The organism is Nocardioides sp. NPDC059952, from assembly GCF_042730435.1.
Classification (GTDB): Bacteria; Actinomycetota; Actinomycetes; order Propionibacteriales; family Nocardioidaceae; genus Nocardioides.
In genome coordinates this window covers 1-40693 of sequence record NZ_JBHWLY010000009.1, presented here as the reverse complement: position 1 = coordinate 40693, position 40693 = coordinate 1, and the positions used below count along the sequence as shown (strand labels likewise).

Annotated in this window: 48 protein-coding genes; 34 read left to right on the top strand and 14 right to left on the bottom strand. The window is 70.2% G+C overall.

Annotation, left to right across the window (positions count from 1 at the left end; genetic code table 11):
* Positions 1-129 precede the first annotated feature (129 nt).
* On the bottom strand, positions 130-570 hold the full coding sequence (locus tag ACFV9G_RS06380) for a VOC family protein (RefSeq protein ID WP_378725933.1): 441 nt from the start codon (positions 568-570) through the stop codon (positions 130-132).
* 97 nt (positions 571-667) lie between these two features.
* Between ACFV9G_RS06380 and ACFV9G_RS06375 the strand changes: the two genes are divergently transcribed.
* Positions 668-1609 (top strand): endonuclease/exonuclease/phosphatase family protein, encoded by a 942-nt coding sequence (locus tag ACFV9G_RS06375; RefSeq protein ID WP_378725931.1) that lies wholly within the window; start codon positions 668-670, stop codon positions 1607-1609.
* On the opposite strand, the gene ACFV9G_RS06370 is transcribed toward ACFV9G_RS06375, so the two are convergent.
* Positions 1603-3069 (bottom strand): SulP family inorganic anion transporter, encoded by a 1467-nt coding sequence (locus ACFV9G_RS06370; RefSeq protein WP_378726090.1) that lies wholly within the window; start codon positions 3067-3069, stop codon positions 1603-1605. The two genes, ACFV9G_RS06375 and ACFV9G_RS06370, sit on opposite strands and share 7 nt — an antisense overlap.
* A gap of 142 nt (positions 3070-3211) precedes the next feature.
* On the opposite strand from ACFV9G_RS06370, the gene ACFV9G_RS06365 reads away from it, so the two are divergent.
* The 13 genes from ACFV9G_RS06365 to ACFV9G_RS06305 all read left to right on the top strand — a co-directional run bounded on the left by ACFV9G_RS06365 (position 3212) and on the right by ACFV9G_RS06305 (position 16201).
* Complete coding sequence (locus ACFV9G_RS06365) at positions 3212-3613, top strand: MerR family transcriptional regulator (protein ID WP_378725929.1); 402 nt, start codon at positions 3212-3214, stop codon at positions 3611-3613.
* An 81-nt stretch (positions 3614-3694) separates the two neighbouring features.
* Positions 3695-5056: a Pup--protein ligase gene (gene pafA / locus ACFV9G_RS06360; protein WP_378725927.1), complete on the top strand. Its 1362-nt coding sequence runs from the start codon at positions 3695-3697 to the stop codon at positions 5054-5056.
* 99 nt (positions 5057-5155) lie between these two features.
* Complete coding sequence (locus ACFV9G_RS06355; RefSeq protein WP_378725925.1) at positions 5156-6136, top strand: FKBP-type peptidyl-prolyl cis-trans isomerase; 981 nt, start codon at positions 5156-5158, stop codon at positions 6134-6136.
* Between the two features lie 27 nt (positions 6137-6163).
* The gene (locus tag ACFV9G_RS06350; protein ID WP_378725923.1) at positions 6164-7147 is read left to right on the top strand and encodes a helix-turn-helix transcriptional regulator; all 984 of its coding nucleotides are present in this window, start codon (positions 6164-6166) and stop codon (positions 7145-7147) included.
* A complete protein-coding gene (locus ACFV9G_RS06345; protein WP_378725921.1) occupies positions 7144-8163 on the top strand; it encodes a helix-turn-helix transcriptional regulator in 1020 nt (339 codons plus the stop codon). The genes ACFV9G_RS06350 and ACFV9G_RS06345 overlap by 4 nt, the downstream gene beginning before the upstream one ends.
* A gap of 39 nt (positions 8164-8202) precedes the next feature.
* Positions 8203-8496 (top strand): twin-arginine translocase TatA/TatE family subunit, encoded by a 294-nt coding sequence (gene tatA, locus ACFV9G_RS06340; RefSeq protein WP_141804833.1) that lies wholly within the window; start codon positions 8203-8205, stop codon positions 8494-8496.
* Between the two features lie 8 nt (positions 8497-8504).
* Positions 8505-9350 carry a twin-arginine translocase subunit TatC gene (gene tatC / locus ACFV9G_RS06335; protein ID WP_378725920.1) on the top strand — a complete coding sequence of 282 codons (846 nt, stop codon included), beginning with the start codon at positions 8505-8507 and terminating at the stop codon, positions 9348-9350.
* A 17-nt stretch (positions 9351-9367) separates the two neighbouring features.
* Positions 9368-10282 carry a diacylglycerol kinase gene (locus ACFV9G_RS06330; protein ID WP_378725918.1) on the top strand — a complete coding sequence of 305 codons (915 nt, stop codon included), beginning with the start codon at positions 9368-9370 and terminating at the stop codon, positions 10280-10282.
* A 30-nt stretch (positions 10283-10312) separates the two neighbouring features.
* Positions 10313-13093, top strand: coding sequence for a DEAD/DEAH box helicase (locus tag ACFV9G_RS06325; RefSeq protein WP_378725917.1), 2781 nt, complete (start codon positions 10313-10315; stop codon positions 13091-13093).
* 52 nt (positions 13094-13145) lie between these two features.
* On the top strand, positions 13146-13598 hold the full coding sequence (locus ACFV9G_RS06320; RefSeq protein WP_378725915.1) for a PH domain-containing protein: 453 nt from the start codon (positions 13146-13148) through the stop codon (positions 13596-13598).
* 38 nt (positions 13599-13636) lie between these two features.
* The gene (locus tag ACFV9G_RS06315) at positions 13637-14743 is read left to right on the top strand and encodes a ferrochelatase (RefSeq protein WP_378725913.1); all 1107 of its coding nucleotides are present in this window, start codon (positions 13637-13639) and stop codon (positions 14741-14743) included.
* Positions 14744-14768: 25 nt separating this feature from the next.
* A complete protein-coding gene (locus tag ACFV9G_RS06310) occupies positions 14769-15644 on the top strand; it encodes an inositol monophosphatase family protein (protein WP_378725911.1) in 876 nt (291 codons plus the stop codon).
* A gap of 266 nt (positions 15645-15910) precedes the next feature.
* Positions 15911-16201 carry a DUF4193 domain-containing protein gene (locus ACFV9G_RS06305; protein ID WP_378725909.1) on the top strand — a complete coding sequence of 97 codons (291 nt, stop codon included), beginning with the start codon at positions 15911-15913 and terminating at the stop codon, positions 16199-16201.
* Between the two features lie 162 nt (positions 16202-16363).
* Here ACFV9G_RS06305 and ACFV9G_RS06300 read toward each other — a convergent pair whose 3' ends face one another.
* A complete protein-coding gene (locus ACFV9G_RS06300; protein WP_378725908.1) occupies positions 16364-16678 on the bottom strand; it encodes a DUF4235 domain-containing protein in 315 nt (104 codons plus the stop codon).
* Between the two features lie 35 nt (positions 16679-16713).
* Positions 16714-17172: a DUF3093 domain-containing protein gene (locus ACFV9G_RS06295; protein ID WP_378725906.1), complete on the bottom strand. Its 459-nt coding sequence runs from the start codon at positions 17170-17172 to the stop codon at positions 16714-16716.
* A 73-nt stretch (positions 17173-17245) separates the two neighbouring features.
* Between ACFV9G_RS06295 and dut the strand changes: the two genes are divergently transcribed.
* From dut to ACFV9G_RS06265, 6 genes are all read left to right on the top strand, one after another.
* The gene (gene dut, locus ACFV9G_RS06290; protein ID WP_378725904.1) at positions 17246-17698 is read left to right on the top strand and encodes a dUTP diphosphatase; all 453 of its coding nucleotides are present in this window, start codon (positions 17246-17248) and stop codon (positions 17696-17698) included.
* Between the two features lie 52 nt (positions 17699-17750).
* Positions 17751-18413 carry a DUF3710 domain-containing protein gene (locus tag ACFV9G_RS06285; RefSeq protein ID WP_378725902.1) on the top strand — a complete coding sequence of 221 codons (663 nt, stop codon included), beginning with the start codon at positions 17751-17753 and terminating at the stop codon, positions 18411-18413.
* 7 nt (positions 18414-18420) lie between these two features.
* Positions 18421-18792 (top strand): OB-fold nucleic acid binding domain-containing protein, encoded by a 372-nt coding sequence (locus tag ACFV9G_RS06280; protein ID WP_091041383.1) that lies wholly within the window; start codon positions 18421-18423, stop codon positions 18790-18792.
* 11 nt (positions 18793-18803) lie between these two features.
* Entirely contained in the window at positions 18804-19556 is a 753-nt protein-coding gene (locus ACFV9G_RS06275; RefSeq protein ID WP_378725899.1) for a DUF3159 domain-containing protein, read from the top strand.
* A 20-nt stretch (positions 19557-19576) separates the two neighbouring features.
* Complete coding sequence (locus ACFV9G_RS06270; RefSeq protein ID WP_378725898.1) at positions 19577-20101, top strand: cell division protein FtsQ; 525 nt, start codon at positions 19577-19579, stop codon at positions 20099-20101.
* Between the two features lie 80 nt (positions 20102-20181).
* The gene (locus tag ACFV9G_RS06265) at positions 20182-21630 is read left to right on the top strand and encodes a PepSY-associated TM helix domain-containing protein (RefSeq protein ID WP_378725896.1); all 1449 of its coding nucleotides are present in this window, start codon (positions 20182-20184) and stop codon (positions 21628-21630) included.
* 1 nt (position 21631) lies between these two features.
* Here ACFV9G_RS06265 and ACFV9G_RS06260 read toward each other — a convergent pair whose 3' ends face one another.
* Complete coding sequence (locus ACFV9G_RS06260; protein ID WP_378725894.1) at positions 21632-22045, bottom strand: Fur family transcriptional regulator; 414 nt, start codon at positions 22043-22045, stop codon at positions 21632-21634.
* A gap of 116 nt (positions 22046-22161) precedes the next feature.
* Between ACFV9G_RS06260 and rpmB the strand changes: the two genes are divergently transcribed.
* From rpmB to ACFV9G_RS06235, 5 genes are all read left to right on the top strand, one after another.
* Positions 22162-22398 (top strand): 50S ribosomal protein L28, encoded by a 237-nt coding sequence (rpmB, locus tag ACFV9G_RS06255; protein ID WP_378725892.1) that lies wholly within the window; start codon positions 22162-22164, stop codon positions 22396-22398.
* Complete coding sequence (rpsN, locus tag ACFV9G_RS06250; RefSeq protein ID WP_378725890.1) at positions 22398-22703, top strand: 30S ribosomal protein S14; 306 nt, start codon at positions 22398-22400, stop codon at positions 22701-22703. The genes rpmB and rpsN overlap by 1 nt, the downstream gene beginning before the upstream one ends.
* 74 nt (positions 22704-22777) lie before the next feature.
* Entirely contained in the window at positions 22778-23764 is a 987-nt protein-coding gene (locus ACFV9G_RS06245) for a permease (protein WP_378725888.1), read from the top strand.
* Positions 23761-24465 carry a TIGR03943 family putative permease subunit gene (locus ACFV9G_RS06240; protein WP_378725886.1) on the top strand — a complete coding sequence of 235 codons (705 nt, stop codon included), beginning with the start codon at positions 23761-23763 and terminating at the stop codon, positions 24463-24465. The genes ACFV9G_RS06245 and ACFV9G_RS06240 overlap by 4 nt, the downstream gene beginning before the upstream one ends.
* On the top strand, positions 24465-24992 hold the full coding sequence (locus ACFV9G_RS06235) for a hypothetical protein (protein WP_378725884.1): 528 nt from the start codon (positions 24465-24467) through the stop codon (positions 24990-24992). The genes ACFV9G_RS06240 and ACFV9G_RS06235 overlap by 1 nt, the downstream gene beginning before the upstream one ends.
* Here the strand turns inward: ACFV9G_RS06235 and ACFV9G_RS06230 are convergent.
* Complete coding sequence (locus tag ACFV9G_RS06230) at positions 24967-25362, bottom strand: hypothetical protein (protein ID WP_378725882.1); 396 nt, start codon at positions 25360-25362, stop codon at positions 24967-24969. The two genes, ACFV9G_RS06235 and ACFV9G_RS06230, sit on opposite strands and share 26 nt — an antisense overlap.
* A 180-nt stretch (positions 25363-25542) precedes the next feature.
* Between ACFV9G_RS06230 and ACFV9G_RS06225 the strand changes: the two genes are divergently transcribed.
* The 3 genes from ACFV9G_RS06225 (at position 25543) to ACFV9G_RS06215 (ending at position 28129) form a co-directional block, all read left to right on the top strand.
* Positions 25543-26280 carry a LuxR C-terminal-related transcriptional regulator gene (locus tag ACFV9G_RS06225; protein WP_378725880.1) on the top strand — a complete coding sequence of 246 codons (738 nt, stop codon included), beginning with the start codon at positions 25543-25545 and terminating at the stop codon, positions 26278-26280.
* A 191-nt stretch (positions 26281-26471) separates the two neighbouring features.
* Positions 26472-27644, top strand: a complete 1173-nt coding sequence (locus ACFV9G_RS06220; RefSeq protein ID WP_378725879.1) for an LLM class flavin-dependent oxidoreductase — start codon at positions 26472-26474, stop codon at positions 27642-27644.
* Positions 27641-28129: a flavin reductase family protein gene (locus ACFV9G_RS06215; RefSeq protein WP_378725876.1), complete on the top strand. Its 489-nt coding sequence runs from the start codon at positions 27641-27643 to the stop codon at positions 28127-28129. The genes ACFV9G_RS06220 and ACFV9G_RS06215 overlap by 4 nt, the downstream gene beginning before the upstream one ends.
* 192 nt (positions 28130-28321) lie before the next feature.
* Here the strand turns inward: ACFV9G_RS06215 and ACFV9G_RS06210 are convergent, their stop codons facing one another.
* The gene (locus ACFV9G_RS06210) at positions 28322-29893 is read right to left on the bottom strand and encodes an FAD-dependent oxidoreductase (protein ID WP_378725874.1); all 1572 of its coding nucleotides are present in this window, start codon (positions 29891-29893) and stop codon (positions 28322-28324) included.
* A gap of 73 nt (positions 29894-29966) precedes the next feature.
* Here ACFV9G_RS06210 and ACFV9G_RS06205 point away from each other — a divergent pair, with 73 nt between their 5' ends.
* The 6 genes from ACFV9G_RS06205 (at position 29967) to ykgO (ending at position 32575) form a co-directional block, all read left to right on the top strand.
* Positions 29967-30524 carry a helix-turn-helix domain-containing protein gene (locus ACFV9G_RS06205; RefSeq protein WP_378725872.1) on the top strand — a complete coding sequence of 186 codons (558 nt, stop codon included), beginning with the start codon at positions 29967-29969 and terminating at the stop codon, positions 30522-30524.
* Between the two features lie 80 nt (positions 30525-30604).
* Positions 30605-30865 carry a type B 50S ribosomal protein L31 gene (locus ACFV9G_RS06200; RefSeq protein WP_378725870.1) on the top strand — a complete coding sequence of 87 codons (261 nt, stop codon included), beginning with the start codon at positions 30605-30607 and terminating at the stop codon, positions 30863-30865.
* Entirely contained in the window at positions 30865-31983 is a 1119-nt protein-coding gene (locus ACFV9G_RS06195; protein ID WP_378725868.1) for a GTP-binding protein, read from the top strand. The genes ACFV9G_RS06200 and ACFV9G_RS06195 overlap by 1 nt, the downstream gene beginning before the upstream one ends.
* Before the next feature lie 36 nt (positions 31984-32019).
* The gene (gene rpmF, locus ACFV9G_RS06190) at positions 32020-32196 is read left to right on the top strand and encodes a 50S ribosomal protein L32 (protein WP_378725866.1); all 177 of its coding nucleotides are present in this window, start codon (positions 32020-32022) and stop codon (positions 32194-32196) included.
* Between the two features lie 14 nt (positions 32197-32210).
* A complete protein-coding gene (rpsR, locus tag ACFV9G_RS06185; protein ID WP_141793231.1) occupies positions 32211-32447 on the top strand; it encodes a 30S ribosomal protein S18 in 237 nt (78 codons plus the stop codon).
* A 5-nt stretch (positions 32448-32452) separates the two neighbouring features.
* Positions 32453-32575, top strand: a complete 123-nt coding sequence (gene ykgO, locus ACFV9G_RS06180) for a type B 50S ribosomal protein L36 (RefSeq protein WP_045547214.1) — start codon at positions 32453-32455, stop codon at positions 32573-32575.
* 101 nt (positions 32576-32676) lie between these two features.
* Here the strand turns inward: ykgO and ACFV9G_RS06175 are convergent, their stop codons facing one another.
* The 7 genes from ACFV9G_RS06175 to ACFV9G_RS06145 are packed head-to-tail and all read right to left on the bottom strand — an operon-like array spanning position 32677 to position 40553.
* Positions 32677-32988 carry an HU family DNA-binding protein gene (locus ACFV9G_RS06175; RefSeq protein WP_269210638.1) on the bottom strand — a complete coding sequence of 104 codons (312 nt, stop codon included), beginning with the start codon at positions 32986-32988 and terminating at the stop codon, positions 32677-32679.
* A 50-nt stretch (positions 32989-33038) separates the two neighbouring features.
* On the bottom strand, positions 33039-34733 hold the full coding sequence (locus tag ACFV9G_RS06170) for an ATP-binding cassette domain-containing protein (protein ID WP_378725862.1): 1695 nt from the start codon (positions 34731-34733) through the stop codon (positions 33039-33041).
* Positions 34730-36388, bottom strand: coding sequence for an ABC transporter ATP-binding protein/permease (locus ACFV9G_RS06165; RefSeq protein WP_378725861.1), 1659 nt, complete (start codon positions 36386-36388; stop codon positions 34730-34732). Before ACFV9G_RS06165 ends, ACFV9G_RS06170 begins: the two co-directional genes overlap by 4 nt.
* On the bottom strand, positions 36385-37386 hold the full coding sequence (locus ACFV9G_RS06160; RefSeq protein WP_378725859.1) for a hypothetical protein: 1002 nt from the start codon (positions 37384-37386) through the stop codon (positions 36385-36387). The genes ACFV9G_RS06165 and ACFV9G_RS06160 overlap by 4 nt, the downstream gene beginning before the upstream one ends.
* Before the next feature lie 13 nt (positions 37387-37399).
* The gene (locus ACFV9G_RS06155; protein WP_378725857.1) at positions 37400-38803 is read right to left on the bottom strand and encodes a YcaO-like family protein; all 1404 of its coding nucleotides are present in this window, start codon (positions 38801-38803) and stop codon (positions 37400-37402) included.
* The gene (locus ACFV9G_RS06150) at positions 38800-39780 is read right to left on the bottom strand and encodes a CocE/NonD family hydrolase (RefSeq protein WP_378725855.1); all 981 of its coding nucleotides are present in this window, start codon (positions 39778-39780) and stop codon (positions 38800-38802) included. The genes ACFV9G_RS06155 and ACFV9G_RS06150 overlap by 4 nt, the downstream gene beginning before the upstream one ends.
* On the bottom strand, positions 39777-40553 hold the full coding sequence (locus tag ACFV9G_RS06145; protein ID WP_378725852.1) for a hypothetical protein: 777 nt from the start codon (positions 40551-40553) through the stop codon (positions 39777-39779). The genes ACFV9G_RS06150 and ACFV9G_RS06145 overlap by 4 nt, the downstream gene beginning before the upstream one ends.
* Positions 40554-40693 lie beyond the last annotated feature (140 nt).

Sequence of the window (40693 nt, the reverse complement as noted above, 5' to 3'; positions counted from 1 at the left end):
CCCGGCGGCCCCGCGGGGCCTCCGCCTCGGGGCCCACCACCTGCCCCCCGCGTTGCGGTTTTGCCCCCTAGGGGGGGTGGTGGGGGGTCACCAGGTGACCCCAGCACTCCCACGTTCCGTATTCGGAGCTCAGCCGATCCGGTCGGAGAGCGAGACGACGATGCCCTCCGGGCCGCGGACGTACGCCATCCGCACGATGTTCTCGTGCACTCCGACGCCTCCGACGAGCCCGTAGCCGTCCGCGGCCAGCCGCTCCAGCTCCGCGTCGAGGTCGTCGACCTCGAAGCAGACGTTGCGCAGGCCCAGCTCGTTGGCCATCGCTCCGGGCGAGCCCGGGGTGTGGTCGGGGCGGACGAAACGGGCCAGCTCGAGGGCGGTGCCGCCACCAGGCGGCCGCAGCATCACGACCTCGCAGCGGGCTCCGGGGATCCCGCACACCGTGTCGATGAACTCGCCCTCCACGAACGTACGGCCCTCGATCTCCAGGCCGAGGCCGACGAAGAACTCCGTGGCCGTGTCGATGTCGGCGACGGTGACGCCGATGTGGTCGAACCGCAGCTGCTGTGTCATGACTCTCATCCTCGTGCTCGTCGGGTGTCTCTGCCCGGTGAACGAGGCCGGGAGGCCGTTCTCTACATCCCAGGGTGGTTGGTTAGGGTCGCTGTCCGTGGAGGTCGAGGGGTCGCCGTGGCGACGAGGGAGGCTGCTCGCGCTCATCGCGGTGCTGCTCGCGGTGGTGATCGGGCTGCACGGGCTGGTGCCCAACCGCTGGGGCAACCTGGGTTCGCTGGTCGCGACGTTCCTGCCGTGGCTCGTCCTGGCGGTTCCGGTGCTGATCCTTGCAGCGGTCCTACGGCGGTCGGCCCTCGCCGCGCTGCTCGCGCTGACCCCGCTCGCCGCCTGGTTGGGTGTGTTCGGCCCTCAGCTGATGCCCGCCGAGCCGGCGGCGTACGACCTCACGGTCGTGCAGCACAACGTCGCCGACGACAACCACGATGTCGAGGGGACCGTCGAGATCCTGCTGGCCGAGGATCCTGACATCGTGGCGCTCGAGGAGCTCACCTCGGAGAACCTCCCGCGCTACGAGGCTGCGCTGGGCCAGAGGTTCGAGCATCACACGACCCAGGGCACCGTCGGGCTCTGGTCGCGTCACCCGATCTCGGAGCGTACCCGGGTCGACATCCGTCCCGCGGGCATCGAGGCGTCCTGGGACCGATGCCTGCGAGCGGTCGTCCAGACCCCGGAGGGCGAGGTGACCGTCTATGTGGCGCACCTTCCCTCCGTCCGGCTGGGCCCGCGCGGGCTCGCGGCGAACAGCCGCAACCGGAGCGCCGAGCTGCTGGCCGAGGCGATCGCCGAGGACCCGGCGCGGGAGGTGCTGCTGGCCGGCGACCTCAACGGGAACCTGATGGATCCGGGGCTCGCCCCGCTCACCGATCAGGTCTCGCGCGAGGAGCACGGCTTCCGGTTCACCTTCCCCTCGGCGTTGCCCGTCGTGCAGCTCGACCATGTCCTCGCGCGTGGTGCCGAGGTGACGGAGCTGAAGGTGCTCCCACGGTCCGGCAGCGACCATCTGCCGGTGGTGGCGTACGTGTCGCTGGGTCAGTGACCGGAGAGCTGTCCGGTCAGCCGCTCGTGCCGGTCGGCGCTGGACCGGTTCAGACCGACGATGCGTACGGACTTGTTCTTGGCCTCGTACTTGTGGGTGATCGCGTCGAGGGTCGCGACCGTGGAGGCGTCCCAGATGTGGGAGTCGGAGAGGTCGATGACGATCTCGTCGGGGTCATCGGCGTACTCGAACTGGGTGTAGAGGTCGTTGCTCGAGGCGAAGAAGAGCTCGCCGGAGACCCGGTAGACGGCCTTCACGCCGCCATCGGCGTCCTCCACGAGCTCTCGGTGCGTCTCGGTCAGATGCGCGACACGGCGCGCGAACAGAGTCATCGCGACCAGAACCCCGACGATGACACCGATCGCGAGGTTGTGGGTCGCGACGGTGAACGCGACGGTCGTGAGCATCACCGCCGTCTCCGAGAGCGGCATCCGCCGCAGGGTGGCGGGCCGGACCGAGTGCCAGTCGAAGGCGCTGACCGAGACCATGATCATCACCGCGACCAGGGCGGCCATCGGGATCAGCGCCACGGTGTCGCCGAACCCGACGACGAGGATGAGCAGGAAGAGGCCGGCGAGGAAGGTGGACAGGCGCGTACGGGCGCCGGAGACCTTGACGTTGATCATCGTCTGGCCGACCACCGCGCAGCCGCCCATGCCACCGAAGAGGCCGGTGATCAGGTTCGCGAGGCCCTGAGCGCCGGCCTCGCGGGTCTTGTCGGAGTGGGTGTCGGTGATGTCGTCGACGAGCTTGGCGGTCATCAACGACTCGAGCAGGCCGACCAGAGCCATGCCCAGGGCGTACGGGGCGATGATCTGCAGCGTGTCGAGGCTGAGAGGTACGTCGGGGAGGAACCAGGTCGGCAGGCTGTCGGGCAGATCGCCCTGGTCACCGACGTTCGGCACGTCGACCGCGCCGAGGACGGTGAAGGCGGTGAGTGCGACGATCGCGACCAGCGGCGCCGGGATCACCTTGTTGATCCGCGGGAACCCCACGATGACGGCGATGCCGACGGCGATCATCGGGTAGACGGCCCAGGGCACGTCGACCATGTGGACGATCTGCGCCTGGAGGACGAGGATCGCGAGCGCGTTCACGAAGCCGACCATCACCGAGCGGGGGAGGAAGCGCGTCAGCCGGGCCACCCCGGCCAGCGCCAGGCCGATCTGGATCAGACCGCCCAGGAGCACCGTCGCGATCAGGTAGTCATAGCCGTGGTCCCGCATCACCGGCGCGATCACCAGCGCGACCGCGCCGGTGGCCGCCGAGATCATCGCCGGTCTCCCGCCCAGGAACGAGATCGCCACCGCCATCGTGAACGAGGCGAACAGCCCGACCCGCGGGTCGACCCCGGCGATGATCGAGAACGAGATCGCCTCGGGGATCAGCGCGAGCGCGACGACGAGACCCGCCAGCACCTCCGTACGCAGCAGGCGCGGTGAGCGCAGCGCGGCGAGCACGGTGGGCTGCCCGGAGGTGGCCAGGGGTGAAGGCACTGAGGACGGTCCGATCGGTCGCGGCTGGCAGGATGGGCAGGACGAGAGAACGGTACTCTCACGTAACGTAAGGGTTGGCGTCGTCGACCGTGTGAGAAGGGACACCATGACGCGCAGTGCTGCCCCCGAAGGGGCGATGCAGATCGGCGAGGTCGCTGCGCGCACCGAGTTGTCGCTGCGCAGCCTTCGGCACTGGGAGGAGGTCGGCCTGCTGAGTCCCTCGGGGCGCAGCGAGGGCGGCTTCCGGCTCTACACCGAGGATGACGTCGACAAGATCCTGGTGATCCGCCGGATGAAGCCCCTCGGCTTCAGCCTCGAGGAGATGAAGGCGGTCATGGTCGACATCGAGATCCTGCGAGGGTCCGCGCCCGACCCTGGCGACGCCACCGCGGCTCGCGAGCGCCTCGCCGCGGTCCGCGCAGAGGCCGGCGTACGCCGCGAGAAGCTGGAACGACAGCTGGGGATGGCGGACGAGTTCATCGCGATTCTCAGGCGCGAGCTGCACTGACGTTCCGGAGGGTGGTCCGCCCCGCCGTGTCGTACCTCTGAACGCCTCCGGAGTGACCGCCGACCGTCTAGGGTTTCAAGTATGGACAGGCGCATCTTCGGCATCGAGAACGAGTACGGCGTGACCTGCACGTTCCGCGGCCAGCGGCGGCTGAGCCCGGACGAGGTGGCCCGCTATCTCTTCCGCAAGGTGGTGAGCTGGGGCCGCAGCTCGAACGTGTTCCTCCGCAACGGCGCGAGGCTCTACCTCGACGTCGGCTCCCACCCCGAGTACGCCACGCCCGAGTGCGACGACGTGATCTCGGTCGTCACCCACGACAAGGCGGGGGAGCGGATCCTGGAGGGGCTGCTCCTCGACGCCGAGCAGCGGCTGCACGACGAGGGCATCGCCGGCGACATCTATCTGTTCAAGAACAACACCGACTCGGCCGGCAACTCCTACGGCTGCCACGAGAACTACATGGTCAGCCGCGCCGGGGAGTTCTCCAAGCTCGCCGACGTGCTCATCCCGTTCCTGGTCACCCGTCAGCTCATCGTCGGCGCCGGCAAGGTCACCCACACCCCGCGGGGTGCCGGCTTCGCGGTCTCTCAGCGTGCCGAGCACATCTGGGAGGGCGTCTCCTCGGCGACGACACGGTCCCGGCCGATCATCAACACCCGCGACGAGCCGCACGCGGACGCCGAGAAGTACCGGCGACTCCACGTCATCGTCGGTGACTCGAACATGTCCGAGACCACCACGATGCTCAAGATCGCGAGCTGCCACCTGGTGCTGCGGATGATCGAGGAGGGCGTCGTCCTGCGCGACATGACGATGGAGAACCCGATCCGCGCCATTCGCGAGATCGCCCACGACCTCACCGGCCGCCGCAAGGTGCGACTGGCCAACGGCCGCGAGGCCAGCGCGCTGGACATCCAGAACGAATACCTGTCCAAGGCGCGCGAGTTCGTCGACCGCCGCGAGATCACCGACCCGACCATGCTCGCCTCCCTCGACCTGTGGGAGCGCGGCCTGAAGGCAATCGAGTCCGACGACCTCTCCCTGGTCGACCGCGAGATCGACTGGGTGATCAAGTGGAAGCTGATCGACCGCTACCGCGCCAAGCACGGCATCCCGCTGGGCCACGCGCGCGTCGCCCAGCTCGACCTCGCCTACCACGACATCCACCGCAACCGCGGCCTCTACTACCTGCTGGAGAAGAAGGGCGCGGTCAAGCGGGCGACCACCGACCTGAAGATCTTCGAGGCCAAGTCGGTGCCGCCTCAGACGACGCGAGCAAGGCTCCGCGGTGAGTTCATCAAGAAGGCCCAGGAGCGTCGCCGCGACTTCACCGTCGACTGGGTCCACCTCAAGCTCAACGACCAGGCCCAGCGCACCGTGCTGTGCAAGGACCCGCTCAAGGCGTACGACGAGCGCGTCCAGCGGCTCATCGACGGCATGTGAGGCTCCTGCCGGGGTGGCTTCGCCGCGGGCTAACCACCGGGCGGATATGGTGTGCTCCGCTGTCGTCTGTCTCTATTTCACGTCACGAAGGTTTGCACTGTGCCCACTGCTCCTCGGCCTCGTCTGCGCCACGCGCTGAGCGCGCTGGCCGTCACCCTGCTCATCCCGGCTCTGGTCGCCTGCGGCGGCGAAGAGAAGACGGGGTACGGCGACGAGACCGTCTCCGGCTTCGACGGCGTCACGGTCTCGGCCGCGGTCGACAAGGCGCCCACGCTGAAGTGGGAGTCCGCGATCGCCTACCCCAAGGACCCCAAGGTCAAGACGTTGACCGAGGGCGAGGGTGAGGAGATCCCGGAGGGTCGCGGCGTGTTCGCCAAGATCTACATCGGCAACGCCACCACCCTGGACAAGGACTGGGCCTACGAGAGCCAGGCCGCCGAGGGTGAGGAGCTCCCGGCGGACAAGCCGTGGAGCACCATCTTGAAGGGTGCCAAGGTCGGCGACCGGATCGAGGCCATCGTCGGCTCGGCCGACCTGCTCGGCGAGGGCGGCAACCCGCAGATGGGCATCGGCAACCACGACACGCTGCTGGTCGTCGTCGACGTGGTCAAGGCCGCCGCCGACAAGACGCCGCACGACGTCGACGCCTCCGAGCTCCCCAAGGTCGTCGAGAAGAACGGCAAGCCGACCGGCTTCGACTTCACCGGCATCGCCAAGCCGAAGGCCGACGACGGGCTCAAGCGAGTCATCGTCACCGAGGGCGACGGCGAGGAGATCACCACCGACCAGACGGTCACCGCCAACTACCTCGGCATGACCTACGGCGCCAAGAAGCCCTTCGACGAGAGCTTCAGCAAGGAGGCCGTGCCGTTCGCCCTCAACCAGGTGGTCGCGGGCTGGACCAACGGCCTGGAGGGCGTCAAGGTCGGCAGCCGTGTTCTGCTGCAGATCCCGCCGGAGCTGGGCTACGGTGCTGAGGACAAGCCGGGCCAGGGCGGCACGCCGGGCATCCCTGCCAACAGCACGCTCTACTTCGTCATCGACGTCGTCAAGGCCGAAGCCACCGCGGCGACGCCGTAGCAGAGTCTCTAGGGGGAGAAACACACCGTGGCGGCGGGTAAGACCGAGCGGTTGATGAACCTGCTCATCATGCTGCTCGTGCAGCGTGACAACGTGTCGAAGGAGCGGATCCGCGAGGTCCTCTACCCGTCGTCCCACGGTGAGGCGTTCGAGAAGATGTTCGAGCGCGACAAGGAAGAGCTGCGCAGCCTCGGTGTGCCGATCGAGACCGGCGTGATCGACTCCTTCTTCGAGGACGAGATCGGCTACCGGGTCAGTCCCGAGCAGTTCGCGCTGCCGCCGATCACCCTCGAGGCCGACGAGCTCGCGGTGGTCGCCCTGGCCACCAAGGTCTGGGAGAACGCCTCGATGGCGGAGGCGACCACGGAGGCCGTACGCAAGCTCAACGCCGCCGGGCTCGAGACCGACGTCTCGGCGCTGGAGATCGTCCAGCCGCGCCTGGCCGCGGAGGAGGGCTCCTTCGACGTCTTCGTGGCCGCGACCCAGGACCGGCAGGTCGTCGAGTTCGACTACCGCGGGTCACGGGCCGCCGAGCCGTCCCATCGGCGGCTGCAGCCGTGGGGCGTGGTGCGCTACTCGGGCCGCTGGTACGCCGTCGGCCATGACGTCGACCGCGACGACACCCGCATCTTCCGGCTCTCCCGCGTCCTGGGGGAGGCTCGGGCGGTCGGCGACTTCGATGCCTTCGAGGTCCCGGCAGAGGTGGACGTACGCGATATCGCACGAACCCTGGCGCCGGCGCCGCCGACGGGGAAGGCCGTCCTGCTGCTGCGGCAGGGGAGCGGCTACACGCTGCGCAGGGCCGCCGACTCCACCGAGCCCGGGGTGACCGGTCCCGATGGCAGCGACGACTGGGACCGCGTGGTGCTGACCCGGGTGCCCGCCGACCTGGTCGGGGCGGTGCTGGGGCACGGCCCCGACGCCTACGTCGAGGAGCCCGAGGACCTGCGCCGCGAGGTCGGGGCCCGGCTCGAGCGGCTGGTCGCGCGCCTGGACGGAGCCGACCGATGAGCGCCGCCGGGGCGAACGCGACGGGGGCCAAGGGGCAGGTGGGACGGCTCCTGACACTGGTGCCCTACCTCTACTCCCAGATCGAGGACGTACGCCTCGACAAGGCCGCCGCCGACCTCGGCGTCGAGGAGAAGCAGCTGGTCAAGGACCTGCAGGTGCTCTTCATGTGCGGTCTGCCCGGCGGCTACCCCGACGACCTGATCGACGTCGACATCGACGCCTTGACCGAGCCCGACGGTGACCGGGTCATCCGGATCTCCAACGCCGACTACCTCGACCGCCAGCTGCGGCTCACCCCGATCGAGGCCACCGCCGTGATCGTCGCGCTGCGCGCGCTGCGGGGCGGAGCTGTGGCTGCCGAGACCAAGGAGGTCGTCGACCGCACGCTCGCCAAGCTCGAGCAGGCGGCCGCCGAGGGCGCCGCGGCGCAGGTCGACCCCGGCGAGGAGCCGGTCGACACCTCGCTCGTCCAGATCCATGCCGCGATCGCGACCGCGATCGACCAGGGCCGACAGGTACGCATCGACTACTGGGTCCCGGCGCGCGACGAGGAGTCGTCCCGCGTCGTCGACCCCCGCGCCCTGGTCTCGATCCGCGACATCGAGTATCTCGATGCCTGGTGCCACACCGCCGAGGCGCCGCGCAGCTTCCGTCTCGACCGGATCAGGGGTGCCGAGGTGCTCGATACGCCGATCGTGGCCGCTCCGGAGGCGGGTGACGGAGCACGCCTCGACGACGAGAGCGGGTCGGTGCTGCGTACCGACTCGGGCACGGTGGTCCGGGTGCGACTGTCTCCGGAGGCTCGCTGGGTCGGCGAATACTATGCGGTGCTCGACCCGGTGGAGGTGCCGGGCGGCGGGCTCGAGGTGGGGCTGCGGGTCTACGACCAGCGCTGGCTCACCCGGTTGCTGCTGCGGCTGGCTCCCCATGCTGAGGTCCTCGACGAGCAAACGTTCACCGAATCGTTTGCCGCGTCTGCGCGACAGGCTCTCGGCCTGTACCGTACGGACGCGTAGACTTCTGACGTTCCCCCTAAGACGTAGATGAGGTAGTTCATGTTCACTCCATTGATCGGTATGCCGCAGGGAGCCGAGTGGCTCATCATCTTGGCGATCGTGATCCTCGTCTTCGGTGCCGCCAAGCTTCCTGAGCTCGCTCGCGGCACCGGCCAGGCGCTGCGCATCTTCAAGACCGAGACCAAGGGTCTTCGCGACGAGGACGAGAAGGAGAAGGGCGACAAGGCCGAGAAGCCGGCCGAGCTGACCGCCTCCGAGCAGGAGCGGATCGCCGAGCTCGAGCGTCGTGAGGCCGAGATCAAGGCCGAGCGCGAGCGCCTCTCCGGCAACTGAGGTCCACCTTGTCCATCGCTGGTGTTGTCGCGATCTTCAGCGGCGCCCCCAAGCACCCCATCGGCGACGACGGCCGGATGGCTCTCTCCGACCACCTGCGCGAGCTGCGCGGGCGGGTGATCAAGGCATCCTTGGCCCTAGTCGTCGGGTTCGTCGTCGCGCTGTTCTTCTTCGAGCAGCTCTTCGATCTGGTCATGGCCCCTTACCTCGAGGCCGTCAAGATGATGGACCGAGAGGGCGGAGCCGCCTCGCTGAGCTCCGTCAACGGTGCCGCGGGTGGCTTCATGCTCTACCTGAAGCTGTGCGGCCTGGCCGCGTTGATCGGCACCGCGCCGATCTGGCTCTACCAGATCTGGGCGTTCCTGGTGCCGGGGCTGCACGCGAACGAGAAGAAGATGTCGAGGATCTTCGTGGCCGTCGCCGGCCCGCTCTTCCTCGCCGGTGTCGTGCTGGGCTACGTCACCCTGCCCAAGGGCCTTGAGATCCTGTTCGCCTTCGTCCCCGACGGCCTGACCAACATCGTCGAGTTCAGCGAATACCTCAGCTTCTTGAGCCGTACGCTGCTGGTCTTCGGCATCGCCTTCGAGATCCCGGTCTTCGTGATCATGCTCAACCGCATCGGCGTGCTGCCAGGCGCGGCGCTGGCGAAGTACCGGGCATGGATCATCGTCGGCTCCTTCGTCTTCGCCGCCGTCGCGACCCCGTCCGGCGATCCGTTCACGATGACGATCATGGCCGGGCCGATGGTCGTCCTCTTCGGGGTCTCCGAGGTCATCGCTCGGACACACGACAGACGGAAGGCCAGCAAGCGCAAGGACATGATCGGGGATCCGGACGTCCCGTCGGTGATCTGACCACTAGTCTTCACGACGTGACGCGCCAGATCGCCCTGCTCGCCAACCCCACCGCCGGCCGCGGCAACGCCGACCAGATCCTCGATGCGGTCACCGCGAGGCTGTCAGCCTCGGGGGCCGTGGTCGAGCACCTGATCGGCGACGACGCCGAGCACGCTCTGGAGCTGGCCCGGAAGGCGGTCGCGGATGGGTTCGACACGGTCGTGAGCCTCGGCGGCGACGGCATGGTCCACGTCGCCGTCCAGGCGCTGGCCGGCACCGAGGTCGGTCTCGGCGTCGTCCCGCTCGGGACCGGCAACGACTTCGCGCGGACGCTCGGGATCCCGGCCGGCGACCCGCTGGCGGCGGCCGACGTCGTCCTACGCAACCACCCCCGTCGCATCGACCTCGGCCGGACTGCACGCACCGCCTCGGGCTCCGCTTCGGCCGGGGACTCCTGGTTCGCAACGGTCCTGGCGGCCGGCTTCGACGCAGCGGTCAACGAGCGGGCCAACGCGATGAGGTGGCCCCACGGCGATCTCCGCTACACGCTCGCCGCGCTGTCGGTGATCCGCAGCTGGAAGCCGGTGCCCTACCGGCTCGAGATCGACGGTGTCGTGCGTGAGCAGGAGGCGATGCTGCTCGCGATCGCCAACACCGAGTCGTACGGCGGAGGTCTGCGGATCGCGGCGGAGTGCGACCCCACCGACGGGCTGCTGGACGCCATCCTCATCAAGCCGGTCTCACGGCTGGAGTTCCTGCGCGTCTTCCCGGGCGTACGCCAGGCCAAGCACCTCACTCATCCGGCCTTCGAGCGCATCCGTGCCCGCCGGATCAAGGCCTCCGCTCCTGGCGTGATCGCCTACAGCGACGGGGAGCGCCTCGGGCCGCTGCCGCTCGACGTCGAGTGCGTGCCGTCCGCTCTCGGCGTACTCGTGCCGCCGCCGTCCTGATTGTCGGTGTCGGTCGATAGGCTCGGCACCATGGACGCCTCGCCAGCGGAGAAGTACGCCGCGTATCAGCGTGACAAGGGCTACCCCGTCTTCCGGGACTTCGCCTCGCTCTACGACTTCGGGCTCGACGACTTCCAGATCGAGGCGTGCAAGGAGATCGAGGAAGGCAAGGGCGTCCTGGTCGCCGCACCGACCGGGTCGGGCAAGACGATCGTCGGTGAGTTCGCGATCCACCTGGCGCTCGCGACCGGTCGCAAGGCGTTCTACACGACGCCGATCAAGGCGCTCTCCAACCAGAAGTACAACGACCTCGTCAAGCGCTACGGCCCCGACCAGGTCGGCCTGCTGACCGGCGACAACGTCGTCAACGGCGAGGCGCCGGTCGTGGTGATGACCACCGAGGTGCTGCGCAACATGCTCTACGCGGGCTCGCAGACCCTGATGGGCCTCGGGTTCGTGGTGATGGACGAGGTCCACTACCTCGCCGACCGCTCCCGCGGCGCGGTCTGGGAGGAGGTCATCATCCACCTGCCCGAGTCGGTCTCGGTCGTCTCGCTGAGCGCCACCGTCTCCAACGCCGAGGAGTTCGGCGAGTGGCTCACCACGGTGCGTGGCGAGACCACCACGATCATCGAGGAGAAGCGGCCGGTGCCGCTCTACCAGCACGTGATGGCCGGGCGCCGGATCTTGGACCTGTTCGCCTCCTCCGACGTCGACGCGGCGGCCGGGTTCGTCAAGGAGGGCGCCCCGGTCAACGGCGAGCTGATGAGGCTGGCGCGCGACGACTGGGCGGCCGGACGGATGACGGACCGGCGTACGCCCAAGGACAAGCGCAAGGGCAACGGAAACCGGCGCGTGGGCAACGGGCGGCGCGTCTGGATCCCGTCGCGCGTGGAGGTCATCACCGCGTTGCAGCGGGACAACCTGCTGCCGGCGATCAACTTCGTCTTCTCCCGGGTCGGCTGCGACGCCGCGGTCCAGCAGTGCATCCAGGCCAACCTGCGGCTGACCACGCCCGATGAGCGCGACGAGATCTTCGCCTACGTCGAGGAGGCCTGCGCAGACCTGCCCGACGAGGACCGCCACGTCCTCGGCTACCACGACTGGATCGACGGCCTGACCCGCGGCGTCGCCGCCCACCACGCCGGGCTGCTGCCGGCCTTCAAGCAGGTCGTCGAGGAGCTGTTCCTGCGCGGCCTGGTGAAGGCCGTCTTCGCCACCGAGACGCTCGCGCTGGGCATCAACATGCCCGCCCGGACGGTGGTCATCGAGAAGCTCTCGAAGTGGAACGGCGAGGCCCACGTCAACCTCTCGCCAGGTGAATACACCCAGCTCGTCGGCCGTGCCGGCCGCCGTGGCCTCGATGTCGAGGGCCACGGCGTCGTGCTCTGGCAGCAGGGGCTCAACCCGCGTGAGCTGGCCGGCCTCGCCTCGACGCGCACCTATCCGCTGCGCTCGAGCTTCAGGCCGTCCTACAACATGGCGGTCAACCTGGTGCACCAGTTCGGGCGGGCACGCTCGCGCGAGCTGCTGGAGCAGTCGTTCGCGCAGTTCCAGGCCGACAAGGCGGTCGTCGGGCTGGCCCGTCAGGTGCGCAAAGCCGAGGACGCCATGGAGGGCTACCAGGAGGCGGCGACCTGCGAGAAGGGCGACTTCATGGCGTACGCCGCGATCCGCCGCAAGATCTCCGACGTCGAGAAGTCCTCCTCCCGCGAGCGGCGTGCCGACCGTCGCGAGGAGATCATCGAGTCGCTCTCGAAGCTGAAGATCGGTGACGTGATCGACGTGCCGACCGGCAAGTTCGCCGGCTATGCCGTGATCGTCGACCCGGGCTTCGACCCGGACGGGCCGCGTCCCTACGTGATCACCCAGGACCGGCAGGCCCGCCGCCTGGCGATGATGGACTTCAACGTGCCGATCGCCGCCCAGACCCGGCTGCGGGTGCCGAAGTCGTTCAACGGCCGCAACCCGCAGATGCGCCGCGACATGGCCTCCCGGCTCCGGGAGAAGACCCTCGACCTCCGCCCGGTGCCCTACGAGGGCTCGCCGACCGCCCGCAAGGAGCGCAAGAGCTCGGCGGAGACCCAGATCTCCGAGCTGCGCCGCGAGCTGAAGATGCACCCCTGCCACGACTGCCCCGACCGCGAGGACCATGCCCGCTGGGCCGAGCGCTGGTTCAAGCTCTCGCGTGACACCGACACGCTGCGACGCCGGGTGGAGGCGCGTACGAACACGGTCGCGCGCACCTTCGACCGGGTCTGCGAGGTGCTGGTCGCCCTCGACTACCTCGAGGGCGAGACGGTCACCGAGCGTGGCACCCACCTGATGCGGCTCTACTCCGAGATGGACCTGGTCGCCGCCGAGGCGCTCCGTGAGGGCCTGTGGGACGACCTGACCCCCTCCGAGCTCGCCGCCGCCCTCTCGGTCCTGGTCTACGAGGCCCGTCGCGCCGATGACGCCACCCCGCCCCGCCTCCCCGGCGGCCGGGTCAAGGACGTCATCGCCGAGACCGTGCGGCTGTGGGGTCAGCTCGACGCCCTCGAGCGCGACCACAAGCTCGACTTCCTCCGCCAACCCGACCTCGGCTTCGCCTGGGCCGCCTACCGCTGGGCCGAGGGCGACGACCTCGACGACGTCCTCGAGGTCGTCGAGCTCGCCGCCGGCGACTTCGTACGCTGGATGAAGCAGCTCATCGACATGTGCGGCCAGGTCGCCGACGCCGCCGGCGACGTCCCCCTGCGTCGTACGGCCCGGCAGACCATGGATCTGCTCAAGCGGGGTGTCGTGGCGTACTCCTCGGTGGTGGAGTAGCCCGTTGCGCTGTTTCCGCCCGCGGCGGTCCAGGTGTCGCTAGTTTTCCGACGTGGAAGAGAGTGAGTCGGCCTTCGCTTACGTCGGGCGGACCTGGATCGTTGTCACGGCAGCGAGCGTGATTCTCGGTCTTGGAACATTGGCGGCCCTCTTTGCGGTGGTCCAGGGCGTGGTCTCCGGCCTCGCCTACGGGGTTGTCGTCGCGGTGGCCGCTGTGCTTGCTGCCGCGCTTCTGTACGGGTATCGAGCCCGGTTGACCGCGACTGCTGACGGCCTTGTCGTCGCCGCGCCGTTCGGGCGGCGTACGGTGCCCTGGGCCGCCATCTCGGACGTCGACCTCACCTTCGACGGCTCGTTCGTGGTCTGCCGCGACGAGGAGCGGAGGATCTGCCTCGTGATGGCATCGTCTGCTTGGTATCCGAGGTCCAGCCAACGTCGTCGAGACGACAACGAGGCGTTGGTATACATGCTGCGCTTCGCCCTGGCTGACGATGCAGGTTGGTGAAATCGTCACTTCTCAGGAAACGCAAATAGACTGCTGAGGTGGATGTGACTCCGTACGATGCTCTGCTGTTCGTCTCTTTCGGGGGGCCGGAGAAGACCGAGGACGTGGTGCCGTTCCTGGAGAACGTGACCCGGGGACGGGGGATCCCGCGGGAGCGGCTGGTCGAGGTCGGGCAGCACTACTTCGATCGGGGCGGGAAGTCGCCGATCAACGACCAGAACCGGGCCTTCCTGGCGGCGCTGCGTAGCGACCTCGCGGAGCACGGGATAGATCTTCCGGTCTACTGGGGCAACCGCAACTGGGACCCCTACCTGAGCGACACGCTCGCGCAGATGCGCGCCGACGGGATCAAGCGGGCCGCGGTCTTCGCGACCAGCGCCTACTCGTCCTACTCCTCGTGCCGGCAGTATCGCGAGAACCTCTTCGAGGCATGCGACAAGAGCGGCGAGGTCGAGAGCGCCCCGGTGCTCGACAAGCTGCGGCGCTACTACAACCACCCCGGCTTCGTGGCGCCGGTCGTCGACGGCGTGCTCGCGTCTCTCCAGGACCTGCCCGAGGACGAGCGCGACGGGGCGCGGATCCTCTTCGTGACCCACTCGATCCCGACCTCGATGAACGACAACGCCGGCCCTGACGGCAATGCGTACGTCGCCCAGCACCTCGACGTCGCCGCGGTGATCGCCGAGCAGGTGGCCGAGGCGCGCGGCGTCGCGCACGAGTGGGATCTCGTCTACTGCAGCCGCTCCGGGGCACCGCACATCCCGTGGCTCGAGCCGGACGTGAACGACCACCTCGAGGCGCTGGCGGAGAAGGGCACGTCGGCCGTGGTGATGTGCCCGGTCGGCTTCGTCTCCGACCACATGGAGGTCGTCTACGACCTCGACACCGAGGCGATGGACACCGCCGAGAAGCTCGGGATCCACGCCCGCCGCAGCGCGACGGCCGGAGAGGACCCGCGCTTCGTGGCTGCCGTACGCGACCTGCTCCTCGAGCGCGCCGCTGCAGAGCGTGGTGAGGCCCCTGAGCGGCCTACCGTCGGTGACCTGGGCCCCGGGCCCGACCGCTGTCCCGCGGGCTGCTGCTTCAACCAGCGTTCGCAGCTGCCGACGCTGTCGGGGGAGGACTCGCCCCAGTACTCCGAGTGATCGGCCGCGGCATAGGGTCGGCTTCATGACAGAGGATCCGTCGCCGGCTCAGCCCGCCCCGCAGCGCCCAACTCCTAAGGCCGGAGACCTGCTCGCGCTCGCGGTGGCGACCGCCCGTGCGGCCGCCGATCTCGTCCGCGAGCGGGCCGCCGGCGTGGTCGAGGTCGCGGCCACGAAGTCCACCGCGACCGATGTGGTCACCGAGGCCGACCGGGACACCGAGGCGCTGATCCGGCGGCTGATCTCCCAGGAGCGTCCGGAGGACGCCTTCTTCGGCGAGGAGGGCGAGGAGACGATGGGCACCAGCGGCGTGCGCTGGATCGTCGACCCGATCGACGGCACCGTCAACTTCCTCTACGGCCTGCCGAGCTACGCGGTCTCGATCGCGGCCGAGTACGCCGGCGAGGTCGTCGCCGGAGCCGTCGTGGACGTGCCCCGCGGCACCCTCTACGCCGCCTTCCGGCAGCCGGACGGATCGGTCGCCGCGGTCAAGGACGGCGAACCCATCGGCGTACGTCAGCCCGCCGAGCTGGGGCAGCGGCTGATCGCCACAGGCTTCTCCTACGACGCCGAGCTCCGCCGGGTTCAGGCCGAAGCGTTGGTCCGTTTGCTCCCGGTCGTACGTGACGTTCGTCGCATCGGCTCGGCGGCCCTGGACATCTGCGGGGTGGCTGAGGGGACCCTCGACGGCTACCTCGAGGAAGGACTGCATCTGTGGGACCACGCCGCGGCCGGTCTGGTGGCGGAGGCCGCTGGTGCTCGTTGGGAGGCGACGACCGGCATCAGCGGTCGCCGGTTCGTGATCGTCGCACCAGCCCATGGCTACGATGAACTACGGAAAGCGGCTGTTCAGGCGGGTTTTCTGCCAGTTGACTCGCTCCCGGGTGTCGTACCCGACTGAAAGCCGCTGGTTGATGTAGATCTATGACCGGCTGGCGGCCGGGAAGGTCCCGGAGCCCCGTCGGCTTCAGCCGCGTTCACCCACCCGAAACTCGCTGATCATCTTTTCCCGTGATAGGGAATACCGCCAGGTGACAGAACGTTTCGGCGACGCGGATCCGGTTGAGTGTGCGAAATCCACGTTGATGGTGCACAATCACGGGCCGTGCCGCTGCCCTCGGGGGCGCGCGGGGGGAATGAAGATGAGTGAGAAGGGGAGTGGCGCATATGGCGACGGACTACGACGCACCGCGTAAAAATGAAGAGGACCAGTCCGAGGAGAGCATCGAAGAGCTCAAGGCTCGTCGTCATGACAAGAACTCGGGCAAGGTCGATGAGGACGAGGCCGAGGCGGCCGAGTCGTTCGAGCTCCCGGGAGCCGATCTCAGCCACGAGGAGCTCGCGGTCGAGGTCAAGCCGAAGCAGGAGGACGAGTTCACCTGTATGAGCTGCTTCCTGGTCCACCACCGCAGCCAGCTGGCTGACGAGAAGAGAATGATTTGCTTCGACTGTGCGTAAGCAGAGTCAAAAGCGCCGAGTCGGCGCGTTTGTATAGCTTGCGCTAGCAAGCGCTCTGTACAAACGCGCCGACTCGGCGAAAGCTCGGCGCAAGCCGGTCAGACAAGCAAAAGGCCGCACGGAAGATCCGTGCGGCCTCCTGCTATCTCAGGTGATCCTGCTTCAGGACTCGTCCTTCTCCAGCTGCTTGGGCAGCCGCCCGACCGACTTCACGTAGTAGTTCGCCGCACGCCGCTGGGCGAACATCCGCGCGAGCGCGACGGTGGCGCCGGTCGCAGCCGACCAGAGCACGGCCTCCACGAGGCGTACGTCGGGGTCGGCGGGGTTGGCCGGTGGCTTGCGCCCGGTGGACGCCTTCCAGCCGGTGGAGAGGACCTTGTTGGTGACCTTGGCGGCCCCGATTCCGCTGACGAGGGCCATGATTGCCCAGACCTTGTCAGCCTTGTCGGCTTTGTCAGCCTTGGTGGACTTGGACATGTCTCGAGCCTAGGCCATGGCCGGCGGGTTGCCGCTCAGAGACTCGCTCGGAGGGCGTTGACCGTCTTCGCGAGCGCGACCGGGTGGCGGGTGAAGAGCAGCCAGTAGGGCGCCGGGTCGGCCGGGTCGTCGATGGCGACCCGCACCGCGCGCTTGAGGTAGGGACGAAGAAGCAGGTACGCCCTGGCGTCGGCGTCTCGCCCCGCCAGGTGATGCGCCTCGGTCTCGTCGAGAGCGACCGCCTCGCCGAGGAAGCGTGCCTCGATCCGGGCGGGCCCGGCGCGCAGGACGCCGTCGGCGATCGTGATCCTGGCGTTGCCGAAGACGATCATGGCGAGCGCGAACAGGCCGCCGATCGCCGCGGTGATGCCCCAGGCGAGCGCGGCCGGTACCCACAGGATGACCGCGATCCACAGGGTCGCCAGGAACATCACGCCCTGGACCCACCACCGCAGCGGCACGGTCAGTCGCTCGTCGTACGCCGGGGTGCTCACGGTTCGTGAGTTTTTCACGTCGGTCAAGCCAGTCACGAATCGGGTGAGCCGTCAAGCATCTAAGGTGCGGGTTGTGTCTGATCTCGAAGTTGCCCTGGTCCGTCTCGACGCCGAGCTGCCGCCACCTGCCTACGCCCACCCGGGCGATGCCGGAGCCGACCTGCGGACGACCGTGGACGTGACCCTGAAGCCGGGGGAGCGCGCCCTGGTGCCGACCGGCATCGCGATGGCGCTGCCGCAGGGGTACGTCGGCTTGGTGCACCCGCGCTCCGGCCTGGCCGCCAAGCATGGGCTGTCCATCGTCAACGCCCCCGGCACCGTCGACGCCGGCTATCGCGGCGAGGTGAAGGTGGCGCTGATCAACCTCGACCCTGTCGAGGCGATCGAGCTGCGCCGCGGTGACCGGGTCGCCCAGCTGGTGATCCAGCGTGTCGAGCAGGCTCGTTTCATCGAGGTCTCCGAGTTGCCCGACTCCGTTCGTGGAGACGGGGGATACGGTTCTACAGGGGGCTTCTCCAACCGCTGAGGGATCAGTGTTAGATAGGTCTCCTCAGAGAGTCACCGCAACCTGAAAGCAGATGGTCGTGAAGTTCCGTCGCAAGTCCACGCCCTCCCACCGGGGAGAGCCATCTGCACCGGTCGAGGACGGGCCGATGGCCCCCGAGCGGCCGGTGCCGGCGGCGCCCGAGGTCGGGCCGTTCGACATCGACTCCGTCCCCGACGGGCTGATCACCGGCGACTGGGTCGACCTGGGTTCGATGATGCTCGCCCCTGCGCCGGGCAAGGAGTTGCGCCTGCAGGTGGACGAGAAGTCCGGGCAGATCGCGGCCGTGATGCTGACCGCCGAGGACGGCGCCATGGAGCTGCGCGCCTTCGCCGCGCCCCGCAACGGCGACCTGTGGACCGAGTCGCTGCCGATGCTGCGCGACGACGTCCAGCAGCGTGGTGGCGCGACCGCCGACCTGGCGGGCCCGTGGGGCACCGAGCTGATCACCCAGATGAAGGTCAAGCTGCCCGACGGGCAGCCGGCCGTCCAGCAGACTCGCATCATTGGCGTCAACGGCCCGCGCTGGATGCTGCGCGCCACCATGATGGGCCGCCCCGCGATGGAGCCGACCGCCGGCAAGGAGTGGGAGAAGCTCCTCGAGCGGGTCGTCGTGCGCCGCGGTGAGGGGGCCAAGCCCAAGGGCGAGGCGCTCGAGGTGAAGCTGCCGCCCAACGCGCGTCGCGTGGAGAAGTGAGCCAGTAGTGTCCAAGGGCCGGTTGCGCGCGAAGCTCAGTGAGTGGGCAAACACCGCCTCGATCGACGCGAGCGAGATCCGGGCGGCGCACGTCGCCAAGGATGTCGCCTCGATCGCCGACGCGCCCGACCGTGAGCCCGTGCGACTGCGGGGGACGTTGCGTACGATCACGCTGCGGCCCCGCGGCGGAGTCCCGGCGCTGGAGGCCGAGCTGTTCGACGGCTCCGGCACCCTGACGCTCATCTGGCTGGGACGTCGGCGCATCGCCGGGATCAGCCCGGGCCGATCCCTGCAGGTGCAGGGCCGTATCGGCCGCACCAATGGCCAACGCATCATGTTCAACCCACGCTACGAGCTGATACCGGACCCCAACGAGTGAGCCAACCACACGTGAGCCCCACCTCTGAGACCCCCGCCGACGACGGCCAGGGCGGCGAGCACGACCACAACCATCCGACGGTCGACACCGTCGAGGCGGTCGTACGCCGCCAGATGTCCGCCGGGCTGGGAGGCGTGCGCGGGATGCTCGAGGCCGGCGTCCCCGGCCTCGTCTTCACCATCGCCTGGCTGGTGTTCAAGGACCTCAAGGTCGCGCTGATCGCCTCGGCCGCGACCGCGGCGGTCTTTCTGCTGGTCCGGCTCGTGCAGCGCTCGAGCCTGCAGTACGTCGGCAACGCCATCTTCGGCATCCTCATCGGCTTCGCGGTGGTGCGGCTGGCCCAGTCCATGGGCGGCACGGCCGAGGAGCAGGCGCTGGCCTACTTCCTGCCCGGCATCCTGATCAGCCTCGCCTACACCGTCGTGGTCGGCGGTCTGTGCCTGATCGGCTGGCCGATCTTCGGCTTCTTCATCGGCGTCGCCAGCGGCGATCCGCTCGAGTGGCACCAGGACAAGCAGATCGTGAAGCTGTGCTCGCGGCTGACCTGGCTGTTCCTGGCTCCCGGGGCGATCGGCGCCGCCATCCAGGGCCCGATCTGGTTCCTTGCCTGGAGTGGTGCGATCGACCGCGACTGGGCGATCCTCGCTCTCGGCATCCTCCGCACCGGCCTCGGCTGGGTGCTGCGGATCGCCTGCTACGGCACCATGATCTGGCTCCTCGCCCGCAACCACACGCCGGTCCAGGGCCGCCCCCAGGACGCCTGAGCCGGATGGAGCTCCGGGTGGTGAGGCCGACGCGTGGAAGCGTGTGGCTCTCCCTGCTCGCCACGCTCGAGATCATGACCGGTGCGGCCCTTGCCCACCTGGCCGCGGGCGGCACGCTGCCGAGCGCGGGCTGGCTTGCCGCCGCGGCCCTGGCCGTCTTCGGCACCGGTGTCGTGGTGCTGCAGCGCCGGGTCGGTCTGTTGGCCGGTGCCGTCCTGGCAGGCCTGTCCCAGCTGGGTCTCCACGAGGTGTTCGCGGCGTTCGCCGCGGCCCCCGGCACCGAGCACCACCACGCTGTCGGCAGCTCGCTCGGTTCCGCCGACGGCGCCGCGATGCTCCTGGCCCACGCCTGCGCCGCGGTGCTCTCGGTCGTCGTCTGGGTGCTGCACCGCAGAGCCCTCGCCGTGGCCGTACGCCGCCTCCCGATCCCACGGGTCGCGCCCGCCGGCCGCCTCCTCGCCGAGGTCCGGCAGTTCGTCCCTCGACCGGCCCTGTGGGCCCATGTCTCTCCGCGAAGGGGACCGCCGAGGCCGGCCGGCCTCTGACGTCCCACACGCAAGCACCACCGGGTGACCCCCGGTGGTGGTCGTGCGTACCCCCGAGTTCGCGAGAAGAGAAGCATCGGATGACTGTTCCCACCCAACTCCATACCGAGACGGCCGAGAAGGCCGAGACGCCGAGCGAGCCACAGGCAGACCATCAGGTCGGCTGGTGGCCGACGATCCGCCCGCTCGTACTCCGGCTGCACTTCTACGCCGGGGTGCTCGTCGCCCCGTTCATCCTGGTCGCCTCGGTGACCGGGCTGCTCTACACGATCGCCCCGCAGGTCGAGCAGATCGCCTATCACGACCTGACGCATGTGACCCCGGCAGGCGGGACGGTCCCGCTCGCCGAGCAGGTCGCCGCCGCCCGGTCGAGCCACCCCGACGGCGAGATCCTCCGGGTCGACGTCCCGGAGGCCGCCGACCGCAGCACCCGGGTGGTCTTCACCGACGAGAGCGTCCCGGCCGACTACGCGATGTCGGTCTTCGTCAACCCCTACACCGCGGGCGTGGAGGGCCAGGTACGCAGCTACGGACAGTGGCTCGGCTTCCGGGCGTGGCTCGACGAGCTGCACCGCAACCTCCACCTGGGCGCCTTCGGCCGGCACTACAGCGAGCTGGCCGCCAGCTGGCTGTGGGTGGTCGCCCTGGGCGGCCTGATGCTGTGGTTCGGCCGGCGGCGCAGTGACCGGCGGCTCCGCCGGCTGGCCGTCCCCGACAGGGAGGCCACCGGACGTTCTCGGGTGATGTCCTGGCACGCCGTCATCGGCGTCTGGCTGCTGCTGGGCGTGCTGGCCCTCTCGGTCTCCGGGCTGACCTGGTCACGCTTCGCCGGTGCGAACATCGGCGAGGTGCGTACGGCACTGTCATGGACCGAACCCACGCCGGCCACGTCGTTGCAGACCGACGCAGCGGCGGCCGAGCACGCCCACCACGGCTCGTCCGGCGCCGCCGGGTCCGACGACCCGGATGCGGTCTTCTCCGAGGGCGCCGGCATCGACGGCGTACTCGACGCCGCGCGGGAGGCCGGCCTGGGTGACCCGCTCTACCTGGTGCCGCCGGCCGAGCCGGGCAGCGCCTGGACGGCCGCCGAGAACAAGCGCGACTGGCCGACCCGCTACGACGCGATCAGCGTCGACCCGAAGACCGGTGAGATGGTGGACCGGGTCGACTTCGCCGACTGGCCGCTGATGGCCAAGCTGACCGACTGGGTCATCGGCGCGCACATGGGCATCCTGTTCGGCGTCCTCAACCAGCTGGCACTGGCGGCGCTGGCGCTCGGGCTGATCCTCGCCACCGTGCTCGGCTACCGGATGTGGTGGCTGCGGCGGCCCCGAGGCGCTCGCGGCCCGAGGTTCGGGCGGCCCGCCCCGCGCGGCGCCTGGCGGCGTCTGTCCTGGCCGGCCCTGGTGGCCCTCGTCGCGACCACCGCGGTGGTCGGCTGGTTCGTCCCGATGCTGGGGGTGACCCTGGTCGGGTTCCTCGTGGTCGACGCCGCGATCGGCGTGGCGCGCGGCCGCAGTCGCGGCTGAGTCAGGAGGCGGCGCAGGCGGCGCAGAGGCCGAAGATCTCCACGGTGTGGTTGACGTCGGTGAAGCCGTTCTGCGCCGCCACCTTGTCGGCCCAGGTCTCCACGGCCGGGCCCTCGATCTCCACGGCTTTCCCGCAGCCGCGGCAGACCAGGTGGTGGTGATGGGTCGTGGAGGCGTCACCGCACAGCCGGTAGGTGGACTCACCGTCGGGCTTGTGGATCACGTCGGCGAGCCCGTCGTCGACGAAGATCTGCAGGTGGCGGTAGACCGTGGAGAGGCCGATCTTCTCGCCGTTGGCGCGCAGCGTGGCGTAGACGTCCTGAGCGCTGCGGAAGGTGTCCTCGGCGGCGAGAGCCTCCTTCACCGCGGCGCCCTGGTTGGTTGCGCGCCGCTTGACCTGCTGGGTTGGTGCCATGAGCGCCATGTTAGTCGGTATCGGTATGGATCCCGTGCCCAGCAGGGCGGTCGATGCCACGGCGTGAGACGCCTGTGTCATAATGGGAACGATTCCCAATAAGACGAAAGGCTGCCATGCCACGCACGTGTCAGGTCACCGGAGCCCGCCCCGGCTTCGGCAACAACCGCCCCTGGTCCAAGAAGGCGACCCGGCGACGCTGGGAGGTGAACCTGCAGAAGAAGACCTACTACGTCCCGAGCCTGGGCCGGAAGGTCACGCTGCGGCTCAGCACCAACGCGATCAAGCGGATCGACGTACGCGGCATCGACGCCGTCGTCGCCGAGATGCTCGCCCGAGGGGAGAGGGTCTGATGGCCAAGAAGTCCAAGATCGCGGCCGAGGCCAAGCGCCGCGACATCGTGGAGCGGTACGCAGCACGCCGTGCGGAGATCAAGGAGCGCATCCGCACCTCCGAGCCGGGCTCGGCCGAGCAGGCCGAGGCGGTCCGTGCCCTGTCGCGCCTTCCGCGCGACTCCTCTCCCGTGCGGTTGCGGAACCGCGACCAGGTCGACGGCCGCCCGCGGGGCTATCTGCGCAAGGCGGGAGTGTCCCGGATCCGGTTCCGTGAGCTCGCGCACAAGGGGCATCTGCCGGGGATCACCAAGTCCAGCTGGTGAGTTCCTAACGAGAATCGTTCCGAGTCGGCGAGGCGTAACCCAGCCGTCGTCGGCCTGTGCTAAACACACGCTCCATGAGTACGAAGACCCCGGTGCGGGCGGCCGAGAAGCCTGGTTTCAGGCTGGGGCAGACAGAGGTAGTGGCGATCGTCCTGCTCGTCATCCTGCTCTCCCAGCGCTGGCTGCTGCCGCTGCTGGACCACGACCTGTTCAACACCTGGGGAACCATCTTCGTCGCCATCGTGGTGCAGTCGGCTCCGTTCCTGCTCGGTGGCGTGCTGCTCAGCGCCGTCATCTCGACCTTCCTCTCGGAGAAGGCGCTGAGCAAGATCGTGCCCAAGAGCCCTGCCCTCGGTGTCCCGGTCGCCGGCCTGGCCGGGATCGGGCTGCCGGGCTGCGAGTGCGCCGCGGTGCCGGTGACCAACTCACTGATCCGCCGCGGAGTGGCGCCCGCGGTCGCGCTGACGTTCCTGCTGGCCGCGCCCGCGGTCAACCCGGCGGTGCTCGTCTCGACCGCGGTCGCCTTCCCGGGGCAGCCGGTGATGGTGCTGGCGCGCTTCCTGGCGTCGCTGATCACGGCGGTGGCGGTCGGCTGGATCATGCTCGCCCGCGGCAAGCTGCTGCTCGAGCGGCTGGCCAACCTGGGCCGCGACGAGCACGCCCACGACAGGTCGTTCCTCGGCAACGTCAGCCACGACTTCCTGCACGCCTCCGGCTTCCTGGTGCTGGGCGCCATGCTTGCCGCGGCGGTCAACACCTTCGTACCCCGCTCGGTGGTCAACACCGTCGCGGGCCAGGCGGTGCTCGGGATCGCCACCCTGGCGCTGTTCGCGTTCATCGTGGCGCTCTGCTCGGAGTCCGACGCCTTCGTGGCCGCCTCGTTCACCGCCTTCTCCGACACCGCCAAGCTGGTCTTCCTCGTCGTCGGCCCGGCGATGGACATCAAGCTCGCCTCGATGGAGGCCGGCCAGTTCGGCACGGGCTTCGCGCTTCGCTTCGTACCCTTGGTGATCATCACGGCGGTCGCCTCCGCCGTCGGCATCGGATGGTGGCTCCTGTGACACGGACTACTCAGGCCCTGGTCCTCGGCTTCCTCGGCGCCGTCCTGCTGCGGCTCGCGCTCGGTGAGGGCTATCTGAGGTACGTCACCGGCTGGATGAAGTGGCCGCTGGTCGCCACCGGTGTGGTGCTGCTCGGGCTGACCCTGTGGATGCTGCTGCGTCCCGCCCCTGGCGAGCACGACGGCGACCACGACGACGCCCACGGCCACAAGGTCCCGGCGATGACCTGGCTCGCGATCGTGCCCGGCGTGATCGTGTTCGTCGCCAGCCCGCCCTCCCTGGGCGCCTACCTCGCCGAGCGGCGTGCCGACGACCCGGTCGCGGCGGCCCCTGATGCCGAGATCCTGCCGCTGCCCGCCTCCGACGGGCCGGTCGACGTCGAGGTCGCCGAGTTCATGTGGCGTGCCGGGGTCGAGGACGGCTCGACGATCAAGGACCGCGACGTACGCCTCACCGGCTTCGTCAGCACCGACGATGCCGGCAACTGGTACGTCACCCGCATCGCGATCGCCTGCTGCGCCGCCGACGCGAGCGCGTCCCGGGTGCGGGTGGAGGACTACGACGAAGCCCCTGAGCGCGACTCCTGGGTCGCGGTCACCGGACGCTGGGTCGAGGGCACCGCCCCGGGCGGCAAGTCGGAGACGGCCATCGAGGCAGCCGCCGTCGAGCCGCGCGAGGCGCCGGCCAACACCTACCAGTGATGGGTGATCCGAGACGCTCCGGCAACCCCGCCCGGCGAGCGCAGGCGCAGCGCGAACCGACCTGGCGCGACCGGCTCCCGCACCCGCCGCGCGCGCTCGTCCTCGGCGTGCTGATCGCGGTCGCGATCGGCGTCGTCGTGCTCACCCGCGACCTCGGCGGCCCCGATGCTCCAGAGGCCTCCGCCCCGTCCGGGCCGGCGTCCTCGGCCGCTCCGGTCGCCGCGGGACCGGTCGCGTCCCTGGAGGAGTTCTGCGGCGCCGTACAGACCATGGCGAACGCCCATGCCACCCAGATGGCGACCCCGAACGACGAGAACGAGACGGCGCTTGGCCTGGCCGCGACGGGCCTGCAGTCGATGGGCGTCCCGGAAGGTACGCCGGCGGCCGCCGTGGAGGGCGTGCGGATGATGATCGAGGACGCCCTGCGTACCGGACGCGGCCAGGACCCGCTCGAGCGCAGCGACGCCCAGAACCTCGCCTACGAGCGTCTCGGTGAGTTCCTCACCGAGAGCTGCGGCGCGGCTTAGGTGCACCCTGCCATCGGGTTGATAGCAGCCGGCTGATGAGGAGATCGTCACTCCCCGAGGGGTCAACGTCGTACTCGATGTGTGCGCGCACCTGGGTCCGGTCGGATCGTGTCCACCCGCGGCCGTCCGCGTAGTCGATCATCGCGTTGAAATCGGTCCTCCACTGTTCGTCGGTCGGTCCGCACTCACTCAAGGCAGCGACCTCGAGCCAGGCATGGTCCAGTTCGGCGCACTCGCCCCAGGCTCCTTCTCGAAGGCCAGCGTCAAGCGTGTCCAGGCTCATCGAAGCGGGCGCCCTGACGCTCAACGCAGTCAGGGCGTGGACATCGAGCACCTCCACGCGGCCATCGATGCTCACCTCGAGCTTCATGTGACTTCCCCTCCCGATTGACGGCACTGGCGTTCGAACCGTAGAAGTGCTCGGGTCGAAGGCGGCAGTCCACGAAAGTGGACATTGGGTGTCCCGCCGGCGCCGCTCCGTTGACCCGCGGGGAGGGGAGACGTAGCGTGACTTCGCTAGTGAGGTCCGTCACAAGACAGGAGTCTGGGGGTGGCTGGTGTTCGCGTGCCCGCAGGAGAGGTCGAGCGCATTGAGCGCTCCCTTGAGATCTGCCGTCGTGCAACGACAGTGGACCATCTACGCACTCTCCTGATGGAAGCGCTGTGCGAGGTCTACGGTTACCCGAACACGACCTTTCTGTCCGGAGACACGTTCCGCCGGGCGTTCAGTGACCCCGAACCAGTCACAACCGGCCGGATAACCCCCATCCTCGACGAGTACCAAGCACGGTGGCGTCAAGACGACATGTTCTCCCTGCCTCGAAGCTACGCGCTGCTCAAGACAGAGCCAGCCCTGAGCTCCGAGCAGCTCTTTGGGATGCCCACGCCCGCACGGGAGTACATGAACGGCTTCCTGAACCGCCATGGTCTGCGCAGCGCCTCTGTGCTCCACATCGACCTGCCGGCCCGGTGGCACGGTTTGGTCGGCATCTTCGACGACGAAGGCAAGCAGCCGACGCGTTGGACGTTGGCCGGCCTCGCCACTTTGGCCGAGAAGCTGAGCGACTTCGCGGTGACGCTCCCGACTTCGCGGCGCCATCGCTGGGATGCGAAGCTCTCGCCACGGTTGCGGGAAGTCGCCGACATGGTGATCGAAGGCTTCACGAACGAGGAGATCTCCCAAGCGCTGGTGCTGTCCCCAGAAAGCGTCAAGACGTACGTCAGCCGTGTGCTGACCGCCACCGAGACTCGCAACCGGTCCGAGCTCGTCCGCGTCGCCAGCAACTGACCTGGCATGTGGGCGTCTCCGGGGCTCCGACAGAGTCTGCAAGGTGTAGCCAACGGCTGACGCCTCGGGCATTGTCCAACTTTGGGGACTGGTCGACTGAAAGCGTTCTTTCCTACCGTCGAAGGACATGTGGTGCACGCCACATCTCAACCAATTCCGGGGTCCTTCGGACCTCGACGGGAGGCAACTTCATGAACCGTCTGCGCTTCGGCTACTTCATGGCTCCGTTCCACGCACCGGGCCGCAACCCCGCAGCAGCGCTCGAACGTGACCTGGCACTCGTAGAGCACCTCGACGAGCTCGGCTACGACGAGGCCTGGTTCGGCGAGCACCACTCCGCCGGCACCGAGATCATCGCCTCGCCCGAGATCATGATCGCCGCCGCTGCCCAGCGGGCGCCGCGTATCCGGTTCGGCACCGGCGTGACGTCGCTGTCCTACCACAACCCGCTCTGGGCCGCTGACCGCATCATGATGCTCGATCACCTCACCCGTGGCCGCACCATCTTCGGGGTCGGCCCCGGCTCGCTGCCCACGGATTCTGCGATGATCGGCCTCAATCCGACTGACACGCGCGAGCTGCTCGCGGAGAACCTCGACATCGTGATTCGACTCCTGCGCGGCGAGACCGTCGACGCCAAGACCCGAACCCACGAGCTCATCAACGCTCGCCTGCAGCTGGCCCCTTACACCCCGGGCGGCGTCGACATCACCGTCGCCGCCGTGGCCTCACCCACGGGCCCCCGCCTCGCAGGCACCCACGGGGTCGGCCTGCTGTGCATCGGCGCCACCCTGTCTCCGGACGGGTTCGATGCCCTTGCCCACCACTGGAACGTTCTGGAGGAGCGTGCCGCGGCGAACGGCAAGAGCGTCGACCGCGGTCAGTGGACCCTGGCTGGCCCATTCCACATCGCAGAGACCGAGGAGGAGGCCCGCGCTCAGGTGCGGTATGGAATCGAGCACTGGTTCAACTACTTCCAGCACGTCGCCGCGTTCCCCCAGATGGCGGTCTCCGGGTCTCACATCGACGAGATGATCGACTTCATCAACGCCGCTGGCATCGGTGTCATCGGCACGCCCGAGCAGGCACGCGCACAGGTCCAGCGCCTATGGGACCAGAGCAACGGCGGGTTCGGCTGCATGCTGCTCCTGGGCCACGACTGGGCCAATCCGCAAGACACACGCCGCTCCTGCGAGCTCATCGCTCAGGAAGTCATGCCCCATTTCCAGGGCCAAGCACAGTCCACCCTGGACGCAGCTGCGTACGCCGAGTCGGTCCGGGCGGGCCACGCCGACGCCCAGATGCAGGCGGTCGACAAGATGACGCTGCAGTACCAGGCCGAGCTCGCGGCGGCGCAGTCATGAAGACCTACGACGACGCGGTGACAAGCTTCCGCGAGGGCATGGCACATCTGTGCACCCCGGTCAGCGTTATCACAGCCTTCGACGGCGACCGGCCCCACGGCACCACCGTCAGCGCCATCATGTCGCTGTCGATGCACCCGCCGATGGTCGCCGTAGCGCTGGACCGCAACTCCCAGCTGCTCGATGTCATCCAGCGAAGCCACCGGTTCGGCGTCAACATCCTTGCCGGGGGCCAGAGCGACCTGGGCGTGACCTTCGCCCGCAAGGGCGACGACAAGTTCGCTGATGTGGACTGGAACCTCGAGGACCAGTTGCCGCGTCTCGCGGGCGCCACCGGATGGCTGGCCTGCTACGTCGCCCAGGTCGACGAAGGAGGCGACCACCTCCTCCTGCAGGGAGCTGTGCTCAACACAGCCACCGAGGTGAGCTCGCCGCTGACCTATTTCGCTCGCAGCTTCGGCACGCACAAACCTTGCGCAAGCTGAGTTCTGCATGTCGCGTAGGCGGCACCGCGCCGGGCCTGGCAGGGTCTCGCGCGGTGCCGCCTGCCCGTTCCGGAGGTCCGAGGGACGGGGCCAGAGGCTCGACAACCCCGGCGTAGCACGCCCAGATGGTTGCCTGCGACCACAGTCGTGACGTACGCCAAGCCGACGGATTCCCGATTGAGCGAAGTCGAGTCAGCGGCGGCGGAGCAGGACGACGGAGTCCTCGAGGGTGGCGGGCTCGCCCGACGGGCTGGTGACGGGGCGGTCCCGGTGCTCGAGGACGACCGTCTCCCAGGCGTCCTCGGGCAGGTCGAGCGCCTCCAGCTCCTCCTTGGCGTCGAGGAAGCGGTGCTCGTGCGCGGAGGCGTCGGCCCACGACGGCGCGGCGGCGTGAGAGGTGAGGAGCAGGTGGCCGCCCACGTTCACGAGCCCGGCCGCCCGGCGCAGGATGTCGGTGCGGGGCAGGTCGACGGGGGAGTGGAAGAAGCTCGCGGTGACCAGGTCGTAACCCTCGCCGAGCGCGGACGGCGAGGAGAGGTCGGAGACGAGGAACCGAGCCTGCTCGTCGGTGAGCCCGGCCGCGCGCGCGGCCTCGCGTCCACGAGCGACGGCGTTCTCGGAGATGTCGATGCCGGTCGCCCGCCAGCCCTGCCGCGCCAGCCAGATGACGTCGGCACCCTCGCCGGAGCCCAGGTCGAGTGCCGTCCCGGGCTCGAGGCCGGCGGCGACGTCACCGAGCACCGTGTTGACCTTGCCGGACCAGATCCGGTCACTGCCGGCGTACTTCTCCTGCCAGAAGTCCACCGGGGCGGGCCCGGCGACGGCGCGGTCGAAGTCGTCGGTGACCAGGGTCATGTTCACGACGCTGCCGGCCATGGTGCCGGCGCTCATGCTGATCGGGACGTTGGCCATCGGGTTGGAGACGTTGCCGACCGCCCAGATCCGGTCGCTGCTGGTCTTGCCGGTCGCGTCGACGGCGAGGAAGCTGCCGACGGGCGTCTCGGTGCGATCGAGGCCGAGGTGGGTCAGGAAGCCGTCGTGCGGGCGGAGGGTGCCGGCGGTGAAGATGGCGCCGACCTCCGTGGTCAGCCCGTCCGCGGTGCGCACCGCGGTGACCTGGTCACCGTCACCGAGAACCTCGGTGACAGGCGAGGCCACGAGGGTGATCCCGCGCGACAGCAGCCGCTGCTCGTCGGCCTCCTCCAGCGGACCGAGCCCCGCCGTGAAGACGACGACGTCGTCGCTCCACTGCCGGATCAGCTGCGCCTGGTGCATCCCGAGCGGTGAGGTGGTCAGCACGCCGATCCGCCGCTCGCGCACCTCCCAGCCGTGGCAGTAGGGGCAGTGCAGGACGGTGGCGCCCCAGCGCTCGGCCAGGCCCGGGATGTCGGGAAGCTCGTCGGTGACGCCCGTCGCCACGATCGCGGCCCGGCCGGTGAGCCGCTCGCCGTCGTCCAGCAGGAGGCTCACGCCCTTCCCGTCCCCGTCCTCGTGCTCGGTCTCGTCGAGGCGGGCGACGCGGCCGGGCCGGATCTCCACGTCGTACGCAGCCAGCTCCTCGCGTCCCTTGGACAACAGCTCCGCGGGGTCGATGCCCTCGTGGCCGAGGACACCGTGCATGTGCGCCGCGAAGCGGTTGCGGGGAAATCCGGAGTCGATCACGAGGGTCCGGCGGCGGGAGCGGCCGAGCATGAGGGCCGCGGAGAGGCCGGCGGCGCCACCGCCGATGACGATCACGTCGAAGTGTTCTGTGTGTGCGTTCATGTCATCCAGTTCAGTGGCACAATGAAAGAACGGCAAGGGTTCTTGCTGAAATGGCAAATGGGAGATGGAGCACATGATCGACGAGCTCAAGCAGGTCGGACCCCGGATCCGGGCGATCCGGCACAGCAAGGGCTGGACCCTGGATCAGCTGGCCGCGATGGCCGAGATGTCGCCGAGCACCCTGTCCCGGCTCGAGTCGGGCAAGCGGCAGGCGAGCCTGGAGCTGCTCATCCCGCTGACCCGACACCTCGGCGTGGGGCTCGACAGCCTGGTCACACCCTCGGTCCCGGATCCGCGGGTGCGCCGGCCGGTGATCCACAAGGACGGCATGGTGATCGCGCCGCTGACTCCGGAGGGCTCGCCGGTCAGCACCTTCAAGATCACCTACGAGCCGGTGACCGAGGTGCCGGAGCCGCGGGTCCATGACGGCTACGAGTGGCTCTACGTCATCTCCGGCAAGCTGCGGCTGCTGCTGGGCGACCGCGATCTGGTGCTGACCCGCGGCGAGGCGGCCGAGTTCGACACCCGGGTGCCCCACGCCATCTTCGCGACCGGGTCACGCCCGGCGCAGGTGCTGAGCATCTTCAACAGTGACGGCGTACGCATGCACACCCATACCGCCGAGGAGTGATGTTGGCCTCGATGTGGGCACAGGGGACTCGTTGTGAGTAAGATGAGAACCGTTATCATTAATGACAACGGGAGGTCCCCATGAAGCAAGGCATCCACCCTGCCTCCGGGCCGGTCGTCTTCCGCGACCGCTCGGCGGACAAGCTCTTCCTGATGCGGTCGACGCTCTTCGAGCGTCTCGCCGACGACCACGAGCGGATCACCTGGGAGAACGGCGAGACCTACCCGGTCGTCGACGTCGACGTCTCCAGCGCCAGCCACCCGTTCTGGACGGGACGCGGCCGGGTAGTCGACACAGAGGGACGAGTCGAGCGGTTCAAGCGCCGCTACGGGCGCGGCTGATGAGCGCGCCTCGTCCGCGGTCGCCCCGCAACCTGTCCAGCCCCAAGGTGCCGGTGATCCTGGTGAGCGGGGTCGAGGAGGGCGCGATGCTCTCGGCGACCATCTCGCTCCACCTCGGCCTTCCGGACGCGGTCATGGTGCGTCACGTCATCGACCCCGGGCGCCAGCTCCTCACCCGCGTCGTCAGCGACCTCACCGGCGTGATCGAGCACGAGGAGATCAACCTCGCCCACGCCTGCGTGGCCTGCGCGATCCGTGAGGACATCGTGCCGACGCTCGAACGCCTGGCGGCTCGAGGTCGCTGGGGGAGCATCGTGGCCTGCCTGCCGGTCGCCGCGGAGGCGGTCCAGGTCTGCCGGGTGCTCGCCTGGGCGCCGCGGATGGCCCCGCACATCGGCATCTCCGCCGTCGTCGCGGCGCTCGAGGGTACGACGGTCGCCGAGGACCTGCTCGGTCCCGACCTCCTCGACGAGCGCGGGCTGGCGACCTCCGAGGACGACCGTCGTGGCGTCGCCGAGGTCGGCAGCGCGATCGTCGAGTACGCCGACGTCGTCTGCATCACCGAGGCTCCCGAGCCCGAGGAGCGGTCGCTGGTGGCGACCCTGGCCAGGCCCGGTACGCCGGTGGTGACCGACCCCTCGCTCCTCGATGCCGTCGGTCTGGTCGCCGGCGTGCACCGCCACCACGCGGTGGAGGCCTGGGTCGCGGAGGTGCGCCGCAACGCGCTGCCGCCGCTGCCCGAGGGCGGTGCCTGGCGGCTCGACCTGTGCTCGGAGCGCCCGATCCACCCGGTCCGGTTCCAGGAGGAGCTGGAGCTCCTCGGCGGCGGCCCGCGCCGCTCGCGCGGCTGCTTCTGGGTGCCGACCCGCCCCGACGACATCTGCGTCTGGGACGGCGCCGGCGGCCAGGCGAGCGTCGGCTCGACCCAGAAGTGGGGTCGCACCGAGCGGCTCACCCGGATCGTCGTGATCGGCATCGACGACGAGGCCACGGAGATCCCGCGTGCCTTCGAGCGCGCCCTGCTCACCGACCAGGAGATCGCCCGGCGCGGCCAGATCTGGGAGGAGTCCTGGGACGGGCTCGAGGACTGGCTCGGTCCCATCGGCCGGGCCGCCTGATCTCGACCCGCATCAACCCACGAGAAGGAGGCCGCCATGGCCGTACCCAAGCGCAAGATGTCGCGCAGCAACACCCGCCACCGCCGCTCGAGCTGGAAGGCGACCCCGGTCGCGCTCGTGCCGGTGACGGTCGACGGACAGACCTACGACGTGCCCCGTCGCCTGGTCCGTGCGGTCCAGCGTGGCTACGTCGACCCTGCCACGATCCGCTGAGAGGAACGCTCCCCATGCCGAAACGACCACCGTCCCCCGTCCGCAAGCGGCGCAAGCCGTTGCTGGCCCCGGACGTGACCTACGTCGACTACAAGGACGTGCAGCTGCTGCGTACGTTCATCTCCGACCGCGGCAAGATCCGCTCCCGCCGCGTCACCGGAATCACCCCGCAGCAGCAGCGAGCCGTCACCAAGGCGATCAAGAACGCCCGCGAGGTCGCGCTGCTGCCCTACACGAGCACGAAGGGATAGGCCCCATGAAGGTCGTCAACTCCATCCGGTCGCTGAAGAACCAGCCCGGCTCCCAGGTCGTACGCCGCCGCGGCCGGGTCTACGTGATCAACAAGCTGAACCCGCGCCTCAAGGCTCGCCAGGGCTGACCCCGACTCGGCGTGGATTGCCGGGGCAGTTGCGCCGGGTCGGGGAAATAGACGAAGGGCCGGATCGAGGATCGATCCGGCCCTTCGTGGTGTCCAGGGACTCAGCCCTTGGCGACCCGCTCCTTGAATGCGGAGCCGGCCTTGAACGCCGGGCCCTTCGAGGCCGGGATCTTGATCTCTGCGCCGGTCTGCGGGTTACGGCCGGTGCGAGCCGAGCGCTCGCGCGACTCGAACGTACCGAAGCCGGGCAGCGTGACCTTGTCGCCGTCAGCGACGGCTGCGCTGATCGCCTCGATGGCGGCACCCAGGGCGGCGGAGGCCTGCGTCTGGGTGATCTCGGCCTGCTTGGCGATTTCGCTCACCAGGTCGGTGCGGTTCATGCGATCTCCTTTAATCGTTGATCCGAGCCGCAAAGGTTGACGAGATGCGGCTCGTCGCCAGCGTAGGCCAGACCTGGGGATCTTCAACGTTCACGCGCCGCGTGTCCCGCGTGGTTACGGGCTCTGCGGGCCTTCTTGGTGCCCTCGGAGGCCTCTCGCGAGGTGATGTCGACGACACGATCCATGGCGGCGAGGGTCTGGTGGCGATGGGAGACCACCAGCATCGTGGCCGGGACGGTGCCGAGCAGGTCGGTGACCAACCGGGCGGAGGCTTCGTCGAGGTCTGCCGTCGGCTCGTCCAGGATCAGGATCCGTGGACGGTGCAGGACGGCGCGCGCCAGCCGGAGCCGCGCCCGCTGGCCGCCGCTGAGGCGGAGGCCGCCCTCGCCGATGTGGCTCCCCGGCGTGACCGTGCCCGCGAGCCCGAGGCGGGCGAGCAGGTCCTCGATCTCGGCGTCAGTCGTCGACGGAGCGGCGATGGCGTCCCGCACGGTGCCGGTGAAGAGCGCGCCGTCCTGCTCGACGGTGGCCAGTGCGGCTCGCAGCTCGTTGTCGTCGACGGCCGAGATCGCCACCTCGCTCGTGGTCGAGCCCGTCAGGGCGACGGTGCCGCTGTCCGGGTCCCAGAGCCGGCTGGCGAGCGCCACCACGGTGGACTTGCCGGCTCCGGACGCCCCGCGGAGGCCGACGTGCTCACCGGGAGCAATCCTCAGGCTGAACCCGTCGAGCACCCGGCGGCCGTCGTACCCGAAGCCCACCTCGCTCATCATGAGGCCGAGCGGTCCCTCGGGCAGAGCGGCCGGCGGGGTGTCGCGGGTGAGCGCGGCCGGGCGGGCGAGCTCCTCGCCGACCCGGGTGGCGGCAGCACGCAGGGCGGGCAGCCGGGCGCAGGTGGCGGCGGCGTCGGCGACCGGTGAGACCGTCGCCAGCGCGAGGACGATCAGGGCGGCGACGTGCTCGGCGGCGACGCCACGGCCGATGACGCCGACCAGCACGCCCACGCCGACGAGCGTCACAGCGGCCTCCCGGGCACCGGCGAGGACGCGATGGGTGGTCTCGAGCCTGCCCGCCGCCCGGGCGGCCGCGGCGCCGGTCTCCCTGATCTGACGGCGCACCGGTCCGTGGATGCCGTAGCCCAGGACTTCGCGGAGGCCGCCGAGCACGTCGACGGCACGGTCGGAGAGGGCGCCGGTCGCCTCGACCATCTCGCCTCCGAGCGCCTCCAGGCGGTGCCGACCGAGCGGAACGGTCGAGAGCACGAGCGTGAGCCCGGTGAGGGTGACGAGCGCGAGCCGCGGCTCCACGACGGCGAGGAGGATCAGGCCGAGGAGCGCGTTGACCGCCGCAGCCACGAGCTGGGCCACGGTGTGGGCGTAGAAGAACTCCAGACGCTCGGTGTCGCTCATCGCGGTCGACGCGGCCCGGCCGACGTTCTCGCGACGCTTGGTCGGCAGCGCGACCGCATAGCGGTCGAAGAGCGCCATCCGCAGCCGGGCGAGCACCCGGAACGCGAGCGCGTGGGAGGCGTCCATCTCGCCCCAGGTCAACGCTGCCCGGAGCGCCACGAGCCCGGCCAGCAGTGCCCAGAACCAGTCCGAGGGCGCGCTGTGGTGTACGACGGCGTGGCCGACGGCGGCGGCGAGCAGCACCGAGATCGCCCCCAGACACACCTGGCTGACGACCACGAGCACGATGGTGGCGGCGATCGCGCGGCGCTCGCCGCCCAGGTGGCCGAGCAGACTGCTGAAGGGCCGCACGGAGGTGGTCATGGCGGTCATACCTGGCTCCTGTCGAGCAGCGGGGTGAGCCGCCCGTCGGCGAGCTCGAGCACGCGCTCGACCCCGTCGAGAGACTCCTCACGGTGGGCGACCACGACCACGATGCGGTCGGTCGAGAGCCGTGCGAGCGTGGCGGTGACGGTGCGTGCCGAGGCCGGGTCGAGGGCGCTGGTCGGCTCGTCGGCGAGCAGGACCGGCCGATCCGAGAGGACGGCCCGGGCCAGCGCGATCCGCTGGCGCTGACCGCCGGACAGGCTCGCTCCGGCGCTGGCGATCGGGGTGTCGAGGCCGGCGGGTAGGCGTCGTACCTCCTCCTCGATGCCGGCCGCCGCGCACGCCTCCCACAGATCTGTGTCGCTCGCGTCCGGACGGGAGACGCGGAGGTTCTCGCGGACGGTTCCCTCGAAGAGCACCGGCCGCTGCGAGACCACCGCGACGTCGGACGTCCGCACCGGCCGGTCGTCGAGGAGGACACGGCCGCCGGCGGGGGAGAGGTAGGTGAGGACGAGGTCGAGGAGGGTGGTCTTCCCGGCGCCGCTCGGGCCGACGACGGCGGTGACCGCGCCGGGCTCGAAGGCGGCGCTGACGCCGTCGAGGATGGCCGGCCCGTCGGGGTAGGCGAACGAGACGTCGTCGAGGACGAGCGCGGCTCCTGGCGATGGCTGCCGGGCGTCCTCCGCCGGGCCGCTCGTCGCTGTGCCGTGGCCCCGGCCGACGCCGAGTCTTTGCAGCGCGGGGACGGCGGAGGTGCCGAGGTAGCCCGCATGCCAGGCGCCGGCGAGGTCCCGGATGGGCCGGAAGACCTCGCTGACGAGCATGAGTGCCAGGTAGAGCTCGGTCGGCGGTACCCCGCTCCCGTTCACGCTGGCCACGACGGCGAGACCGGCGGCGGCGACGGTGCCACCCTGGACGGCGAGGTCGATGAGCGCGGTGTCGAGCAGCGACGTACGCATCACCCGCACCGTCGCGCGGTGCAGGTCCTCGCTTCGCTGTGCCATCCGGGCACGGGTCGTCCCGACCTGGCCGAGCAGGCGCAGCGTCGACATCCCACGGAGGGCCTCGAGCAGGTCGGAACCCAGGCCCTCGTAGGTGTCCCAGTGGTCGTCCGAGCGCCGGCGCATGAGCCGCTTCCACAACAACGGAGCCAGCAGCGCGGCGGCGGCAGCCAGGCCGGCAGCGAGACCGGTGATCGGGTGGACGAGGACCAGCAGGACGGTCACGAGCGGGATCAGCACGAGGGCCTGGGCCAACGCGGGCAGGTAGCGGGTGACGTACGCGTCGACCCTGTCGACCCCGTCGACGAGCGCCGTGCGGAGACCGCCGTCGCGCCGGCCGGGGTCGTGCAGGGCCTCCGGCACCAGGACGCCGCGCAGAGCCTCGTCGCGCACCCCGAGGCGTACGTCCTCGCCCAGTCGTGCCGCGGCGCGCGCCTGCACCCACGACAGGAGCCAGCGTGCGGCGACGATCCCCGCGATCCACAGCGCCGCCGCCACCGCGCGGTCCTCGTCGCCGTCGACCACCGCGAACAGTCCCTGCGCCAGGGCATAGGCCTGCGGGAGGTAGGTGGCGGTCACCAGGACTTGCAGCCCGACGGTCGTCGCGGCGGGTCCGGGATGTCGCAGCGCGGTGCGCAGCAGCAGCGTGTCGACCATCATCCGTCGGCTCCGTTCTCGAGGATGGCGAGGGCATGGACCAGCGGCGGTGAGCCGGCCGGGGGCGTGCAGAACCCGGAGACGCCGCGGACTCCGTGGCCTCGGGCGTTCAGGGAGTAGGTGTGCCGGGCGGCCTCGCGGTGGAGCTGCCACAGCCGGGCGTAGCCGCCCGCATCCAGACCTGCGGGGCGTGCCCAGCCGAGGACCCGGTCGGCCCCGAGCACCCAGGACTGGCCGCTCTGCCGGGCCACCTCGGCGACGTCCTGGGAGGCCGTGCCCTGAAAGCGGCGGCGCTGCTGGAAGAGTTCGGGTGCCGGGCTGCGCCGAGACGAGATCGCGGCAGAGGCGACCTCGTCGAGGTACGGCGCGAGGGGCAGCCGGATGCGGGCCAGGGCGATCTCGGGCACCAGGCCGCGCTCGAGCCACCACGCGGTCTGGGCGGCGCGAGGCAGATCGAGGGCGCGCCGGACGGCGGCGAGATCGGACCAGTCCGCGGGCAGGTGGGCGTCGGGGATCAGCAGCAGCAGCGCCTCGAGCGCGTACGCCGCGTCGGCGACCCACAACGGCCAGGCCCGGTGACGGTAACGGCCGAAGGTGCGTCCGGGCTGGACCGTGAGAACGACCTCGACGGGGCCGGGACGGGCAGGGACTCGGGGCTCGAGGCGGCGGACGAACTGCTCGGACGCCGGCAGGTAGACGTAGCGTCCGGGTCCGAGGTGGCCGCCGTGGCCAGGAGGCACCACCAGGTGCCACTGCACCGGATAGGCAGCGCCTGCCGAGGGGACGGCGCGGCGCGGGACCGACGTCAGCGTCCCGTCAGGGCGCGGATGGTGGCCGCGCGCCCGCCACAGCCGGTGGACGGCCGTCGCCGGGGCGCCTCCGACCTCGACGGGATCGACGGGCTCGCCGGGCCAGAGGTTCGCGCGCGGCCCGGGAGGCAGCGGTGCGCCCGGAGGGTCCGGGGAGAAGGCGCTCTCGAGGATCGCCCGGCTCGAAATCATGGTCGGCTCCTGGTCACATGTGGGGCGGAGGGCACATCGTCAGCGGCTCGCCGGGGTCGGCCGGGGTCCAGCCCCGTCGCCGCGCGGCCTCGCCGAAGCGCGGCATCCCGAGGTAGCGGAACGCGGCGGGGGCGTTCGGCACCAGGCCGGTGACGAACGTGCGTACGACCCGCAGCGGCGTCTGTGCCACGTCGCGCGTGGTGAGGTCGCGGGTGATGACCCGGTGACCGCCCTCATGCAGCCGGCGGCGCACCTCGGGGATGTCGGTGGCCGGCACCTCGGAGACGGGCACGGTGCCGAGGGACGGTGCGGTGAACCGCTCGGCGAGGCGGTGCACCCGGGGATCGAGCCATACCTGGACATGGGCGCCGAGGTCGCGGACGTTCGCGAAGTCCGGCCCGGCGGCGTCGAGGTAGCGGCGGTCCTCGCGGTGGTCGAGGTAGAGGCCGGGAGCCATCAGTCCGGCGCGTACGGCCTGGAAGACCCAGCCGTCGGCGTCGCGGCAGCCGAGGGTGTAGATCCAGGTGTGGACCGCCTCGAGAACGGCCTTGCGCACGGCCCGCAACGGGTCGGTGGATGCCGAGAAGCCCGCCGCGTAGACCCCCGTCTCCCGGTCGCGCACGAGCGCGGCCATGGCCGGGGCCAGGTCGGTGGGCATCTGGACGACGTGGACGTCCAGGGGCGCTCCGTCCAGGTCCGCGCTCAGGCCCGGGACGGACGCGGTGTCGATGCCGCGAGCCGGTCCGTCGTGGTGCCACCACACCTCGAGGGCGTCGCGCTCGAGGACCTCGAGAAGCCCGCGGTCGTGGGCATCGGCTGCGCCCTGCCCGGTGGCGATGCCTGCGTAGTTGAGGTGGAAGACGCGGTCCAGGTGGGCGAACCGGCGCTGGCGCCAGTTGAGGCCGACCAGGGCGTGCGGCATCCACACGTCGGCCGCATCCTCGGTGTAGCCGGAGACCGGCTGCTCGCGGCAGCGGCTCCACAGCGTCGGCACCTGGACGTCGAGCGCGCGATAGGGGAAGTCCGGGCGGGCGAGCTGTTCTGCGCTCCAACACGGAAGATCATCGAGGTCGATGACAGGTTGGCCCTGGCCCCGCAGCTCGTCCGCGGTTCCGAGGCGGAACTCGGCCGGGTCGAGCCCGTCCGGGATGAAGTTTCCGCAGTAGCGCTCGACCCCCTCCGCGATCGCTGCGATCCGGGCCCCGGCGACGTCGCCGAAGGTGGTGCCGAGCGAGACCCGGTCGGCCGGCCAGTCGCCGAGCCAGCGTGCGTCGGAGACCTCGGCGGTCAGCGAGGTGTAGCGCCATGGCGCCCGCTCGGGACGCAGCACCTCGCGCACCCGCCGGATCAGCCCGGTCTCCTCGTCCACCAGCCGCTCGATGTCCAGCGGCGGCATCGCTGTGGGTGACTCGGTCATGCGTGTCCTCTCTCGGTTGCCGGCGCTGTCGTGGTGACCGTTGGCCGCTCGGACCAGGCCCGGGAGGAGGCATCGAGCCGAAGCTCCTGGCCGGGTGCGGGCTCGTCCTCGGTGAGCCAGCGCAGGATGGTGCGGCCGGGGGAGCCGGCAGCGTCGTACGCCGCCCGGAGCGAGGGGTCCGTGGTGCCGAGGTCGTGGCCCCAGGGGCCGCTGACCAGGGCGCTCTCCGCCCCGCTGCGGGCGCCCCACCCGACGGCCAGCCGGCGGGCGTACGCGTCGAACGGGTCGGCGTCGCCGGTGACCACCAGGAGCGGCGCGGTGGCATCGCCGAAGTGATCGGCCAGGTCGAGTGCCGGGGTGGTCCAGAGCTCGCCGAAGGCGTCCAGGCGCGTCGACTCCCAGCCGAGACCGGCCGCGGCAGCCATCGGGCCCTCGCGATCCGCGACGGCGGTCGCGGCCCGGAGGACCTCGGGTGCCAGCGCCGGCTCGGCTCGGCGGCCGAAGCCGTGGATCGTCCACCAGCCGAGCCGGTCCAGGTGCTGTGGGGTCCCATCGACGGCGTAGGCGGTCTCGTGGGCGCCGAGGGCCGGCACCAGGGCGACCACCCGGCTCACCCTGCGGTCGGCACGCGCGGTCTCGAGTGCGGTGTGGGCGGCGTAGGAGGCGCCGTAGGCCACCACGGGGGTTCGCGGGCAGCGCTGATGCAGGGCGTCGACGGTGTCGAGGCCGTCGACGGCCTCGGCGGCGTAGGGCCGCCAGGTGCCGCCTGAGGTGTAGCGGCCGCGTACGTCCTGGACCAGGCAGTCGAAGCCGCGACGGGCCAGCGACCGGGCCAGCGGCAGGTGGGCGTTGGCGTCGTACGGCGTGCGTACGAGCACCACGGCCTGGGTGGCGCCGACCGAGCGGGCCAGCCAGCCGCCGAGGACCACGCCGTCGCGGGTGCTGACCGGGAAGGGAACGACCTCGGGGTCGGTCACCGGGCGGGTCCCTGCGGGCGCGGCGCCGGTTCGTCGAACCCGAGGACCGTGTGGGTACGTTCGCGCAGACCGTCCCCGATGACGCGCAGCAGGCGCCGGTGCTCGGCGACGGCGGGATCCTCGGCCGCCCAGTCCTCCAGGATCGACAGGCAGCGCGCGACCGTGAGCGTCAGGGTCGCCCGGGCCAGCGGCCGTGGATCGCGGCGGCTGCTCGAGAGCCAGGAGGAGAGCTCGGGGGCGGCGGCGGAGGCGGCCAGCCGACGGCGGCTGACCTGGTCGGGGGTGGCCTCGCTGCCGTCGACGGCGAGTGGGAAGATCAGCATCCGGCTGCCCTCGCGCCGGCCGCGCAGCAGCACCGTTCCGCCGCCGATGAGCTGCCCCGGGGGTTCGCCGGGCTCGGAGCGCTGCGGAGCCTCGCGTACGTCCACGACGGCATCGGCACGCGGAGGCTGCTCGCTCCCGGTGTCGCGACTGACGTCGGCACCCGAGCGCGCCAGCTCGGCGGCCAGTGCGCGGCTGAGCCGGTCGCGGCCGAGGACGAGCACGCTGCGCCGACCCTCTGGCCACCGTGAGGCGCGGACCCGCTCCTCGCGTTCGAGCGCGGCGCGGCGTACGCGCAGGAGGTAGCGGTAGGTCGGGATCCGGCCGGGGCCGGGCAGGTCGTGCAGCCGGAGGAAGCCGCCGGAGCCGGTACGCAGCGCCGGCATGTCGGGGGAGAGGCGGACCTCGCCGCGGGCGGCGGGGAGTGGACGCCAGTCGTGTCTGGGATACATCGGGTCTCCTGACTGCTCGGTGGTCGATGGTGGGGCAGGGCCGGGGGGGGCCGGGGCGGCCGCCCCCCCCCCCCCCCCACAGGGCGGGGGGCGCACGCCCCCAACCCCCGCGGGTCGCACCCCCGCGGGCGCACGAGCAT

Coding starts and splice junctions, on each gene's coding strand:
- ACFV9G_RS06310 (WP_378725911.1), top strand. CDS start 14,769: ATGACAGAGGATCCGTCGCCGGCTCAGCCCGCCCCGCAGCGCCCAACT.
- ACFV9G_RS06265 (WP_378725896.1), top strand. CDS start 20,182: ATGACTGTTCCCACCCAACTCCATACCGAGACGGCCGAGAAGGCCGAG.
- ACFV9G_RS06215 (WP_378725876.1), top strand. CDS start 27,641: ATGAAGACCTACGACGACGCGGTGACAAGCTTCCGCGAGGGCATGGCA.
- ACFV9G_RS06155 (WP_378725857.1), bottom strand. CDS start 38,803: ATGACCGAGTCACCCACAGCGATGCCGCCGCTGGACATCGAGCGGCTG.
- ACFV9G_RS06160 (WP_378725859.1), bottom strand. CDS start 37,386: ATGATTTCGAGCCGGGCGATCCTCGAGAGCGCCTTCTCCCCGGACCCT.
- ACFV9G_RS06145 (WP_378725852.1), bottom strand. CDS start 40,553: ATGTATCCCAGACACGACTGGCGTCCACTCCCCGCCGCCCGCGGCGAG.
- pafA (WP_378725927.1), top strand. CDS start 3,695: ATGGACAGGCGCATCTTCGGCATCGAGAACGAGTACGGCGTGACCTGC.
- ACFV9G_RS06195 (WP_378725868.1), top strand. CDS start 30,865: ATGAGCGCGCCTCGTCCGCGGTCGCCCCGCAACCTGTCCAGCCCCAAG.
- ACFV9G_RS06305 (WP_378725909.1), top strand. CDS start 15,911: ATGGCGACGGACTACGACGCACCGCGTAAAAATGAAGAGGACCAGTCC.
- ACFV9G_RS06245 (WP_378725888.1), top strand. CDS start 22,778: ATGAGTACGAAGACCCCGGTGCGGGCGGCCGAGAAGCCTGGTTTCAGG.
- ACFV9G_RS06220 (WP_378725879.1), top strand. CDS start 26,472: ATGAACCGTCTGCGCTTCGGCTACTTCATGGCTCCGTTCCACGCACCG.
- rpmF (WP_378725866.1), top strand. CDS start 32,020: ATGGCCGTACCCAAGCGCAAGATGTCGCGCAGCAACACCCGCCACCGC.
- ACFV9G_RS06325 (WP_378725917.1), top strand. CDS start 10,313: ATGGACGCCTCGCCAGCGGAGAAGTACGCCGCGTATCAGCGTGACAAG.
- ACFV9G_RS06170 (WP_378725862.1), bottom strand. CDS start 34,733: ATGACCGCCATGACCACCTCCGTGCGGCCCTTCAGCAGTCTGCTCGGC.
- ACFV9G_RS06380 (WP_378725933.1), bottom strand. CDS start 570: ATGACACAGCAGCTGCGGTTCGACCACATCGGCGTCACCGTCGCCGAC.
- ACFV9G_RS06285 (WP_378725902.1), top strand. CDS start 17,751: ATGGTCGTGAAGTTCCGTCGCAAGTCCACGCCCTCCCACCGGGGAGAG.
- ACFV9G_RS06200 (WP_378725870.1), top strand. CDS start 30,605: ATGAAGCAAGGCATCCACCCTGCCTCCGGGCCGGTCGTCTTCCGCGAC.
- ACFV9G_RS06260 (WP_378725894.1), bottom strand. CDS start 22,045: ATGGCACCAACCCAGCAGGTCAAGCGGCGCGCAACCAACCAGGGCGCC.
- ACFV9G_RS06230 (WP_378725882.1), bottom strand. CDS start 25,362: ATGAAGCTCGAGGTGAGCATCGATGGCCGCGTGGAGGTGCTCGATGTC.
- rpmB (WP_378725892.1), top strand. CDS start 22,162: ATGCCACGCACGTGTCAGGTCACCGGAGCCCGCCCCGGCTTCGGCAAC.
- ACFV9G_RS06165 (WP_378725861.1), bottom strand. CDS start 36,388: ATGATGGTCGACACGCTGCTGCTGCGCACCGCGCTGCGACATCCCGGA.
- ACFV9G_RS06300 (WP_378725908.1), bottom strand. CDS start 16,678: ATGTCCAAGTCCACCAAGGCTGACAAAGCCGACAAGGCTGACAAGGTC.
- ACFV9G_RS06235 (WP_378725884.1), top strand. CDS start 24,465: ATGGGTGATCCGAGACGCTCCGGCAACCCCGCCCGGCGAGCGCAGGCG.
- ACFV9G_RS06210 (WP_378725874.1), bottom strand. CDS start 29,893: ATGAACGCACACACAGAACACTTCGACGTGATCGTCATCGGCGGTGGC.
- rpsN (WP_378725890.1), top strand. CDS start 22,398: ATGGCCAAGAAGTCCAAGATCGCGGCCGAGGCCAAGCGCCGCGACATC.
- ACFV9G_RS06365 (WP_378725929.1), top strand. CDS start 3,212: ATGACGCGCAGTGCTGCCCCCGAAGGGGCGATGCAGATCGGCGAGGTC.
- ykgO (WP_045547214.1), top strand. CDS start 32,453: ATGAAGGTCGTCAACTCCATCCGGTCGCTGAAGAACCAGCCCGGCTCC.
- rpsR (WP_141793231.1), top strand. CDS start 32,211: ATGCCGAAACGACCACCGTCCCCCGTCCGCAAGCGGCGCAAGCCGTTG.
- ACFV9G_RS06345 (WP_378725921.1), top strand. CDS start 7,144: ATGAGCGCCGCCGGGGCGAACGCGACGGGGGCCAAGGGGCAGGTGGGA.
- tatA (WP_141804833.1), top strand. CDS start 8,203: ATGTTCACTCCATTGATCGGTATGCCGCAGGGAGCCGAGTGGCTCATC.
- ACFV9G_RS06205 (WP_378725872.1), top strand. CDS start 29,967: ATGATCGACGAGCTCAAGCAGGTCGGACCCCGGATCCGGGCGATCCGG.